27 protein-coding genes and 1 tRNA gene (2 of these 28 cut by a window edge) are annotated in these 57,671 nt (G+C 45.0%); 17 read left to right on the top strand and 11 right to left on the bottom strand.

What is annotated here, in order from left to right; all coding sequences use genetic code 11:
- Window positions 1-494, top strand: partial view of a replicative DNA helicase gene (dnaB, locus tag A7985_RS19770; RefSeq protein ID WP_063373383.1) — the 3' portion only. The gene continues 886 nt to the left of window position 1, outside the view; 494 of the gene's 1,380 nt are visible here — the last part of the coding sequence; its start codon lies off the left edge, out of view; the stop codon is at window positions 492-494.
- A 26-nt stretch (window positions 495-520) separates the two neighbouring features.
- A complete protein-coding gene (alr, locus tag A7985_RS19765) occupies window positions 521-1,603 on the top strand; it encodes an alanine racemase (protein ID WP_065792209.1) in 1,083 nt (360 codons plus the stop codon).
- A 13-nt stretch (window positions 1,604-1,616) separates the two neighbouring features.
- Here the strand turns inward: alr and A7985_RS19760 are convergent, their stop codons facing one another.
- The 4 genes from A7985_RS19760 to A7985_RS19745 all read right to left on the bottom strand — a co-directional run bounded on the left by A7985_RS19760 (window position 1,617) and on the right by A7985_RS19745 (window position 5,550).
- Complete coding sequence (locus A7985_RS19760; protein WP_065792208.1) at window positions 1,617-2,048, bottom strand: secondary thiamine-phosphate synthase enzyme YjbQ; 432 nt, start codon at window positions 2,046-2,048, stop codon at window positions 1,617-1,619.
- Entirely contained in the window at window positions 2,045-2,512 is a 468-nt protein-coding gene (locus A7985_RS19755; RefSeq protein WP_063356314.1) for a chemotaxis protein CheX, read from the bottom strand. The genes A7985_RS19760 and A7985_RS19755 overlap by 4 nt, the downstream gene beginning before the upstream one ends.
- 70 nt (window positions 2,513-2,582) lie before the next feature.
- Window positions 2,583-3,017, bottom strand: coding sequence for a zinc uptake transcriptional repressor Zur (zur, locus tag A7985_RS19750; protein ID WP_063373379.1), 435 nt, complete (start codon window positions 3,015-3,017; stop codon window positions 2,583-2,585).
- A 43-nt stretch (window positions 3,018-3,060) separates the two neighbouring features.
- Window positions 3,061-5,550, bottom strand: a complete 2,490-nt coding sequence (locus tag A7985_RS19745; protein WP_065792207.1) for an EAL domain-containing protein — start codon at window positions 5,548-5,550, stop codon at window positions 3,061-3,063.
- Between the two features lie 1,016 nt (window positions 5,551-6,566).
- Here A7985_RS19745 and A7985_RS19740 point away from each other — a divergent pair.
- From A7985_RS19740 to A7985_RS19700, 10 genes are all read left to right on the top strand, one after another.
- Window positions 6,567-16,568, top strand: coding sequence for a hybrid non-ribosomal peptide synthetase/type I polyketide synthase (locus A7985_RS19740; protein WP_065792206.1), 10,002 nt, complete (start codon window positions 6,567-6,569; stop codon window positions 16,566-16,568).
- 2 nt (window positions 16,569-16,570) lie between these two features.
- The gene (locus A7985_RS19735; protein ID WP_065792205.1) at window positions 16,571-26,497 is read left to right on the top strand and encodes a non-ribosomal peptide synthetase; all 9,927 of its coding nucleotides are present in this window, start codon (window positions 16,571-16,573) and stop codon (window positions 26,495-26,497) included.
- On the top strand, window positions 26,494-38,556 hold the full coding sequence (locus A7985_RS19730; RefSeq protein WP_065792204.1) for a non-ribosomal peptide synthetase: 12,063 nt from the start codon (window positions 26,494-26,496) through the stop codon (window positions 38,554-38,556). Before A7985_RS19735 ends, A7985_RS19730 begins: the two co-directional genes overlap by 4 nt.
- 52 nt (window positions 38,557-38,608) lie before the next feature.
- Window positions 38,609-39,574: a TauD/TfdA family dioxygenase gene (locus A7985_RS19725; RefSeq protein WP_065792203.1), complete on the top strand. Its 966-nt coding sequence runs from the start codon at window positions 38,609-38,611 to the stop codon at window positions 39,572-39,574.
- A gap of 82 nt (window positions 39,575-39,656) precedes the next feature.
- Window positions 39,657-41,027 (top strand): serine hydrolase domain-containing protein, encoded by a 1,371-nt coding sequence (locus tag A7985_RS19720; protein ID WP_065792202.1) that lies wholly within the window; start codon window positions 39,657-39,659, stop codon window positions 41,025-41,027.
- A gap of 207 nt (window positions 41,028-41,234) precedes the next feature.
- Window positions 41,235-41,819, top strand: coding sequence for a YcjF family protein (locus tag A7985_RS19715; protein WP_065792201.1), 585 nt, complete (start codon window positions 41,235-41,237; stop codon window positions 41,817-41,819).
- 78 nt (window positions 41,820-41,897) lie between these two features.
- Window positions 41,898-42,074, top strand: a complete 177-nt coding sequence (locus tag A7985_RS26575) for a hypothetical protein (protein ID WP_169809459.1) — start codon at window positions 41,898-41,900, stop codon at window positions 42,072-42,074.
- Between the two features lie 139 nt (window positions 42,075-42,213).
- Entirely contained in the window at window positions 42,214-43,818 is a 1,605-nt protein-coding gene (locus A7985_RS19710; protein WP_256096812.1) for a cyclic peptide export ABC transporter, read from the top strand.
- Entirely contained in the window at window positions 43,815-44,999 is a 1,185-nt protein-coding gene (locus A7985_RS19705; protein ID WP_065792199.1) for a prohibitin family protein, read from the top strand. Before A7985_RS19710 ends, A7985_RS19705 begins: the two co-directional genes overlap by 4 nt.
- 157 nt (window positions 45,000-45,156) lie before the next feature.
- Window positions 45,157-45,357: a hypothetical protein gene (locus tag A7985_RS19700; RefSeq protein ID WP_065792198.1), complete on the top strand. Its 201-nt coding sequence runs from the start codon at window positions 45,157-45,159 to the stop codon at window positions 45,355-45,357.
- A gap of 168 nt (window positions 45,358-45,525) precedes the next feature.
- On the opposite strand, the gene A7985_RS19695 is transcribed toward A7985_RS19700, so the two are convergent.
- The 6 genes from A7985_RS19695 to cutA form a co-directional block, all read right to left on the bottom strand.
- Window positions 45,526-45,602, bottom strand: a tRNA-Ile gene (locus tag A7985_RS19695).
- A 188-nt stretch (window positions 45,603-45,790) separates the two neighbouring features.
- The gene (gene accC, locus A7985_RS19690) at window positions 45,791-47,131 is read right to left on the bottom strand and encodes an acetyl-CoA carboxylase biotin carboxylase subunit (RefSeq protein ID WP_065792197.1); all 1,341 of its coding nucleotides are present in this window, start codon (window positions 47,129-47,131) and stop codon (window positions 45,791-45,793) included.
- Window positions 47,132-47,151: 20 nt separating this feature from the next.
- Window positions 47,152-47,610 carry an acetyl-CoA carboxylase biotin carboxyl carrier protein gene (gene accB, locus A7985_RS19685; protein WP_065792196.1) on the bottom strand — a complete coding sequence of 153 codons (459 nt, stop codon included), beginning with the start codon at window positions 47,608-47,610 and terminating at the stop codon, window positions 47,152-47,154.
- A 19-nt stretch (window positions 47,611-47,629) separates the two neighbouring features.
- On the bottom strand, window positions 47,630-48,091 hold the full coding sequence (gene aroQ, locus A7985_RS19680) for a type II 3-dehydroquinate dehydratase (RefSeq protein WP_065792324.1): 462 nt from the start codon (window positions 48,089-48,091) through the stop codon (window positions 47,630-47,632).
- Window positions 48,092-48,307: 216 nt separating this feature from the next.
- Complete coding sequence (locus tag A7985_RS19675) at window positions 48,308-50,128, bottom strand: protein-disulfide reductase DsbD (protein WP_065792195.1); 1,821 nt, start codon at window positions 50,126-50,128, stop codon at window positions 48,308-48,310.
- A complete protein-coding gene (gene cutA / locus A7985_RS19670) occupies window positions 50,128-50,448 on the bottom strand; it encodes a divalent-cation tolerance protein CutA (RefSeq protein WP_063373365.1) in 321 nt (106 codons plus the stop codon). The genes A7985_RS19675 and cutA overlap by 1 nt, the downstream gene beginning before the upstream one ends.
- A gap of 241 nt (window positions 50,449-50,689) precedes the next feature.
- Between cutA and A7985_RS19665 the strand changes: the two genes are divergently transcribed.
- The 4 genes from A7985_RS19665 to A7985_RS19650 all read left to right on the top strand — a co-directional run bounded on the left by A7985_RS19665 (window position 50,690) and on the right by A7985_RS19650 (window position 55,024).
- On the top strand, window positions 50,690-51,223 hold the full coding sequence (locus tag A7985_RS19665) for an FxsA family protein (protein WP_065792323.1): 534 nt from the start codon (window positions 50,690-50,692) through the stop codon (window positions 51,221-51,223).
- A 167-nt stretch (window positions 51,224-51,390) separates the two neighbouring features.
- Complete coding sequence (locus A7985_RS19660; RefSeq protein WP_023400700.1) at window positions 51,391-51,678, top strand: co-chaperone GroES; 288 nt, start codon at window positions 51,391-51,393, stop codon at window positions 51,676-51,678.
- Between the two features lie 59 nt (window positions 51,679-51,737).
- A complete protein-coding gene (gene groL, locus A7985_RS19655; RefSeq protein ID WP_063356331.1) occupies window positions 51,738-53,387 on the top strand; it encodes a chaperonin GroEL in 1,650 nt (549 codons plus the stop codon).
- Between the two features lie 458 nt (window positions 53,388-53,845).
- Window positions 53,846-55,024 (top strand): LamG domain-containing protein, encoded by a 1,179-nt coding sequence (locus A7985_RS19650; RefSeq protein ID WP_065792194.1) that lies wholly within the window; start codon window positions 53,846-53,848, stop codon window positions 55,022-55,024.
- Window positions 55,025-55,158: 134 nt separating this feature from the next.
- Here A7985_RS19650 and A7985_RS19645 read toward each other — a convergent pair whose 3' ends face one another.
- Entirely contained in the window at window positions 55,159-57,285 is a 2,127-nt protein-coding gene (locus tag A7985_RS19645) for a winged helix-turn-helix domain-containing protein (RefSeq protein WP_065792193.1), read from the bottom strand.
- A gap of 250 nt (window positions 57,286-57,535) precedes the next feature.
- Here A7985_RS19645 and A7985_RS19640 point away from each other — a divergent pair, with 250 nt between their 5' ends.
- Window positions 57,536-57,671 carry the beginning of an alpha/beta hydrolase gene (locus A7985_RS19640; RefSeq protein ID WP_065792192.1) on the top strand. 689 nt of this gene lie beyond the right edge of the window, so the window shows 136 of its 825 coding nt (coding positions 1-136); the start codon lies at window positions 57,536-57,538; its stop codon lies beyond the right edge, outside the window.

Here is a 57,671-nt window from a genome sequence, read left to right as displayed (position 1 = left end):
AGATGTATATTGATGATGCATCAGGCCTAACGCCCACAGATGTGCGCTCGAGAGCGCGCCGTATTGCGCGAGACCACGGTGGTATTAGTATGATCATGGTCGACTACCTACAGCTCATGCGAGTGCCAAGTCTATCGGACAACCGTACTTTAGAAATTGCGGAAATATCTCGTTCATTGAAAGCCCTTGCAAAAGAACTTGAGTGTCCCGTTATCGCATTGTCCCAGCTAAACCGTACGCTAGAGCAACGTGCCGATAAACGACCGGTAAACTCTGACTTGAGGGAATCAGGCTCAATCGAGCAGGATGCCGATTTGATCATGTTCATTTATCGAGACGAAGTATACAACGACGATACCCCCGACAAGGGCACCGCAGAAATAATTATAGGTAAACAGCGTAACGGTCCAATTGGTAAGGTGAGGTTAACCTTCCAAGGTCAATACTCTCGTTTTGACAACTACGCTGGGCCTGCACTGGATGACGAGTATTAAGCCCAAATAAATAAGGGTACCTAAAAATGCGTTTAGCAACAGCCGAAATTGATATTAATGCGCTGAGGCACAACTTGGCCATCGTGAAAGAAATGGCACCAAGTGCAAAAGTAATGGCTGTGCTTAAAGCCAATGCTTATGGCCATGGCTTAGTCAAAATTGCGCAGTGTTTAGAGGGCGCTGACGCATTTGCGGTAGCGCGTATTGATGAGGCGTTAGCGTTACGTGCTGGCGGGTTAACTAAGCCTATTATTTTGCTTGAAGGTTTCTTCGCACCCAGTGATTTACCCATTTTATTAGCCAACAACTTTGAAACGGTCGTGCACGATGAAAACCAACTGGCAGCGATTGAAGCGTGTCAGCTGGATGCGCCAATATCAGTGTGGTTGAAAATTGATACGGGAATGCATCGACTGGGTATTGAGCCACACCAATTTGAACAATTTTACGCACGGCTAAAACAATCGCCGAATGTAAAAGCTGATACAAAGTTAATGACGCATTTTCCCTGTGCTGATGACCTTAATAATGACTTCACTACGCAGCAAATAGCTGCGTTTACGGCACTGGTTAAAGAGCGAGATGAGGCCCTATGCCTCGCCAACTCTGCCGGTATTATTGGCTGGCCAGATGCCCATTTTGATTGGGTTCGATCTGGGCTGATGCTATATGGTGTGTCACCTATGCTCAATTGCACAGGGGTTGATCATGCACTCAAACCTGTGATGCGTTTAAAAACACGTGTCATAGCGATTAAACATGTCGTGTGCGGTGACCGCATTGGCTATGGTGGCAGATGGACCTGTGAGAAAGACACAACACTTGCTGTGGTCGCTATGGGTTACGGTGATGGCTATCCGCGTCATGCGAAAGAGGGAACCCCAGTGGTCATCAAAGGCCAGCGATATGGTATTGTGGGCAGTATTTCAATGGATATGATCAGCGTTGATATTGGCTGTGATAGTGACCAAATTAGGGTGGGCGATGAGGTTGAAATGTGGGGGCCCAACTTGCCAGTCGAAGAAATTGCAGACTGTGCAGATACGATCCCTTACGAGCTTTTGTGTAATATCACGCCGCGTGTAAGTTATGACTATCTGTCTGATTAGCACTAGGGGCAAGTTACTCTAGTAGTTGCCCTTGCATTGTTGCCACAACTCTACGAGGTCCGCCATGATCTCGATGTTCACCCAGGTAGATACCTTGCCATGTGCCCAGCTTAAGCGTGCCTTGGTAGATTGGAATGGTTACCTCACAGCCGAGTGTACTGGATTTGATATGTGCTGGCATATCATCGTCACCTTCATAATCATGTTGGTAATAATGCTGGTTTTGAGGGACAAAGTGATTGAAATGACTTTCCATATCCATTCTCACCGTAGGATCCGCATTCTCATTGATTGTGAGACTCGCAGAGGTATGTTGAATGAATAAGTGCAATAGCCCTACTTTGTAATAGCTTAGCTGCGGGAGGTACGTAAGTAACTCATCATCAATTAAATGAAAGCCTCGAGGACGAGGCTTTAATGTAATAACAGTTTGATGCCAACTCATAGCTTATCGAAGCTGACCTCTATATTTGCGTTACCGTCATCTGATGTGAATGGCATAATAATTTTAGCGCCTTCACATTTATGTGTAATTGTGTGCCCTGGTCCTGAAACAACTAATGGGGTTGCCATGTCAAAGTCATAACCTTTTTCACCTAATAGGTTTTTAGCACCACCGGTGACCATATTGGTGATTTCGCCGACCATGTCAGTGACTTCTTCATTGATACCATCAGGTCTTTCACCGAGCATTCTTTCCATAATAGCCAAAGCTAAGCTTTCATCAAATGTAATGGAAAAAGATCCTTTGGTTTGTGGGCCAACCATTCCGATTAATCCCGACACGTCTCCTCTGGCGACTTCATCTTTTTTTATCTTTGGCTTACCAGGCGTTAGCTCAGTTTGTGCCATCGTAGCTAATACATTTATTAGTGAAGATAAAAAAGGGTTGATGAACTCAACATTCATATTATTGTTCCCTTGTTTTATTCATTGTTGCAGTCATTGTCTAAGTGTAGTGGCTTTTTTATCAGCTGCACTACTGTTGGCACTTTTCACAAAGCCCGTGAGCTTCGATGGTTTGTGCTTTAACTTTAAAGCCTTTTTCTGCTGATAAGTTATTCAATTCGTGAGAGATTGCACCAGAATGCAGTTCTTGCACGTGCCCACAACTATCACAGATCAGTAACTGAACCGGATGGATATGGTCAAAATGGTGACACAGCATAAACGAGTTAGTGCTTTCAATTTTGTGGATGAAGCCAAGCTCAGCCAAAAAATCTAGCGCACGATATACAGTAGCAGGCTTCGCACTTGTCTCTGTTAATTTTAATTCTTCTAACAGATCATAAGCGCCTACGCCACCTTGTTTCGTCGCGAGCAATCGAAATACTTTTTCTCTAATCGGCGTAAACCGGGCCCCGCGGTTATCGCAGACCTGTTTCGCTTTACTAACAAGTAGTTCTATATTCATGTTCTAAATCCTTACACTACTTCCCAATACTAACATATTCATTTTAATAGTCTTGTATCGACAAGGATTTATTCTCAATATTCAATGGTTGGTGAGCATATTGCGCCAACCACGCTTCAAAATCAATTTTTGACATCGGTTTACCCAAAAAGTATCCCTGACCCAAATCACAGTTCATGGCTGCTAAAGTGTCTAATTGTAGCTGGGTTTCAATGCCTTCGGCGATCACTTTTATACCTAAATTATGCGACATAACAATGATGGCATTGACGAGCTGCTTCACCTGCTCACTGGTATTCATATCGAAAATAAAGCTCTGATCAATTTTTAATACATCAAATGGATATTGCCGTAAGTAATTGAGGGACGAATAGCCAGTACCAAAGTCATCCATCGAAATGAGAATGCCCAGCTGGTGTAATTCAAATAAGGCGTCTCTGACCAATTCATCTCCACTTAGTAGTACACCTTCGGTGATCTCGAGTTCCAGTAAGTTTGTATCTATTTTGAATTGATTGATTAAATGACTGACGGAATTGACGAGGTTGGGATCTTTGAACTGACGGGGTGACAAATTGACAGCAATACGAAATGGATTATTTAATGTGCTCTGTAAGCGGTTGATTTGCTCAATGGCAGTCTCTAGTACAAATTGTCCAAGTTCAATGATGTACCCCGTTTGCTCAGCCAAAGGAATAAACTCACCTGGAGAAATCCAGCCAAGCTCAGGATCGTGCCAGCGTAATAGGGCTTCTGCACCCACAACATACTGGCTGCACAAATCATATTGCGGCTGAAAATATACTTCAAATTCGTTGTTAGCGAGTGCAAGGCGCATTTTTTCTTCCAACATAAGGCGACGGTTTAAGTCTTGACTCATGCTTTCTGTGAAGAATGAAAAAGTGTTACGGCCAAGATGTTTAGCGCTGTACATTGCAGAGTCCGCTTTTCGTAGCAACTCGTTAGGTGTTGTTGCATCATGTGGGAATACAGCGAGGCCTAAGCTCAGTGAAATGGTAAAAGAGCGATCATCGATTTCAAAAGGGGAGCGAAACAAGTGTACCAACTTAGTAGCAATTGCAGAAATATGATGTTGATCAGCGATATCTCCCAGTAAGACAATAAACTCGTCACCGCCCAGCCGCGCCACGGTATCCTGTTTACGTAAGGCGTTTTTCAATATTTTTGCCGAATGCACTAATAGCTTGTCGCCAACCTCATGGCCCATAGAATCATTCACTTTTTTAAAGTCGTCTAAATCGATAAAGCCAACGGCGATCAACTGCTGATTTCGCTTGGCCTCATGGATCATTTGTTGCAGTCTATCGAGCGCGAGAAATCGGTTGGGCAGCTTGGTCAAAGTGTCATAAAAAGCATGGTGTAATATTACTTCCTCTTGACGCTTTTTATCCGTAATGTCTCGTACTGCCACAACTAACTTATTCGAGTCAGGAATAGAGCTTAATCGGGCTTCAAAGTGCTTACCCGCTGTTTCACCGTCAATGCGATATTCAATCTGAGTAAGTTGGCCACTTTGCTCCGTCGCTGAGATGGCTTTGGTAAAGTGTTTGGCTGCATGTGTAGGTAAAACGTCCACCAGTTTTTGGCCTAAAAATGGCGTTTCAGGAATGTGCATAGTGCCATTACTCCCGTAATGACACTCTAAAATCTTACCCGCCTTATCGACAATGAAAAAGATATCAGGAAGTGCTGAAAAAATCCCTTCCAGCACGCTTTGCTTCTCTATTGCACTTTGCTGTGCTTGGTTTTTCTGTTCAAAACCTTGCTGCAATGTTTTGGACGCGCTATGAAGGTTGTTTGCTAGCCGTTTAAGCTCGCCGCTGCCTGCTATATTGGTGTTGTGATTAAATTTAAAGTCACCCAGCTTATCACTGAGCTCCACCAAGACAGCAATGGGTTTATGAATGAAAAAGTAACTGATGGCAATGGCGAGCAACGAGATGGCTAATACAGAGGCGACAATGATCCAAACGTTACGGTTGTAGTGTGTGTAAAGGCTGCTGATTTTCTCAGCGAGTGAATATTTTGTCACGATTAAAAAAGGTACCGTGTTGGGGTTATGGTTTTGAGAGTCTGAGTAAGTGATTTTTCCGTAACTAGTATAGGTCTCTTGTTGTGGATCAAAACGTTGAATAAGTGGGGTTTCATTTGAGAGTCCCACAACGATATTCGATAACTGAGGGGCCAGTGCCATTGCATTTTCCCCAATTTGGTTAGCGGCAGAGCTGTACAGCACTTTAAGCTGTTTGTCCGTGATGAGGATGTATGAGAAGTGCTTATCAAACAAAGTGGCGGTAATGGTTTCATTGATGAGCACGTCCGAGTGTGCGGTTTCTAGGCTGGCAATGGCGTGCATCAAAGTGTTGGACAAGTAAGCTTGCGTATCTTCAAGCAAAAAGTCTTTTTTAACTTGAAAACTAAATATGATTAAGGACAGCGCGAATATTGCTGCGCAGGTAGTCGAGATTAGAGTCAGCCATATTTTTAGGTTTATTGAACGCGCTTTATCCATTATTAGTCCTTCAGCACCCAGTTCGTGAATGACGGAATTCGAGATTATCCTCCGCCAACAATCCTTTAGTTCGCTACTGCAAATAGTGCATATTTATTCCTGTTGGAAAAACAACACCAGGCAAATGTACATCGGAGTGGTTTATGCTGACTTTTGCTGGTCACCTTCGAGCTAAGTATAGTTTAATTCGAAAGGTTTGAATGACAGATTTTCTCTTGATAGAAGATATGTTTAAGAGTGATAGCGTCATTACGCGATTAAGGCAACCGAGCAATGAAGGAGACGTTAATACCACCACCACGCACCTTATAGAAGTTCACTAAATGTATAAGAATCAAATGCTTTCTATGTTATTTAAAGCTTTCAAAAAGCCTTCACACTACATCTGTATAGTGATTATTCGAGGCTGTGCAATGGTTGAGGAACTGTTTTCGTGTTCCTGTTTATATAAATATATGTAATGTTGAGTAATTTACCCTTAATAGTGAATTAGGTAGTGTTCAACTAGAAAACACGATAATTCTTACGTGTTGTTCGGTACAAAAAATTAAGTCAATGTTAATTTTAAGTAATTTTGATTTATTTTTTTGTTTTGTGTGTTAGCATCATAAGCACAGTATTTTTTAAAAAAAGAATATTCAGTATTCTAGGTATTGTATTTTGTAGTCCAGCTGTCGTACCTGCGTGAGTAGCATTTTCTTTTAAAAGGCTTTCATTAAGTTGTTGTTTAACAATTCTTTTTGGTGGCTTTGGCGCAGTTGACTAACGGCCTTTTAAGCAAAGTGTTAGTTAGTCAGCCATGTTAATTACGGCGATAACCGATGAAATGGTGGCCTAATGAGGCCGTGCACTTGTTGGTGTGTTCGTTGTGAATTTTGAATTGATTATATTTATTCAATTTTATGGTTATAGCTAGGATTGCGATAGAGTACCAAATTGCGTAAATTTCCAACTGAGTACGTCGACCTAGCTCATAACTGAGAGATCACTTAATCACTCTTTTTTGCGGGCATGGCATGAAAATAGACTTGGTGACTGCTTTAGTTACATTGGCAAATACACGTGGTGACGATACCGCTTTTCATTACTTCTTCTCTGACGACCACCCTAGTAAAACCCTTTCTTATCAACAGTTAGATTATCGAGCTCGACAAATCGGTGCACAGCTAAGTCTCCATTTTGACAAAGGTGACAGAGCGCTGTTGCTGTACAACTCTGGTTTTGAGTTTATTGAAGCATTTTTTGCTTGTTTGTACGCTGGTGTGGTCGCTGTTCCTGTTTATCCTCCTAAGAAAAATCAAAATATCGCCCGACTGAGGAGCATCATTTTCGATGCGGGTGCTAAAGGCGTGTTAACCAGTGAAAAAGTAAACGCCATAGCCAGACCATTATTTGAAGCCGAAACGAGTCTTAATAGTCTGGCTTTGTTCGCAACAGATTCGATTAAAGAAGCGGTCCCTGAAAGTTGGCAAGTCGCTAATCCTGAAGCAAATGAGCTCGCTTTCTTACAATATACTTCAGGCTCCACTGGCGATCCAAAGGGCGTCATGGTGAGCCACGGTAATATTACTGATAATGAAGAGATGATGAAGGTGGCGTTTGGGCATGATGAATCAACGCCCATTGTTAGTTGGTTACCTCACTTCCATGATATGGGGCTTATCTTCGGTATTTTGCAGCCTATTTACATTGGTGCGCCGGCTTGTCTAATGAACCCGACTTACTTTTTGCAAAAGCCGTTACGCTGGCTCAAATTGCTGAGTGAGTTTAAAGGGGTGACTTCTAGTGCCCCCAACTTCGCCTATGATTTATGCGTCGACTCTGTCACTGATGAACAAATAGCGGAGTTAGATTTATCTCACTGGCAATCAGCATTAAATGGTGCTGAGCCTGTCAGAGCGAGTACGCTCGAGCGATTTTATCAAAAGTTTCAACGCTGTGGATTTCGACGTGAAAATCTTGCGCCGTGTTACGGCATGGCTGAAACCACTTTGTTTGCCACAGGTGGTAATGTGCTCGAGGCACCAACCATACTTTGCCTCGACAGCAAAGTGATGTTGCAAAACCGCGCCGAAGTTAAGGCCTTTCCTGCTCGCACCGAGCTTATTAATGATGAAGCGCACTACTATGCGGTTTCGAGCGGCCATAGTTGGCATAACCACGCTATAGCGATAGTTAACCCAGAGACCAAGCTGCGTTGTTTGGATGGTGAAATTGGAGAAATTTGGGTTAAAGGTGCAAGCGTTGCGCAAGGATATTGGAATAAGCCAGAGCTGAGTAAAGACATTTTTGGTGCATACATTCGCGACGAGCAGGATGGGCCTTATTTACGTACGGGCGATCTCGGCTTTATGCATCAGCATGAGCTTTTTGTAACTGGGCGTTCCAAGGATGTACTGATATTCCGAGGTAAAAATTACTACCCGCAAGATATTGAGTTGTCCGTCAGTGAAGCAGATGACGCGCTTGATGCAAACGGAGGCGCGGCATTTTCAATTACCGTGGGCGATGAAGAGCGTTTGGTTATCGTGCAACAGGTAAAGCGTACTGCGGTGCGAAAACTCAATGCTGATTCGCTTTTCGCCAATATCACGGCTGCGATCGTCGCACAGCACGGGGTTACACCGTACGATATTTTGTTAATAAAGCCTGGGCGCGTATGTAAAACCTCGAGCGGTAAAATTCAACGCCAAGAAAATAGGCGGCGATATTTAGAAGCGCAATTTGAGCCACTGGCTCAGTATTTGTCTACCACGGTAATGGATACTGATCACTCAGAGCAGGCAAAACCACACAGTGAGTACCAGTCTCTCACACTAGACGCAAGCCTGTTGCTACAACAAATTATCGCGTTAGAAGTGGGTGTTGAAGCGGATACACTTGAATTAGATGCGTCTTTCTTATCATTGGGAGTCGACTCTATGAAAGCGGTGCGCATTTCTGGCGAGTTGATGGAGTTACATGGTATTGAGCTTGAGTCCACCGTATTGTATGAATATCCAAGTATCACTCAACTGGCTGAATATCTTTGTCAATTTGAAGAAGTACGACAAGCTTTAAATAAATTAGAGCGACCTCAAAACCGTAATCAAATAAAGCGCAAAGAGGGCGACGCCAACCAAGCTAAAACCGACTCTGTAAACCACCCCACAGTGACAACACGTGCCGAAGACATTGCCGTGATAGGTATGGCTTGCCGCTATCCTGAGGCCGAAAATACAGAAGCGCTTTGGGAGCTGCTGCGCTCGGGGAGTGATGCTATATCTTTGCCAAGCGACGCTCGTAAGGCACTCGGGGAAGGTATCAATGGCGATAGATTTGGCGGATATCTGGCGGACATAGATCAATTTGATCACGCGCTTTTTGGCGTAGCGCCAAGCGAGGCAAGCCACATAGACCCTCAGCAAAGGTTACTGTTAGAAAATAGCTACCATGCGATTCAATCGGCAGGCTATACACCTGCCAATTTGGCAGGTCAGCGTGTAGGCGTCTATGTTGGCATTTCTCAGAGCGATTATTTTGATATTTGCCAACAAACTGAAAAAAGTCATGCGTATTTAGGGACTGGTACTGCGCTTAGTATCGCTGCAAATCGACTGTCTTATTTTTATAATTTTACCGGCCCAAGTTTAGCCATTGATACGGCTTGCTCTTCGTCACTGGTTGCATTGCATCATGCGATGCAAGCAATACGGGCAGGGCAAATACCTATGGCTTTGGTGAGCGGTGTCAATCTTATTTTAAGTGACGATGTAAGCGCTGCCTGTAGCAATGCGCAAATGCTCGCGCGCGATGGCCGTTGCAAAACTTTTTCTGCTAATGCGAATGGCTATGTAAGAAGCGAAGGCGTGGGGTGTGTTTTATTAAAACCATTGTCGCAAGCAATCCAAGATGACGATGTGGTTTATGGGGTGTTGAAAGGCAGTGCGGTAAATCAAGATGGCCGTAGCAATGGAATAACGGCACCAAATGGCCGAGCGCAACAAGATGTCATTCGCGCAGCATTGGACAATGCACAAGTGTCGCCGCAGCAAGTGCAATATGTGGAAGCACATGGCACGGGCACTGAGCTTGGAGACCCGATAGAAGTATCGGCTTTACAGCAGGTATACGGGTGTCGAGGTGAGGGAGAAGCGCTGAAAGTTGGCTCGATAAAAGCGAATATTGGCCACCTCGAATCTGCCGCAGGGCTGGCTGGGCTCATTAAAACGTTACTATGTTTTGCCCATCAGCAAATACCACCTCAGCGCTATGTTGAGCGACTTAACCCACACATCCCATGGGATAAGTTTGCAATTAAAGCACCTGAAACACTTGAAACTTGGCCTGCATCAGCCGGACACATGGCATTGGCGGGCCTCAGTTCATTTGGTTTTGGTGGAACGAATGCCCATGTAATCTGTGCGTCGGCACCCTACAAAGCCAAACAGGCGTCAGAGCTCAACCAAACCCCGCCTTTTTATGTCTTGCCACTGAGTGCTAAATCCCCTTACTCGCTAGCAAAATTGGCAAGGCGTTATGGGGAGCGGTTATCGGCCGCCAATGCGCAAGAGTTTAATACCTTGGTTTACCAATGTGTTGAAAGCCCTGCGATAAAAGGCGTAAAGCAAACATTTTATGGCGCATGTAAAGAGGATTTGATTCAGCACTTATATTCGCTCCATGATCCAGCGAAGCTAGCGCCGCAAGGAACAACACACCAAGGAAAAGCTGCGGATAAAGTGGTCTTCTTGTTCACCGGTCAAGGTGCGCAGTATCCAGAAATGGGGCGGGCACTTTACGAAACCCAGCCTGTATTTAAAGCTGCAATCGACGAATGTGATGCGCTGCTTGGCACACGTTTCGACGCGCGTTTATTACACGTATTGTATCAAGATCCCGAAGGCACTTTGGTGAACCAGGCACGTTGGGCACAGCTTTGCGTGTTTGCCATAGAATACGCACTGGCTAAACTATGGATAGATTTTGGCCTTGAGCCAGATGTATTAGTCAGCCATAGTGTGGGAGAGTACGCTGCCGCCTGTATTGCGGGTGTTATGTCATTGTCTGCTGGTATTGAGTTGTTGGCGGCTCGGGCTGAATTGATGCAGCAACTACCTGCAAATGGAAAAATGGTTGCAGCGCGATGTACGAATAAACAAGCGCAAGCGCTTGTTAACCCATATCGTGATGAAGCTGCCATCTCTGCATACCATGGTGAAGCGGGAGTTGTTTTCTCTGGCAGCGATGATGCGATAGCTAAGATAAGTCAAAGTCTTGAACAAAGAGATATTCCTTTTAAAGCTTTAAATACTGCTCGGGCCTTCCACTCACCACTCATGGAACCCGTGCTGCCGGCCTTTGCACAAGTTGCACAGAACACAGCATTTAGTGCGCCAAAATACACCTTTATTTCTTCCCAAACGGGGGAGGCAGAAAGCGCAGCATTAACTAAGCCTAGCTATTGGATTGAGCAAATAGTGCAACCTGTGAAATTTGACGGGTGTATTGAAGCATTGGGGAAATTGGCACACTTTATTGCATTGGAAGTAGGGCCCAAACCTGTGCTCAGTGCGCTTATTCAGGAGAACTTGCCGCGTACCGATGCTGAATACTTGAGTGTATTTAATGCCATCGGTAATGATTGTGAAAGGTTGGCAGCTGATGTCGCCTGTATCTGTGATCTAGGATGTGAACTGCGATGGTCAAAAATTTATCCTGCACTACAAAACGTGCAGCTGCCTAAAGTACCTCTACCGCCTTATCCATTTGAGCCAACTCGCCATTGGATCACTTCCCCTGATATGGCGCAACCTGTGTCTGCACCTGTGGTCCTTGCACCTGAGCAAGCAGATAATGGGCAAAGAAGTGCTGCAATTCGAGAATTTATACTAAATACGTTGGCCACCGAGCTCGCGATGCCTGCTTCGCAGATCGACACAAGCTTACCTTTGCTCGAAATGGGTGTCGACTCGCTTATGATAATGCGCGCAGTGCGTACTTATGAAAAGCAGTTTAGTCTTGAGTTTAGTGTTCGCCAGTTTTATGAGGAGCTGAGCTGTGTTGACTTGCTCGTTGAGCATGTGATTTCACACAGTGACTGCCTGCAGAATAGGCCGACTGAACCCCCTCAAGAAGACGTAAAGGCAACCAATGAGATTGCCATCACCGAGCAGCATACGCCAGTGACGGATAAGCACACCCTGATTGCTTCGATTTGCCAAGCTCAGCTACAAGCTGCTGCGTCGATTACCAGTGAAATTGCCAAGCAAGGCGTAGAGGCGGTTACCGCACAGCAGTTGCGATGGTTAAACAATGAAGTACAGAGTGAAGTAAAGAGTCTAGTACAAGGGTCAAATCTGTCAGGTGAAAGCAGTGCTGATGCGGGGATCTCTAGACCGTCTACTCAAACGATTCTACCTGGATTCGGAAAAAAGCAATTCAAATCGGTGGCAAGCTCCCCGCAAGTTCAAGCGCATGCATCCAACCTTGGGCAAGCATACTGTCAAAAAACAGCGAGCTCCAAGCAGCTGGTGGCGGCACATCGCAAGCACCTAGCCGATTGCCGTGCTTCAGCGGGGTTTCGTTTATCGAGTAAAGAGATGCTCTATCCCATCTTTGCTAAACGTTGCGAAGGTGCGCGGATCTGGGACATTGATGGTAATGAATACATAGATATCACCATGGATTTTGGCGTTAACTTGTTTGGACACAAGCCCGCTTTCATCAATGCAGCTGTGGCTGAGCAATTGGATAGTGGTATGCAATTGGGGCTGGCGAGCCCAATTGCGTGTGAAGTGGCAGAGCTTGTGTCTGAGCTGACGGGCTTGGCGCGTGTAACTTTTTGCAACTCTGGTACAGAAGCCGTGATGACGGCTGTGCGTCTGGCAAGAAATAAGACGAAGCGTGATCGCATAGTGCAATTTTCTGGCGCTTATCATGGCCACTATGACGGTACATTGGCTACCCCAACCCCAGATGGTGCTGGGGTAGAGGCAATGTGCTCAGGTATCCAATCAGGGGCAATCAACCGAAACTTGGTACTGGAATATGGAGAGCAATCTGCGCTAGATCAGATCCGTGAGCATGCAAGTACCATTGCGGCAGTACTGGTAGAACCGGTTCAAAGCCGTCACCCAGCGTTGCAACCGTTTGAGTTTTTGAAACAGCTGCGGGCATTGACGAAAGAATTGGGGATTGCCCTAATCTTTGATGAGATGATCACAGGGTTTCGCGCCCATCCAGGCGGCGTTCAAGCGCTGTTGGGGATCCAAGCAGATATGGCGACCTATGGGAAAATCGTGGGTGGAGGTCTACCCATTGGGGTGGTTGCGGGCAGTGCTGAGTATTTAGATGGCATTGATGGCGGAGATTGGCAGTATGGCGATAACTCTTACCCTCAAGCCGACACAACATTTTTTGCAGGTACGTTCTGTAAGCACCCGCTGAGTATGGCCAGTGCAGCTGCCGTGCTGAGAGAAATTAAGCGTCACGGGCCGCAATTACAGGAACAGCTTTCACAAAAAACCAGTTATCTACAAAACACGTTAAATGACTTTTTTGTGCAAAATGACATCCCCATGTGGATTGAAGCATTTTCGTCATTATTTCGTTTTACTTTTGCGCAAAATCTGGATGTATTCTTTTATGAATTACTTAATCGTGGGGTGTTCATCTGGGAAGGGCGCAACTGCTTTATTAGCGCAGCCCACAGTCAGCAAGACATCGAGACGATTATCGAGGCGGTACAAGCCAGTGCATTAGCGCTTAAAGAAGCTGGCTACTTTGTTCAGCAGTCTCCCAAGCAACAAGATATTACATCTGAGAATACTTCATTCGCGCTAACACATGCACAGCAGCAGTTGTTAGCGTTTGCTTTGCGTTCGACGCAAGGCGCGCTCGCGTATCATTTACAAGCCAATATACAGCTGAGTGGTCAGGTGCAACTGGATAAACTTCGCCAAGCGATAGATAAGGTGGTCAGTGAGTTTCCGATATTAAGCATGGGGGTTGACATTGATGAACTGAAACACACGCAGTCCAAAGCCCCGAAGCTCAATATCATTAGACTGGATAACGCAACCACGTGTGATGATTCTGTGTCAGAGGCATTAGCAAAGTGGCGTTATCAGGCATTTGATATTGGCCAAGAAGCCTTAAGTCGTTTTGTGCTTTTATGTACAAATGAAGCTTACTATCTAAGTATCGTGGCTCACCATGTTGTGTGTGATGGCATATCACTGCAACTCATCATTGAGCGAATTGCTGCGCATTACAATGAAACAGCCAATAACTTTGAGCACTCAGTGCGTTATTCGGATTATGTTGCTGGGCTTGAACGATATTGTCAATCAGAACAGTTTCTTACCGACGAGCGTTACTGGCTCGAAAATTTAGCACAATGTGAAGCCCTTTCATTACCAACACAGCAGTCGTTTTCTCAGCAGCAAAGCTATGAAGTACAGCAACTCAAGCTACCAATTCCTGTTACGGCGATTGCTAATGTAACGGCATTAGCAAAAACACAAGGTTGTGGGCTATTTGCAACATTATTAGCAGGGTATGTGATTTGGTTGCACAAGCTGAGTCAACAATCTGTAGTCGCGGTGAATGTGCCAGTATCGGCACGTCAGCTGTTAGCCAAGCAATTTGACGCAGAGTTACTCGATCAGCAGTTGATTGGCTATTGTACGAATATGATCCCGTTAGTGATTACTATGACGGCGCAAAGCACATTTAGTGACGTCGTGAAGCAAGTTCAGTCGCAAATGTTAACTGGGTTAGATCACGCAAATTACCCATACTCGGGGCTTACTGAGCGAAATGTCATCTTACCCAGCACCGTGTTTAACTTAGATCGCATGAGTCAACTGCCTCAGTTTGCAGACATCACTGTGAGCGGAGTTGCTAGCGAGACTCGCTTCGGTCACTTCGATTTAAATTGTAATATTTTGAATGTAGGTGATAACTGGTTATTTGAACTGGATTTTAATCGCGATAAATACGATGCGGCTATGATGCAATCATATGGCCAAGCTTGGGTAGACTTGTTGACCACAGTCACAGCGCAACTGCCTTTATCAAATAATGCGTTTGCGCTGTTAAGCCAAGCAGAACAGAAAATAGTTGTGTCGGAGCAAATCACCAAAGTGCAGCGAGGGCAACAAGCGACCTTACTATTGGATGGGTTTGCAGAGCAAGTTGAGGAGACACCCGATCGCATTGCTGTGCGAGATGCGAAAAAGCAACTGACATACTCAGCTCTGCATTCACGCTCAAATCAATTAGCCCACTACTTGATTCAACAAGGTATTGATAGGCAGTCTCTAGTTGCCGTCGCGATGACACGCAGCTGCGAATTGTTAGTGACTTTATTGGCAGTATTAAAAACAGGTGCGGCCTACTTACCGTTGGATTTATCTTTCCCCAAAGCGCGAGTAAGGGAGATTCTAACGGACTCGCAAACCAACCTAGTGCTGTTTGATGAGCAGTGTAGTGACATTCAAGACATGCTTGAAAGCTGTTGTAACAGTGTCAACATAGAGCGGGAATCAGAGTCTATTTTGGCATGTAATACGGTTGAACCAAGTCGCAGTATTGACCCTCTGCAACGGGCGTATGTTATTTATACCTCTGGTTCAAGTGGCCGACCAAAAGGCGTTGAAATATGTCATGACTCGCTGGCAAATTTTTTATGTTCAATGGGTAAAGTGCCAGGTATACACGCCTCGGATCGCTTGCTTGCTGTTACAACCATTGCCTTTGACATTGCGGCATTGGAATTATATTTGCCTCTTTTACACGGCGCATTTATGTATCTAGCCGATGATGTTGCGTGCAGTGACCCTTTGGCAATTGCAGAGTTATTAGACCGTGAACAGATCAGCATGATGCAGGCGACGCCGACGCTATGGAAAATGCTGATTAAGTCATCGCCAAATTGTATATCCGACTTAAAACTATTATGTGGTGGTGAACCTTTGGACAGCAGTCTCACTGAGGCGGTTCTTAGTCGTGGAGGGCAATTATTTAATATGTATGGCCCAACCGAAACCACTATCTGGTCAAGTGTCGAACGGATAACGGATACGAATAATATCGGTATTGGCAATGGGATAGATAACACCGCGTTGTTTGTCATGCCAGAGCTGACTCAGCGAGACAGCTTACCACTGCCAATAGGCGTGTGGGGAGAGTTGTGGATTGGTGGTGCTGGTTTGGCCAAAGGGTATCTAAATCGCCCAGAACTGACAGAGCACAGCTTCATAGAGCATAACTTAGCCGGTACGCCAATCAGGCTTTATAAAAGTGGTGATAGGGCGCGTCGCTTACCCAATGGCAGTTTTGAGCTGCAAGGGCGCTTAGACAACCAAATAAAGTTACATGGCCATCGCATAGAGTTGGCTGAAGTTGAGCATCAAATACAAAAGCTTTTGGGTAATGATGATGTACGTGTTCTGGTAAAGCGCGATAGTGCGGGTACGGATTGCCTATGTGCTTATTGTATTGATCACGGTGAGCTAAAAGTGCAGTGGAGCTATAGTGCGATTCGTCAGCATTTGTTGATGAAGCTGCCAAGCTACATGGTGCCAGAGTATGTAAGCTGGCTTTCAGCATGGCCTTTGACTCCCAACGGCAAACTCGACTTAAAAGCATTGGTGTTACCGCAGCTTGAGGCGACTTCAAGTGAGATATTTCGTGCGCCTAGCACGCCTATCGAAAATCAACTACAGACCTTTTTTATCGACTTGCTGCCAGTATCGTCACTCAGTACTGACGTAAGCTTTTTTAACAGTGGTGGCAACTCGGTGTTAGCGATGCAATTAGTGTCCAGAGTGAACCGGCACTTTTCTGTGAGGTGCACGGTGGCAGATGTATTTGAACACCCGAGCATCCAAGCATTTGCCAAACGAATTAGTGTGTGTGATGACGCAGAGGCGTCAGGCAATGGGCAAGTGGAAATTGTGAGTGACATAGTCAGTGGTCGTGATATTAGCGCCGCTTTAGATGATCAATCCATGACAGAGATGGACTTGTAAGAATGGAAAATTCAGCGATAGAAACTTTGTTGGCCGAGTTAGATGGTCAAGGGATATTTGTATATTTACAAGACGGGCGTCTTAAGCTCAGGAGTCGCAATAGCGATATTCCCGCAGAGAAGTTAGCGCTGATCCGAGCCCATAAACCTGAATTAATTGCCTACATGCAGCGGCACCATCAAAAGGTAGGTAGATTGTCTCGCGCTCAGCAACGTATTTGGTTTTTAGACAAATATGAAGAGCAGCTTAGTGCATATAATATGGCTGGCTTATTGAAGCTATCGCAGTCGTTTTCAGTGATGCAGGTGGAGCTTGCGATTAATAAGGTATTGCAACATTTTGATGTGCTTCGTAGCCAGTTTCGTCAAGAGGGGCAAGAAGTTAAGCAGGTTGTTGACCAACAAGCTACTTTGCATGTCAACGAGGTTTTGGCCACCGCAGAAGTTGACTTCGATACAGCAGCAGCGCTAGTTCAAGACCAACTTCAACATCGTTTTGACCTTGCAGCAGATTTATTAGTGCAAGCAAGCTTAATTACGCATCAAGGTCGAGGGGCGTGGTTGTATCTGTGTATGCATCATATTGTCGCAGATGGTTGGTCAATAAAGCTCTTTACTCAAGCTTTGCTGGATGAGCTAGCGGATAGTGAGTACCAAGCTCCTGCGCTACAGTATTTGGACTTTGTCCATTGGGAAAGTCAATATCAGCAAACCGCAGAGTATCAGTCACACCTTGCGTATTGGCAATCTTCTTTGGCTGATTTTGCTGTGTTTGAACTACCAACCAGTACGCCGCGCAGCGTGTACAAGCGCTACCAAGGTGCCCAACTCAATTTATTACTAGATCAAGATAAGACCCAACAGTTCAGGGCGCATTGCCAAGCACTGGGGATCACCCCATTTTCAGGTTATCTCGGAATTTTTTACGGCCTACTGTATCGTTATAGCCAAACCGAAGACATCACGGTGGGTGTGCCGGTATTGAATCGTGAACATCAAGATTTCGAATCTGTGGTTGGTTGCTTTATCAATACATTGCCTATGCGGCTCCAGGTTTCGGGCGAGTTGTCGCTCGATGAACTATGTAAGCAAACCCAGGCCCTGTCTGTAGAGAGCTTGGCGCATCAAGCAGTTGCAGTGGAAGATATTATTGACGCAATGGCACTGACAAAGTCCACATCACACTCTGCATTATTTCAGATCTTATTCAATTACAATGGAGTATCAACACAGTCCTTATCTAATGGCACTTTGAGTGGTGTTCTACAGGCGCTAGATAATCGCACAGCAAAATATGATTTAACCCTCAACATCAATGATGCTGAGCATGGAACTGAGCTTTGCTTTGACTATGCGAATACCTTGTTTGATAAGCGGTTTGTAGCACAATTTGCCCATGATTATCAGTTTATTGTCGAGGGACTTTTAAAGAACAGAGGCAACGTACCGCTGTGCCAAGTGAAATTGCTTTGTGCAGATAATTTGCCTAGTTTTGCTACTCAGCCTGCCGTTGAGGCCGATAAACCGATAACGGTAATTGAAGCCATTTACCGAATCGCGCAAAACGCCCCCAAAAGTACCGCGCTGGTTCAAGCCAATACCAATACACTACAAGCTGCGACCGTGTTGAGTTATCACGATTTATGTTCGCAGGTTGATATCCTAGCTTGCCATTTACAGAGTTTTGGCGGCACGAAAAAAGCCCCAATAACCCTGTTAGTGAACAAATCAGTGGACAGTGTGATTTGGATGCTAAGTGCTATGCGTGCGGGCATCACTTATCTACCGATAGATATCGCCACGCCAACTGCACGTATTGTAGAGATAATGCAGCAAGCAAACAGTGATTGGATAATGGGCCCCGATTCTCTGTTGGAAGCAGCTGCCGAGCTTGAGGCGCAGGGTGTTTCTGTCCTCACCCCCAGTAAGCTTAGCAATGCCCTATCGGATACCATGGTTGCTGCGTTTCCAAATGCAAGTGAGGTAGCCTACATCATGTTCACCTCTGGCAGTACTGGCAAACCGAAGGGCGCAGAGCTAAGTCATGAAGCATTGGCGCATTATGTTGATGGCGTGTCCGAATACGTTGAATTAAACAGCGACACTTGTGCTGGAGTCGTAACTGGGTTGGCTACTGATCTAGGCTTAACGGGGGTTTTCCCCGTGCTTGCGGCGGGTGGCAGCATCGTTTTAAATGACACACAGGAACCCGCAGCGCTGGTGGACTCACTAGTAAAAGAAGGTGTTAATTTTGTGAAGTTAACGCCTTCTTTTGCCAAAGAGCTTTGGCCTTGGCTCGTGTCCGCGAATGGGCTGAGCATCGCTCAGTGGGTCTTGGGGGGCGAGTCTTTAAGTACTCAGTTAGTCACTGACTTATACACTTTGCCAAGTACAGTTCGTGTACTTAACCACTATGGTCCGACCGAAGCATGTATTGGCGTCTGCGCATTTGCTGTACCGAGAGAGTTTAACGGTCACAGTGTGCCAATAGGGCAGCCGTTTTCACATGTTTCTTATGCGATATTAGATAAAACCTTGCAGCCTGTGCCAAGTGGCACCCCGGGAGAGTTATGTATTGGTGGTCCAAGCGTTGCTCGAGGATATGTAAATGATGAAGCGCAAACCACTAAGAGCTTTGTCAGTATCATTGACCGTCACGGTCAGTCGCGGCGCTATTATCGCACTGGTGATTGTGTAAAGTGTAATTTTGACAATCAACTTGAATTTTTAAATCGCTTGGATAATCAACCAAAGATCAATGGTTTTAGAGTTGATTTGAGCGATATTGAAAGCAAGCTATCCTCACTGCCGGAGGTGAATTCTGCTGCGGTGATCAGTCGCGAGGTTGTTGGTGTTGAAACCCTCTTAGGGTACTTTGTTACGAGTGACAGAGCGCAGGACTCAGCACAGTGCGAACAACGTATTCGTCTTCAACTCAAGCAGCTGTTGCCGACACATTTAATCCCAACGTATATCATCGGTGTGAATAGCCTGCCAAAACTGGCAAATGGCAAAGTAGATCGCAAACATCTTCAACAACTAACCTTGTCGCCAAATGGTGCGAGTCAGAGGGCCAAGACGCCAATTCAACGGCAGTTGGTCGCACTATTTGAATCCGTGACGGGGGGCACAGGCATTGGCATTGAGCAGAGCTTTTTTAGTGTTGGTGGCCATTCGCTATTGGCCATGCGGTTATTGAATGAGATAACAGAAACGTTTTCAGTGACGCTGAGCTTAAAAGATATTTTCGCAAACCCCAGTGTTGCTGAATTAGCCGAGTGCATAACAGCGCAAGGCGCGAATACCGCACAGATCGAATTACGCAACGTGGCTGAAAAATCGCATTATCCATTGTCGTTCGCACAGCAGCGCATTTGGTTCGTGGATCATATCCAAGGTCATAGCCAACAATACAATCTGCAAGGTGTTTACACATTGAACGGCCCCTTGGATTTGAAGGGGTTAGAGCAAGCATTTATTCGGGTGATTGGCACTCAGCAGATTCTGACTTATAACTACCACCAAGACGCCAGTGGCAATGTTTATCAAGCTCATAATCCAGCGCTGACCTTTGAACTAGATTTTGAAGACTTAAGCGCGATGCCTTCGTTGACGCAATCTCATCAAGTCGCAGAAATGGTGAGGCAGGATGCTGAACTGTCATTTAATTTATCAGCCGACCTATTGCTAAGAGCAAAAGTTAAAAAGTTGGCTGAGCAGGAACATGTATTACTTATCACGATGCACCACATCGTGTCAGATGGGTGGTCTATTGGGCTGTTAGCAAAGGCCATTGGTGAAGCTTATCGGGGTTTACGCACCGGCACAGAGGCGAATGTTGGCAAAGTACTGCAACACACCTATATGGACTATATTGACTGGCAAACGCGCGTCGCACAATCGGAAAAATGGCAAGCAAGTTTAGCATTTTGGCAGCAAGAATTGCATGATTTACCGCTTGAGCATGCATTGCCGACCGACAGGGATAGACCCAATCAAGTTATTCAAGGTGGTGGTTTGCGTTGTATCGAATTGCCTAAGGCCTTAAGGCAATCACTTAAAGCATTCAGCCAAGAATCGGGGTTTACCTTATTTCAGGTCCTAAAAACAGTATTCAGCCTTTGGTTAAGTCGAGCACAACAGCGACGTGAAGTCGTCATTTCAACACCAGTTTCGGGTCGTTCAATGCAAGCATTTGAGCCCCTGATCGGCAACTTCATAAATACGTTAATTCTCAGAGATAAGCACACCGATGACATCGACTTTTTGACTGCGTTGAGCAACTCTCAAAAGCAACTTGCCACTGTGCAACTACATCAAGACATTCCCTTTGATACGTTAGTAGATGAGTTACAAGTTGCACGTAGCTTGGCATTGCACCCTTTGTCCCAGATTGTGTTCAGAGCGAATAATGAAGTTAATGAGACTCTAGATTTAGAGGGTCTTGAAGTGACGTTGCACGCACAAAATCAGCGCAATGCAAAAGTGGATTTAGAGGTCTCGGTGATTGATGACGAGTGTCATTGCGTCATTGAATGGCTATACGATACGGCACTATGGGACGAGCAAAGTATAGCAGCATTCAGTGAGCAATATCTGCTTGTATTACAGCAGTGTTTGGCTGACCCAGAGGTGCAACTATCACAGCTACAACTATGGTCCCTACAGGCACAGCAATTATTTATTACGAAATCTCAGTCTATCGAATTTACGCAGTCAGAACCGAGTTCTTGGGCAAGCCAATTTTCAGACACCGCTGCGCGTTACCCACAGCATTGCGCGCTGTGTTTTGGTGATACGCAATTCACTTATCAAGCACTCGATAAGATCTCCAATCAGCTTGCGCATTGTTTATTGGAGATGGCATTTCCTGCGCAAAGTCGCATCGCATTGTTGTTAGAAGCGGGGCCATTGATCCCCATTGCAATGCTTGGCATTGCCAAGGCGAACCATGTTTATATCCCACTGCACACCGAAACGCCCACCAGTGCACTGGCGCATATTGTTGAAGATGCCGAGGTGATGCTGACATTGGCCATGAGTGATGATGCTGATAAATTGATTGAATCAGGAACTGACTTTTTATTACTGGATGACGTACTTGAAGCCGATTCACTGCTCAGTGCTTATCCGCATCACCTGCCCAATGATGATGACTTAGCAGTGTGCGAACTCCCCGTAGGACAAAGGCTGAGTTATATCATTTATACTTCCGGCTCTACGGGGGCGCCTAAAGGGGTGCCCATTTCACATGGCAACTTACAGGGGTATTTATTACATGCTCAGCGTGATTATTTAGGTGCGCAACCACAACTAACGGGGGCTGTAATGAGCACGCCCGTGGCATTTGATGCAACAGTGACAGCCATTGTGCCTACTTTATTATCAGGTGCGACGCTGACCATTGCACATCAAGGTGCCGAATTGATCCCAGAGCTTATCCAGTTACTTTGGCATGAAGAAGCTCGCCTCTTTAAACTTACACCAGCACATTTACGCGCCATCTTGGGACTGTCTAGTGACACGTCTGTCTGCCTAACACCGCACACGGTTGTTGTTGGTGGGGAGGCACTAGAAAGTGAGCTCATTGCATCACTCAGAGAAAAGTTACCTAACTGCCGATGGATAAACGAGTACGGACCCACAGAGACCACTGTGGGTGTCAGTGTCTTTGAAATCCCCCCTGAGATGTCAACAGCGCAACTGCAAACCACAAAAGATGTACCTATTGGTCTGCCCATTGAGGGCGTTAATATGTTAGTGGTTGATGAGTTTGATCAACCCGTTGTGCGCAATATGCCAGGCGAATTACTGATTACAGGAAAAGCCGTCAGTTCTGGATACATCAATCAGCCTGAGTTGACCGCGCAAAAGTTTGGCGTGCGAGCAGTATCTCAAGCGCAAATGCAAACCTGTTATCGTTCAGGTGATGTGGTGAAGTGGCACGTGGATAATAACGGTTGGCCTGAATATCTGCGTTTTCTTGGGAGAGTGGATGAGCAAGTCAAACTGCGTGGGTACCGTATTGATTTAGAAGCTGTTTTACATTGTATTAGAGCAATTCCCGAGGTGGATGACTGTGCACTGACGCTGGATGATGCGCAGCAAAGTATGACGGCGCACATTGTTTATAAATCTGGCTACGCGCTCAGCGAGCGACAAGTACGCCAGCTTATTGCGAAAGACTTGCCGCCTTACATGTTGCCTGCTGCTTATTGTCCAGTAGAAGCTATTCCACTCACGCGCAATGGCAAAGTAGATAAACAAGCATTGATAGAGGCACTGCATGGCAATTCAATCCACAGTATAGGCAGCCACAGCCCGCTTCCCGAGACTTTGACTGAGATGGAGCAGTACTTACTTAACTTATATGGTGAAGTGCTACTGACAGGGCAGATTGGGCTAGATGACAGCTTTTTTGAACTAGGTGGACACTCGTTATTGGCCATTCGATTAGTCAGCCAAATTCGGCAAGAAAAACACATTGATATCACCTTGCCACAATTGTTCAAAACACCAAGTATCAGTGCGTTAGCAGCAGCACTGCCAGAGTTTGATAAGCTCACGAAAGAGCAAGCGATCCCAGTGGTCGCCAGAACGCATACCCTGCCTCTGTCCTTTGCACAACAAAGGCTATGGCTGATTGACCAATTACAAACAGGCAGCACACAGTACCATATGCCCGCAAGTTTTACTTTTACGGGAGAGTTTGATCTATCTGCATTTAGTGCGGCGTTAGCCAGCGTGATTGATAGACACGAAGTACTGCGCTCGATAATTCTTCCAGGTGCCAGTGGCGAAGCTCCTGAGCAGTTACCACGTGAGCAAGTCGAGACTCCACTAGTATATGAAGACATATCCGCATTGCCACCCAGTGAACAGCTCAAAAGGGAAAGTCAGTTAGTATCGCAAGTATGTGATAAGCCATTTGATTTGAGCCAAGATGTGATGCTCCGAGTGACCGTGATCAAGCGGGCGGAGCAAAAGTATTGGGTACACTTTAATATGCATCATATCGCCAGTGATGGTTGGTCGATGGCTATTTTAGTACGGGAGTTAATTGCTTTTTATCGTCATCATAGTGACGAGCAAAACTTCCCATTACCTTGCCATTTGGCTAGTCCACTGACAATACAATATGCTGACTTTGCTCACTGGCAGCGTCAAGAGCCCTTCGCTAAAACGCAAGCAGCTGCGCTGGAGTATTGGCAGCAAGCACTCAGTGATTGCCCTGTACTTCACCAACTACCACAAGACTATGCTCGCCCTAAAGTACAACTTCTGAGTGGCTTACGTCACAACATGGCACTGGATGCGGCGACGACAGCGGCTATTCGGGCGCACTGTCAGGCGCAAGGGGTGACACTGTTTATGTGGTTACACAGTGTCTTTACGCTGTTAGTCATGAGATTAAGCGGCGCAAATGATGTGGCCATAGGCTCGCCTGTTGCAGGTAGAGAGCAACAGGCTTTAAATGATTTAATTGGTTTTTTTGTCAACACATTGGTGATCCGTGGCAGAGCGGATAAGTCTCTGACTTTCAATGCGTGGTTAGCACAGCAAAAAGGCGTTATTTTAGGTGCATTTAAGCACCAAACGTTGCCGTTTGAACAGCTGGTAGAGGCGCTCATGCCCGAGCGCAGTTTGAGCCACCAGCCACTTTTTCAAATTTTATTTGCACTGCAAAACAATGAACCAGCGGACTTTGCTCTACCGCATTTACATATTGAAATGGAGCCGGCTAAAGCGCCAAACATGAAGTTTGACCTAGAAGTTAATGCCATTGAACGAGGTGATGGAATTGAATTCGAGTGGAATTTCAGCAGCGCACTATTTAGTACTCAAACCATTGCGGGTTTCGCACAAGCTTTTGCCGAGCTAGTCAGTTCTGCAATACACAACCCTGAAATGCAGATTAATCAATTGCCGATCTTAAGTGAAGCACAACAACGCGAAATGGCCCATGTCGGGTCGATGGCCAATAGGCAAGAGCATGCACCTTTGTGCCTCCATGACCGATTTGAAAACATCGCGTATTTACAAAAAGATAAGCAAGCGGTGAGCGATAATGAAGGAGGGAGCCTGAGTTATGGCGAACTTTGGCATCGCTCAGGCGAACTGGCAAGTCACCTTTTGACAGAAGGTGTACGTGCAGGTCAGCGCGTTGCGGTTTGTCTTTCTCCTTCAGTGGATATTGCGGTGTCGCTGTTGGCCATTTTACGAGCTGGATGTGCGTATGTCCCCATAGACCCTAAATTACCCGCACAGCGTATTCAGTTTATTTTGCAAGATAGTCAGGCGGCAGGCCTTATTACGCTTACTCGGCTAAAGCGTACACTTGCTAATCTATCCGACTCTATTGAGCAGACACCGATTATATTATTCTGTATTGATGAGATCACGCCTGATCTGAATAACAAAAGGGAATTACCCAAATCACATGTTACCGATATGGCATACCTGATCTATACCTCTGGTACAACAGGTCGGCCTAAAGGGGTACAAATTACGCACCAGAACCTGTATCACTATTTGTCCTATGTGGTTAGGGATTACACCAACTGCGATTTAGTGAGCAGTGTTGTGAGTACACCTTTGGCATTTGATGCAACGGTGACCTCTTTGTGGGGCGGGTTATTAGCAGGTATAGGGGTCGAATTCTTAGATGATAACGAGCAGATGTTACCGCAGTTGGCGAAACACCTGTTTGCTGATAGGGCTAAGCTTTTCAAAGTCACACCTGCACATTTACAAGGCGTATATGAGATTGCAAAACGGATGTCATTGCAACGTACGTTTAACGCGAAACACCAAGTGGTCATTGGGGGGGAAGCACTGACTTGCGAAGTGTTAAGTAATCTCAGCAAGTTTTTGCCCGCGACGCAATGGATCAATGAATATGGCCCTACCGAAACCACTGTAGGTACCTGCGTTTATCACTGTGACAGTGACACGCTCAGTGCATTAAGTGATGCTCAGGTGAAGCAAGTGCCCATTGGTATACCTTTACCTTATAGCCAGTGTGTAGTGCTGGACACTGAACAGCAGCTGGTGCCACAGGGGGTGGTCGGGGAATTATATATTTGTGGCGAGGGTGTCACACCTGGTTATACGTCGAGCGCACCACAACAGCAGGAAAAGCTGGTACATCTTTCATTCCAAGCGCAAGAAGAAGGCGTGCGATTTTATCGCACCGGAGACAAGGCGAGGTGGCTTGTTGATCCTGCTTCGAACAGGCTTCAGTTAAACTTTGAAGGGCGTACCGACGAACAAGTAAAACTGCGAGGGTATCGCATTGAACTCCATGAAATTGAGCACTATTTAAAACAACTCAATGAAGTGGATGATGCCTGTGTATTACTCAATGAAAAACAGGATAACCTTGAAGGGTTCGTTGTCAGTACCTGTTTTAAACTTGAGGGGGTATGCGCAAAACTGCTCGGCGAAGCTGAATTGGCACACATACAGGCGCAACTTGCCACACAATTGCCCGCTTACATGTTACCTCATCGCATGATTCAGGTTGCCACTCTGCCCTTAACGGTTAATGGCAAAATTGATACGCAAAAGTTGCGTACTATGGCACAAAATATAGGCCCGTCCCATGAAGCCGTGGCACCGCAATCCGAACTCGAACAATCATTGCTCACCATTTTCATGCAAGTCCTCGAAGTGCCGCAGTGTGGCGTGACAGACAGTTTCTTCGCCATGGGGGGGCACTCACTATTAGCTGTTCAATGTGTTGGCCTCATTCAGGAGCAGCTGGGGATAGCGATGCCGATGCGGATATTATTTGAGCGGCCAAGTGTCTCCTCACTCGCAAAGTGGGTGCGCATTCAAGCTTCCTTAGATTCGCCAGTTCAAGCTGTGGGGGCCTCTGATTCTTCGAACGATTCTTCGAACGATTCCTCAGAGGAGATGTTTCTGTGAATAGCATTGAACTGCAAGAAATCGAATCGTTGATCGCAGAAGCATTAGATGTTGGCGTAACGCTTTATGCTAAAGAGGGGCGTTTGGCATTTCGCCAAAAAGCAGCGTTTCCAGAACCCTTAAAGCAGCGTATTGTGGCGAGCAAGCCTCAGTTACTGGCGTACTTTGAGCAGCAAATAGAGGTGGGTAACAGTTCGACCTTGATGGCTATCCCCAAAGCAACCGTGACGGCGCATTTACCGCTCAGCTATGCACAAGAAGGGCTTTGGTTTATTGAGCAATTACAGGGCAGCCGGCAGTACTATATGCCTGCTGAATTCCATTTACGTGGCCAAGTGAATGTCCACGCATTTAGTCAAGCCGTGCGACGAGTCATAGAGCGACATGAGAGCCTACGCAGTACATTTCATGCAGATGACAGCTCTCAAGGTCGGCCTTATGTAAAGGTGCAATCCGAATTTGAGACACCCTTTGAGTATTTTGACGCAAGCCATCTGAAGGTACAAAAAAACGACCAAATTCGCGCACGCCTCGACGCTTTTCAGGCATTGCCATTTGATTTGTCTAAAGACCTATTAATACGTGCTTTATTGGTTTCTGATAATGAGGAACATTGGCTGGCGTTTAATATGCACCATATTGTGTCTGATGGTGCCTCGATGGCTAATTTGGTCGCTGAAATTACGCGCTTTTATGAGGGAGCAATCTGTTCAAAAGAAGTCTCTTTAGCGCCGTTAGCTTGCCAGTTTAGTGATTTCGCACAGTGGCAAAAAACGCAGTTAGATGATGCCTATTTTGAACAGCATATTGATTATTTTAAACGTATTTTAAAAGATAAATCACCCTTACAATCTTTGCCCACAGACAAGCCCAGAGCAGCGGTACAAAATGAACAAGGGGCGCGTTTGACACAGACATTATCGCCGTCGCTCAGTCGCAGTATAGTGTCACTTGCGGCAGCACAGCAAAGCTCTTTGTTTATGTGGTTTATGAGCGCATTTATGTTGTTTATTGGGCGTATTAACCAGCAATCCTCAGTGCTCATTGGTACGCCAGTACTGGGACGAGATCATCCCCAGCTAGAGCAGTTGATAGGTTTATTTGTCAATACACTGATTATCGAAGCCGAAATAGAACAGCAGCAAGGGTTTTCTCAGTGGCAAATTGCCCAACAAGCCCGCATTCTCGAGGCACTAGAATATCGTAATTTACCATTTGATAGAGTGGTTGAGCTGGCTTCTGATAGCCGTGACTTAAGTCACCACCCTGTCGTTCAAATTTTGTTTTCTTTAACTCAAGGGCAAGAAGCGGCCTTACAGTTACCGGGTCTGGAAGTGGTAGAGTCTGCGTCATCTGATAGTGAGCCCGTCGCTGTAAAATGTGACTTAGAGTTGCATGTTCAACATCAAGATAACGAATTAGTGCTGAGCTGGAAATATGATCGCAATTTATTTGAGCATGAAACCATCGCGCATTGGGCAAATAGTTTTGAAGTGATGCTATGTGGCATTGTGACCGCACCGCATACACCTGTTGGGCAACTGCCATTACTCAATGATGTCCAAAAGCAGGCCATGTTAACACAGTCTCATTATCAGCACGTACACTGGCCCCAACAAGACAGCATCGTATCTCTGTTTGAGCAGCAAGTGAATAAATTCACAACCAGAATAGCGCTAACAGACACAGAGTCGTCATTAACTTATGAGCAGCTCAGTCAACGGGTTGATAAATTAGCCGGTGGGTTACAAGCGCAAGGCTTACGACCAGAACAGCTGGTCCCCGTGAGTCTATCGCGCGGTGTGGACATGGTTGTGACCTTATTAGCCATACTTAAAGCGGGTGGAGCTTATGTTCCTATCGACCCGAGTTACCCTGTTGATCGAATAGAGTACATTGTGAATGATGTTGGCAGTGATTTACTGGTGTGTGATAAGCATACATTGGGACTATTCACGCACTTTAAAGTGACCTGTTTGTGCGTAGAAAATTTACTTTCTACGACGATAGAAGAACCCTATCGTGCAGTGCCGATCCTGCCTCAGCAGCTTGCCTATATGATTTACACATCTGGCACAACAGGCAAGCCAAAAGGGGTGCAAATCGAGCATCGCCACGTTGTGCGCTTATTACACACCGAGCCCAGTTTGTTTGACTTTAATGAACAGGATGTGTGGACCATGTTTCACTCATTTTGCTTCGACTTTTCTGTTTGGGAAATGTATGGGGCGTTATTGTTTGGCGGCAAACTTGTGATGGTCAAACAAGCAATTTACAAAGATACGACTGCTTTTGCTCAATTATTGCTGTCAGAACAAGTGACGGTGTTAAATCAAACGCCCAGCGCTTTCTATGTGCTGCAATCTTGTATGCAATCGCTGCTGGCAACAACCACGATTTCACCTGCGGTGCGCTATGTTATTTTTGGCGGAGAAGCGCTACAGCCAAGTAAAATCAGGCCCTGGCACGCAATGCTTCCTAATTGTCAGCTAATTAATATGTATGGCATTACAGAGACCACGGTACATGTGACATTTAAGCGTTTGACTGAGGCTGATTTAGCGCTGGGAGTGAGTAATATTGGCCAGCCTATTCCAACAACGACTTGCTATGTGTTGGACAATAACCAACAGCTACTTCCTCAAGGGGCGATTGGTGAGTTATTTGTGGGAGGAGAAGGCGTTGGACGAGGCTATTGGCAGCGCCCTGAGCTAAATAGCGCGCGCTTTTTTGACGTGAGTTTATCGACTCAGCATCGTGAGCGAGTCTACCGTTCAGGTGATTTGGTTAGGATGCTGCCCAATGGAGAATTGACTTACATAGGGCGTATTGACGACCAGGTAAAAGTGCGAGGTTATCGCATTGAATTGGGTGAAATTGAAAATCAGCTGAAATCACACCATTGGGTCCAAGAAGCGGTGGTACTTTTGAATGCTGATGCGCAGCAAGGGGCGACAATCGAGGCCTTTATTACAGAGCAAAGCGCCGCACAATTTCAAAATATGACTCAAGAATTAAAGCGCTTTCTCAAGCACTCTTTACCCGAATTTATGTTACCTCGCAGCGTAACAAGTGTGGCAAATATTCCGCTAACTGGAAACGGTAAAGTGGATAAAAAGCAGTTGTTTAAACTGATCGAAAAGGATGATTTAGTAACCAATTACGAAGCCCCAAAGAACGACATTGAGCGCCGTGTAGCAAGTGCATTTAAACAGGTTTTAAAATCGTCAAAAGTTGGCAGACTGGACGACTTCTTCAGTTTAGGGGGACACTCTTTACTTGCGGTAGAATTGATGAATTTCTTGCGCTCACATGAACAAGTATCTATTTCTTTGAAGGATATTTTCCAATTTCCCAGTGTAGCCTCTCTGTCAGAATCTATTCAACACACCTCGTCACAAGCAAACGAGTTTGAACAAGTCGTTATTCCCCAGCCTTCAGACGCTCAACAAGCCCCATTGTCGTTTGCCCAGCAACGACTTTGGACTCTGAATGCGATAAAAGCGCCTTTACAGGATACTGCGCTTTATCATGTTCCTTTGTTATTCGAAATTGAAGGCGAGCTTGATACTCATGCATTTGAGCAAGCGTGGTGTGAGGTTATTAATCACCACGAAATTTTGCGCACGATATACATAGAGTCGGCGCAACACGAAGTGATACAGCAAGTACAGTCATTACAGCGCGCGCCCATCACCAAGCTAGATATGAGTGCAGCAAGTGAGGCTGATATTGCACTGGCTTGGTTAAAGTTACAAAGGGATGAAAACCAAAAAGCATTTGCACTGGATAGCGATCTAATGGTTCGGGTGTATTTGTTAAAAGCCGCATCCCACCACTTTAAACTGCTGATTAATTTTCATCATATTGCTTGTGATGCGCACTCTTTACGCCTGATTGTAAGGGATTTTACGCGTGCCTATTCAGACGTGCTAACCGGTAAACTAAGGCAAACCGATAGCGCACACTCAGCGGGAAGAATCCGTTATATCGATTATGCGAATTGGCAGCGGGACAAATTGCAAGGACATGCTTACGAAAGGCTGTGTGCATTTTGGCAAACCCATTTAGCTGATGCGCCTGTTGTGCATCAGCTTCCCCTCGATAAGCCGCGTAAAAAGCAAGTTGAACAGCTCGGTGGACAATATATACACTTATTTGATGAGCGACGGGTTGCAGAGATAACGGCGCAATGTCAGAGCTTAGGAGTCAGTACTTTTATCTGGTTGCACTCGTTGTTTTCGTTATGTGTTGCGCGTTTTAGCCATTGCCAAGACGTGGTTATCGGTTCGCCATTTTCAGGACGAACTGCTCACCAGTTGGAGAATGTGGCTGGCTTTTTTGTTAACACCTTGCCGATACGTATGCGTTTTGATGAGCAGATGACGTGGCAGGAGCTGATTGCTCAACAAAAAGCGCTTATCTTAGCCGTTCATCAACACCAAGACATGCCGTTTGAAAAAATTGTTGATGTATTGCAGCAACCGCGAGATTTGAGTCACCATCGAGTTTTTCAAATCAGCTTTGCTTTTGATCCTAAAGACGACAGTGCGTTGGAATTGAACGGGTTGAAGATAACACCGGTCGCGCAACAGCATGTCAGTGCAAAATTTGAATTAGACCTCACATGCAGTGAGACGGAATCTGGGTTGAAGCTCAATTGGATCTACAATAAAGCGGTATTTGAGCGTGTCACCATTGAACGAATAGCGCAGGCGTTTGATGTACTGGTGCAAAGTGCTTTGGCTTCACCAAATCAATTGGTATCCAAGTTGTCAATGACACAGCAAAGCGATTGGCAAGAGGCCACGATAAAAGGCCCAAATTATGAGCTTGAAGAAACGTGTGTGGTCAACCAAGTTCTTAGACACCGCTCAGACATTAAAGTCTGGCAGCGTACCGCTTTGATTGATGCTGATGGTCGAACAATGAGTTATCAAGCCCTCGATTGTGCTTCACAGCACTTGGCACACAGGTTGGTGGCCGCGGGGGTGAAAGGCGAAGACAAAGTATTGCTGTGTTTGGCGTCAGGTATTGACTGGGTCGTTGCCATGTTTGCAGTGATGCGAGTCGGCGGATGTTATGTTCCACTCGATCCGAATTATCCAGCAGCAAGAATACGCCACATAGCGCAAGATAGTGGCTGCCAGTGTGTCATTACTTACAGTGACTTCACGGGTATTTTAGAACCGTGCATTCAGCCGTCACAACAGCTTGTGTTATTGGATGATGGTTTAGCTAGCGCTCAGTCCGGGGAGCAGCGCTTACTACCCCACGTCATAGACAAGTTACACCCAGCTTATGTGATATACACATCAGGAACCACTGGTACGCCGAAGGGAGTCGTAGTACCTCATCAAGGCTTAAGTAACCTATGTCAATGGCATCGGCGTGCATTTGAAGTAAAGAGCAGCAGTGTCGCGACACAGACGGCAAATGTGGCTTTTGATGCGGCGACTTGGGAGGTTTGGCCTTACTTATGTGCTGGTGCAACGCTGACCTTTGTACCTCAATCTGTTTACAGTGATGCGCAAGCCTTAACGCAGTGTATGAATAAGTTTGCTGTGACGCACAGTTTTTTGGCAACCCCCATTGCTATGGCTGTATTGGCAGACAGCACTTTTAGTCCCCGAGACCTTGAGTATCTGTTAGTGGGGGGAGATAAGCTGAGCAGTATTGATGTCAGTCGCTTTGATTTTAAGCTCATCAATAACTATGGCCCCACAGAAACGGCCGTCGTGGCCACTTCAGGTATGGTGAGCAAGTCATGTGATGCCATTCCTGATATAGGCAAACCCATTGATAATACCCAGCTGCTGATTTTGGACAAATCCAGCCAATTGCAACCACCTGGCGCAATCGGAGAGCTCTATATATCAGGCATAGGTTTGGCACTTGGTTACCTCAATCGTTCGCAAATGACCGATGAGCGCTTTATTAATTGGCAAGCACCCGATGGCAAAATGCTAAGGGCATATCGCAGTGGTGATATGGTACGTTTACGCAAAGATGGTCGTTTGGCATATCTTGGGCGCAATGATGAGCAAGTAAAGTTACGCGGGTATCGGATTGAACTTGACGAGATAGCGGCGCAATTGCAGCAGGTTTCGGCTGTGGAAAAGTGTGCTGTCTTACCGTGCCTTAATACGAATAACAACGAACAGCTGGTGGCGTTTATAATTCCCCATCAAGGTAAAGCTGAGCCGTTTTGTGCCCAAGCGATAGAAGCGCAGTTATGCAAAGTGTTACCGAATTATATGCTGCCAAGTCACTATATTGCGCTTGCGGATTTTCCTCTGACCGCGCATGGTAAAATAGACAAACGCGCCCTCCAGACGCGATTTGAACATCATTGTAATCAGCAAAGCGCTGATTTATCGTTACCGCAGCGCACTCCAACTACGACGTTACAAGACCAGTTACTGTCTTTATACCGAGAGGTATTAAACAACGCTGAATTCACAGCACACTGCGACTTTTTTGCCTTTGGTGGTGACTCTATTCTCTGTATTCAACTTGTTAGCCGAGCACGCAGCTTAGACATTGAACTTAGCGTTTCGGATATTTTCACTTATACCACTGTGGCAAAACTTAGCGAACATTTGGCCACCACGCAGCACATCAATGTAACAAGCAGTGAACAGGTGCTTTGCAGCGGTATTTTGGAGCCTCTGCCCACGCAACAATGGTTTTTTGAGCAAGCGTTCTCAACCCCAGAGCACTGGAACCAAGCGGTGATGGTAGAGGTTGATAAAGTGGTGGGTATTGCAGATATACATCGGTCAGTCGCGTGTTTGATGCGCCTTCACGACAGTTTACGGTTGGTTGTTGATGGCAAGCCGCCATCGAGCTCACTGCGGTTTGAGCCAACAATAGACCCACAGCAAGTCACAGAGGTTTTGGATATCAGCAAAGAGACGGCTTGGCGTGAAGTACTTCAGGTGCAGTGTGATTTTATCCAGCGTTCATTGCGCTTTGATGGCGCTCCTTTGCTGCGAGTACTGTATATCAACACTCCGACTAGCGAGCAGTCCAATCGACTCATGCTCGTTGCGCATCATTTGCTGGTTGATGGGGTTTCTTGGCGAGTGTTGTTAGAAGACCTTACTCACTGTCTACAAATGAGCTTAGATGGCCGCACAATTCCCAGCCGTTCATCGCAGGCGAATCTACAACAAATAGCGGATTATTTTAAGTGTTATGCGCAACAACTTGGCAGTACGGATACTTGGATTAACTGTGTTAAAGCTGCAAATCAGCAGGCGCTTTTTGCAAAATCAACCTTACACGTAGGCAAGGGAATTGGGCAATTACAGCTGAGTTTACCTCAGGAACAGACGCAATCACTGCTGACGCGCGCAAATCGACCTTATAACACCCAGATTCAAACACTGTTGTTGGCGGCTCTACAATTTTCGGTGATGCAGCAGTATCAGGTGCAATCACAAGTGGTAATGATGGAAGGTCATGGCCGAGAGTTATTAAAAGGCAAGTGCTTAGGCAGCGAAACCACAGGGTGGATGACTGCAATGTATCCGCTGCACTTGTTTGTCAATTCAAACCGCTTAGAAGATGTTATATGCGCAACCAAAGAAGCACTGAGTTCGTGCCAATCAAAAGCCAGTGAATACGGCATTTTGCGTTATATGCACCCAGATAAAGTGTGTCGAGATGCATTGCAAATAAACTCTAGCAGATTGATATTCTTCAACTACTTAGGCCAGCTTGATAGCGTCATAAATCGACATGGGTTACTCGGTGATGCGGCAGAAAGTTGTGGCACCCTCATCAGTGCAGATAATCAGAGTTACTATGCTATGCAGCTCACCGCGGCGGTGCATGGAGAGTGCCTCACGGTAAACATAGACTACGATGTCGCTAGGTTGACTGAGTCAGAAGCCAACGCGTTTGCAAATCGGCTCACGGAGGCATTAGAGGCGATAGTCACGCACTGTGAAGGTGTATCAGAACGCTGCTACACTGCCAGTGATTTCCCGCTTGTGTCTTCTTGTTCTCAGCGTCAGCTGAATCAATTAGTTGCTAAATACAGTCAGGTAGGTGTAACAGATATCTACCCACTGAGCCACTTACAACAGGGGATGTGGTTTCAAAGCCAACTTAGTACGGCGGCAATGGCACCTTACCTTGAACAGAGTCGAATGATGTTCAAAGGCACGTTTGATTGCGAAGCATTTGTGTATGCTTGGCAGCGGGTAATGACACAGCACAGTATATTGCGTACTGCGTTCACCACCCTAGATGGTGAGCCAGTTCAAGTGGTGGTAGAAAGCGCAGTACTGCCTGTACACATTGATACCGATCTCGACATTCCCGTCGATGAGCAAATGCATTACCTAGACACTGTGGCGGAGCAAGAATATCAGCAGGGGATCCGGTTAGAGCGTGCGCCTTGCATGCGATTACGCTTATTGCAACTGGGCAGCACACGTTGGGGATTTGTATGGACTTATCATCATATGGTCATGGACGGTTGGTCCGTGCCAGTCCTGTTCAGTGAGATCTTAGGTTTTTATCAAGCACGTATAGAAGGAAGAAATACACCTGTCACTCAGGATAACTATGCAGACTTTATCCAACTTTTAGACAAACAACCCGCGCAAAGTGCGTTGCAATTTTGGCAGTCTTATTTACAGGATATTGATACCCCCACATTGATCAGTGAGCACTTGAGTGCATCAGAGCACGATGCCGATATTCAGTACAAAGAGCAGACTTTGCAACTGCCATTGTCACTGTGCAGCCAGATTAGACATTGTACGGTAAAGTTTGGGCTGACAGCGAATCATGTGATCCAGAGTGTATTTGCATACTGGTTGAGTGTTTGTTGCCAAAGTCAATATGCCTTGTTTGGGCAAACCATTGCTGGCCGCCCAACAGAATTAAAGAACATGGAGAACCGAGTGGGCGCATATATCAATACCCAAGCGGTTTTGGTGCCCATCGACATGGACATGACAGTGCAAGATTATCTTTTGGCTTGCAAAGACAATTTTGCGATGTTGACTGGGTTTACCCAAAGCGCGCTCAGTGATGTGCAAAGTTGTAGCCTGATAGATAACAATCGAGATTTATTTGATGCTCTATATGTCTTTGAAAACTTCCCGCAATCACCATTGAGTACACAGGCTGATATGCCATTTGAGGTGGAGTATCAAAGCGATAAAGATCAAACGCATTATCCCCTGACGTTGGTGGTATCAGGGAGTGAGCAACTATCACTCACCGCGTGTTACCAGAACCAACTACTCACTGAGCAAAGTGCAACACACTTTTTGGCTATGTTGGCGCTACTGATTGAGGAAGTGTGTAAAACTCCTCAGCAAAAGTTAAGTCAGCTGCCGCATGTGCTGCCAAATGAACGCGCAGCAGATAAGTCCCTACTCATTCCTACTGCCAATATAGCGGTATCGGGTGCACCAACCGCAACGTCAATTTCGCAGCATTGCTCTGTGGCAAGCGCCTTTGAAGAGATAGCTGCGCGATATAAACACGAAGACGCGATAGCCTTTTACGACGGCTCTGCCAAGACTCCGACAGCGCGCATTACCTACGAGGCACTCGATAATCAAGCCGATCAATTGGCTCTGTGGCTTAAAGGAAAGTTTGCCCACTTATCGACTCAGCCAATTGTAGGGATTTGTGTTGAGCCCAGTATAGACTTAATCATTAGTATTTTAGCCGTGTTGAAAGCGGGGGGAGCTTATCTGCCCATCACCTCCTCACTGCCAGAGGCAAGAAAGCGTTTGATTGCTGACAATGCAAATACTGTTTTTATCCTTGCGGATCAACCCCTATGGCAAAACGAGCAACCCAGCTGTGACACTTATTTCCTGAATGACATAGAGGTCACCCAACAGAGTACGCTTGTTAATATAGCTGCGACATCTTCAGCATCCGATCTTTGCTACGTGATTTACACGTCGGGAACTACAGGGGTACCCAAAGGAGTCATGGTTGAGCAGAAAAGCGTCCTGAATTATGTCGACTTTTTGTCTCGACAATACAAGATCTCCAATCGAGATAACTATTTACAATTTGCCAGCTTTAGCTTTGATGTATTTGCAGAAGAAGTGTTTTGCTGTTTATTAAATGGTGCCACGTTGGTGATGAGTGAACAATCACGACTCTTAGATGTGCAGGCACTGAGTGGACTTAGCCATCAAGCTGACTTGACTTTAATGAGCCTACCAACCGCTTACTGGCATCAATTGAGTGCTTCGTCGTTGACATTAAATCCTCAATTACGCGCTATCACGATAGGTGGTGAGCAAATGCAAATAGCCGCGCTGCGTGCGTGGCAAGAGCAACAAGGCGAGCAAATTCGATTGATCAACGCTTATGGCCCGACCGAGGCAACAATCTCAACAACGTTGCAGGATGTAACGGCCTATAAAGGCGATGAAATCGCCATTGGTCGAGCGGTTGATGGCGTAAAATTACATATACTTGATGCAAACCTCAAACCCTTACCCGACTATGTAACGGGTGATCTATTTATCAGTGGTGAGGCGCTTGCAAGGGGTTACCTTGGCGATGTAGAGAAAACGGCGCAGGCTTTTATCACAGATCCTGATACCGGTATTAGGCTCTATAAAACGGGTGATAGAGTTAAGGTTAATAGTCAACAAGAACTGGTGTATATAGGTCGCCAAGATGGCCAAGTGAAAGTGCGAGGTTACCGGATTGAGCTAGCAGAGATAGAGCGTCAGCTCTTGGCTTTGCAAGTTGTTAGTCAATGCGCGGTGGTCGTTCGTCAAGATAGCAGCAACCATGCTCAGCTGGTGGCCTTTGTGGAGCTACAAGATAAACAGGTTTCAACAAATGAGCTACTTGAGCGGCTTAAAGCGCAGCTACCTAGCTATATGGTGCCACATCTACTCGTCCCCATTGAGTGTTTGCCTCATACAGCAAATGGCAAATTAGATCGAAAAGCGTTAACACAGCAAGCGTTGCAACAGAGTGCTGAGCAGGATGCCTACCTAGCACCAAAAAGCGTATTACAAAAAAGTTTAGCAAGGCAGTTTGAGGGGCTGCTTAAGGTTGAGCAAGTTGGCCTTGATGATGATTTCTTTTTGCTCGGTGGCCACTCTTTATTGGTGATGCGCTTAGTCGCTGACATTGAAGTCCATTTAAAAATCTCAGTGCCTTTAGCGACCGTGATACAAAGTCCAACAGTAGGAGCATTGGCCAGTTATATCGAAGCCCAACGATCTGCTCAGCGACAACACGAAGCGCAATTACGTACTTTGATGTGCCTCCAAGATGGTGAGAGTGGCTTTACACCTGTGGTCCTGATTGCGGGCGCCGGTGGAATGCTCATGGCGTTTCAGCGTTTAGTGGAAGAGTTGGACCCGAGGATCCCAGTATATGGCTTGCAGCCTGATGAAATAGCCCATGACCCTATTACGATTGGTTCGGTTGGACACACAGCTGCACATTATTTAAAAGCGATACAAGCAATGCAATCGGTTCATTTGGTCGGGCATTCATTTGGCAGCTTTATTGGCTATGAAATGGCGCAGCAAGCTTCTCGGGGTGAAATACGTTCATTGACAGTAATCGACACACCATTGCCAACTAAGCCAATGCACAGCGTTGATGAAGCGCAGATTAGTCAGTTTATGCTGGACAATCTTTGCGAATTTTTCCATTTAACACCGCGACAAAATGAGATTGCCCACTATATTCAAATGGCTGAATCGTCAAAGTTAACGATCTTGGCCGAGTGGTTAGAGCAAGCAGGTATATATTTTTCTAAAGCACAACTAGAACGCTTTTATCAGACATATAGAGCGCAGCTACTGGCGAAAGTCGAACTGCATGCGCCACTGTCAGAATTACCCGTAACAGTGATAAAGGCTTCGGAGACAGCTGTGTTTGAGGGGCGAGAAATTAATTTAGATATGGGATGGCGGCGTGTAGTTAGGGACATCAAGGCATTAGAAATAGACGGTGATCACCTTTCAATTTTACAAAACCAAGAGGCGTTAACTCACCTCGTGGCAGAGATAGAAAGTAACTACATACTGCACAAATAAATGTAAATATTATGTTGTAATTTTATCTTACCTAGTTAAGGATGGGAATAGAATGGATCAGTTACTAGCGCTCGATAGTGAGGCCAATATGGCCACAAGAGATAGGTTTATTCATGACCTATCGGCTCACAAGCAAAGTGGATTAGCTTGGGTAAAGAGCCACATAAAAGAGATTAATGAATGGGTAGACAAAGATGGCGTGGCATTGCTTCGAGGTTTGAACATTGTCAGCACCAATCAGTTCAGCAGTATTTTAGAAGCGATTTTTGGTGAACCGTTAAGCCAGTATGTATACCGCTCTTCACCACGTACTGCACTGAGAAATAATGTTTATACCACAACGGAGTATCACGCCGAACAGGTGATTTTACAGCACAATGAAAATGCGTATTCAAATTGTTGGCCGATGAGAATGGGGTTTTTCTGTGTGGTGCCAGCAAAAACAGGTGGTAACACGCCACTTGCTGACAGCCGAGAAGTCTACAAGCAGTTACCAATTGCGCTGCGTGAAAAGTTCGAAAAACTCGGTGTAATGTATGTCAGAAATTACGGAGACATAGACCTACCTTGGCAGGAGGTGTTCCAGACCCAAAGTAAGGAAGAAGTGGAAGCATATTGCTGGAAAAACGACATTATTTTTGAGTGGAAGTCTGATGATCACTTACAAACCAAACAAATTCGACCAGCGGTAGCGACTCACCCACAAACAAAAGAAAAGGTGTGGTTTAACCAAGCGCACTTGTTCCATTGTTCCAGCATTGATAATCAGATGCCGGAGTCCATGCGTGAGAGTATTGGCTTAGACAGATTGCCGCGCAATGCCTACTTCGGTGATGGCAGTGAAATAAGCGCAGAAGATATTGCGACCATCAACGAGGTGTATAGGTCATTAACGTTTGCCTACCAATGGCAGCGCAACGACATCATGTTGCTCGACAACATGTTGTACACCCACGGCAGAGAAGCGTTTACCGGGACTCGCAAGGTCTTGGTCGGCATGGCCAAAGCGGCATATTAAGGCTTTGGTTTGGTAGCTAGATGAGTTTTGTTAGTAGTAGAGAAGTTGGCAAATTAACTTAACAACTCTAAGGAAACAAAAAATGAACGGGCTTTATCAACAGCAACTGAGGGTCGTATGCCTTTGTTGTATGAGTTTACTTTTGACCTCGTGTTTTAAAAATAGCGTGGCAAAAGACAACACCATCACAGCTGAGCAGATTGAGAAGTTTAAGGTCACGGTGGCTGATTACTGTGACAAGATGGTGTTTTTTGGCAGTATATATGTGACCTCGGGTGAAAGCGTGGTGTATGAGGCCAACTGTGGACCACAGAACATTCAATATAATGTCGCCAATACTTCCGACTCTAAATACCGTATCGGCTCAAATACCAAGGAGTTTGCCGCTGCAATTTTACTGCGTATGCTCGCGGGTAAAGATCTGAAAACAGAAACTGTTGGAGACTATTTACCTTGGTACCCTAAGAATCAGTGTGCTGATGTCTCGCTACACAATTTACTGAGTATGTCTTCTGGTATTGATAACTACAGCGATAACCCAGAGGTTTACCTAGACTGGGGGTGGAGACCGTATTTATACGATGATACGCTGGATTTAAATGGCCCTGAAGGATTTGGTAACCGCTTCTGTACCTGTACGGAACAAGACAATAAACCAAGCTTTACGCCGGGCTCAAAGTTCACCTACAGCAACTGTAATTACTATCTTATTGGAAATATTATCGAGCAAATAGCGGCTGGCAAGCAGGGCGAGATAGATCCTAGTTTTTACTTCAGAAATATTGTTAAAGAACAAATTTTAGATCCGCTTAGCATGACGGACAGCGGATCCTTTAATGCCATTGGCATATATGAAAACATGACCACGGGTTATGTATTCGATGAGAATCAGTACTTACCTCTAACAACGGGCCGACCGCCTGAAACCGGTGGTCCAGCGCCGTATGAGCATATCTTCAAAAACCCATATAGCAATCCGTTGGTGCTTTATTCTGCGGGTGATATGTACTCCACAGTAAAAGACATGCACAAGTGGGATCAAGGCCTATATGGCGACACCATTTTGAATGCTGAGCAAAAAGACATGGCGTTTGCCCCCTATCAAAATACGCAAAGTAGCGATGAGTGTGAGTACTTCGGATATGGCTGGTTCGTAACCTTCATAGACCCTAACCAATATGGCAAGGTCGCCGATTGTCCTGACGATCCGACGAGTACCAACCTAAATAAATATGAGAAATTTTTACAATATTCAGGTAGCTACCCTTATTCATGGGTGACCAGCTTTTCTCGCTTATTAGAGCGAGATCAGACGGTGATGGCGTTTAGCAATTATCACAAAACAGGCTATGAGTCTGATTGTATTGCTGAAGAGATCCGCAACATTATTTTCTATAACGATCGCCATCGCACAGAGCAATGCCAAGAAGTTTTAGATGGGGCAATCAACTAATTAAATAGCAATTTTAACCGGGCTGCCTGCGGTAGGGCATAACTGAAATTCAGTGCTTTTGTCGGCCTATGTTTAACACGAATTCCTGCTTTTTCTTTTGAAATTGCAGCGATAAGGGCAAGTTAGTAACAATTTTAGCTGTATTTAAAATTGTACTGATTTGGTGGGTTCAACAACTGTTTAAATCTACATCATAGAGGATGAATTATGACAGCGACAAAAACAGCAAAGGACGACAAGGCAACTGAAGCAACTGCGTCAGCATCTGCAAACGCATCAGCTACAGAACAGTCTAGCACTGCAGTGCAGGCAGAAGACCGAGCAGCCGTGGCGCAGATCATTGTTGATAAGTACTCTAAGTGGTCATTTGGCTCTGGGTTAATTCCCATTCCAGCCGTCGATTTAGTGGCTTTAACGGGTATTCAAATGAAGATGATTGGTGAAATTGCCAAGGTATATGGCCAATCATACAGCGACAATAAACTGCGTGGTACGGTCAGTGCTGTGATCGGGGGATCATTCCCGCAAACGCTTGGTGGAGCTGGCTTAAGCAGCTTCTTAAAAGCGGTACCGGTGATTGGAACTTTAAGTGCGATCGCATTTATGCCTGTGGTTTCAGCAGCGTCTACTCATGCGGTGGGTAGTACCTTTATACGTCATTTCGAAAATGGTGGCACGCTAATCGACCTTAATCTAGCAAGCATTAAGGGAGATATCGCGGACATTGCTGCTAAATATCGTAAAGATAAAGGTGATGCCGGCGCACAGCCGAGTGGAGCCACTGCGTCATAGTAGTGGCTAACCCTAGATAAACCAACAGATTATCTGTTGGTTTATCTATGCTAAATAAGGACTTTTGAGGAGCATATTATGATAATCGCTTTGTATTTGGTGCTATGTATCTTATCGGGGTATTGGGGACGAAACACGTTTGCAGGCCCTGTTGGGTTTTTTCTTATTGGGTTGTTTTTCACACCGATTGTGAGTTTATTGATTTTGTTGCTTGCGCAAATGCGCCAGCCTCAACAGGAAAGTGAGGACGATTAGGCCCACTAAAAAAGACATGCGCTAAACGTGCAAGGTTGCCAGTTGCGACATTGCTCATAACAACAATGATAAGAAAACGACAATGGTATTATACGATCTGATCAGTCGGAATATAAAAATTAAGAAAAGGACTTTCGTAATGTTGGGCTGTATTTCGGGCCTAGCGAATGCGTTAGTACTTGCTTTGATTAACAATGTCTCTGAAAACATTTCAGACATTCACAAAGAAAACCACATTCTTTATTATTTGGTGCTGTTTATTTTAACCATCTCGATTTATGGTTTAACGCAACAGCGCTTAATGACAAAAGCGGCCAAAATGGTTGAAAAAGCCATTGATAGATTACGTGTACAAATATTTGAATGTGTGCGCCATACCGAGCTATCAACCATAGAAAAGATAGGCAAAGAGCGTATTTTTAATACACTGAGTAAAGAGCTGCAAACCATTTCTCAGTCCGCGCAATTATTCGTCATTATTGGCCAGTCGATTAGTTTGGTATTTTTTACCTCTCTATATATTGCTTGGCATTCATTTGTGGCGTTTTTGGTGATCTCCATTTTAATTTTGATGGGGGCCAGTATTCACCGTTTAAGAGCCAATGAAATTCAGCGCAATATGCAGTTGTCGTTTGAGAGTGAAAACAAGCTGATTCAGCGTTTGTCTGATTTGCTCGACGGTTTTAAAGAAGTGAAATTAAGTGTGCCACGAGCGGATGATCTAGAGCATGAGTTTGTGATGGATTCTGCCCGCGCGAAGCGCGCCAAAACCACAACCCAGACCTTATTCGCGACCGATTTTGTACTGTCGCAAATTACGTTCTTTGCGGCAACGGGTGCCATGGTGTTCATTGTACCAAGTCTCTCTCATGTTTATACCGATGTGGTTATCAAAGTGACCACGGCCTCACTTTTTTTAATCGGCCCGATTACCAGCATTGTCGGGGGGATCCCCATTTATACTACGGCCACGGAAGCGGCGCAAAATGTCTTGGCACTAGAAGAGGATTTACGACGTGAGTCGGCTCCATCACACGGCCACGAGCATGATCATATTTCTCATGTGCATGGTTTTGATGAGTTGCGATTTGAGGGGGCATATTATCAACATGCCCATAAAGGCGGTGACCGACCTTTCTTTGTTGGGCCGGTAGACCTCAGTATTAAACGTGGGCAGGTTACCTTTATCACTGGAGGAAACGGCAGCGGTAAAACCACGTTTATTCGTATGCTAACTGGCTTATACGAGCTTCAAGCTGGCCAGATTGTATTAGATGGACAGCCTGTCACGGAGAGCTTAAGGGATGCCTATCGCAGTTTATTTACTGCTGTTTTCGCTGATTTTCATTTATTTAAACAGCTTTATGGGATCCATCACAACAATCAAGAAGAGATTGACGACTGGCTCGCCTTTTTAGAGATGAACACCAAAGTGGGGATTAAAGACGGTGAGTTCAGTAGCATCGACTTGTCGACAGGGCAGCGCAAGCGTTTGGCGCTATTAAGTACCATCTTAGAAAATCGGCCAATTTACATCTTTGATGAATGGGCTGCGGACCAAGATCCCATTTTTAGACGCAAGTTCTATGAACAAGTACTGCCTAAACTAAAAGAACGCGGCAATACCGTGATTGCCATCACCCATGATGATGCCTATTTCCATCTTGCGGATGTGCACTTAAAAATGGTCGAAGGACAGCTAATGGAACACCATGAAGTTGAGAGTAAAGGAGTAACATCATGAACGTCATACTCCCTTCAGATATTACACTGACGATAATCATTAGCGCCATACTGGCGATTATTCTATCTAATTTACTGATGCGCTTGCTTAAGCGGTATCAACCTAAACTTAGGCGACGGATATTATCTTGGCGTTTTCGTGCAGGTCTTACACTGTTAATTAGTATTTTTATCGTAATTGCACTCATCCCAGTCATATTTATCAAGGTCGACTCTGGTGAAGTGGGGGTGCTGTGGAAGCGCTTTGCTGGCGGTACTTATTTAGAGCAACCATTGCAAGAAGGGACGGTTTTGGTGTTCCCTTGGGATACGTTAACGATTTATTCAAGTCGCTACCAAACGGCGCATACTAATGTGTATGCCATAACCAAAGAAGGATTGCGTATCACACTGGATATTACCGTACGTTATCGTCCAGAAGTGGAGTTTATTCCATACCTCCATAAATTGGTTGGGCCCAATTACGTGGATGAAATAATTCTGCCTGAAGTGAGCTCTGGGGTGCGCATGATAGTGTCTCAGTATGATGCCGAACAGGTCTATGGCAATCAGCGCAAAGAGGTGCAAGAAGAGTTGTTGGGGCAGGTGCTTAATGAGTTAGAGCTCAAAGAAAAATCCATGTTACGTCAAGAAGCTAAAACGATGGCGGGCCACCATTTAGTGAATCTAGATGATGTCTTGATAAAGCGTGTTGATCTCCCAGATAAAGTGCACAGCGCAATTATTTCTAAAGTGAATCAAAACTACATTTTAGAAGAATATAAAATGCGTGTTGAAGTCGCGAAAAAAGAAGCGATGCGTAAAGAAGAAGAGGCGAAAGGGATAGCATTATTTCAAGAGATGGTCAGTGATGGAATTTCTGAAGCTTACTTAAAATGGCGAGGCATTGAAGCAACCATAGAGCTTGCCAAGTCCAATAATGCCAAAGTGGTAGTCATTGGCAGCGGTAAAGATGGCCTGCCGCTCATACTCAATACTGAGAGTAGCTTGACGCATGAGAATGCCCGCTTTAAAGAGACCCATAAACCTGGAGAGCTTAAATCAGAGCTGGATGAAAAAGACGAGTACCTCAATAGCGTGGACAAGTTTGGTCATAAAATAAAGCCAGATCTACGCCAGCCAGATAAGACGCTCTCTGACAGGTCGGAGCAAACAGGCGAACCTATGGAGTATTTAAAGTAATAAAGAGCAGTTAACTTGACTCAGGTACCCACCAATAAAGCCATATATGAAGCGGACTTAAGTTTTGATCTATATGGCTTTATCCATTCTTTTGCGTAATATGAAGATGTAAATTAAATGAAATAGAGACTAAGTGAGTATCGCAAAAGGGGGGTCTATGAAAGTTCTATTTTCGCTATCCGCATCGTTAATGCAAAGTTTAAACGCAGATTCAAACGAGGTGGCAGCCACTACTTTAGCTAGAGCGAACACGTTGGCTTATACAGCTTTGTGTAAAGTTCAGGGTGGTTCAGGCACACACAAAGGAAAAGAGCCAACTGATGGACTTCCAAATCATAACGGGTGTATTAAGCCATAACTAATGTCGTTAAAAAGAGAGAGCAATTGGGGCCAAATCGGCCTCATTTTGATTGCATTGGCCCTGCGCGTCATACAAAGAGAGTCTTAGGTCAGACCGAATAGCTAAACTATCAACGAGTTTAATTTTTGAAATTAATAGGCTTGTTAATAATAGGAAAGTAAAAAATGGTGGCCCCACCTGGACTCGAACCAGGGACCTACCGATTATGAGTCGGGTGCTCTAACCAACTGAGCTATAGGGCCATTTTTGTACGATTGTGTGAAAACAATCTTTTGAAGCGCTGGCAGTATATGAACTTTTTACTCGCTTGTCACTAGCTAAAACCGAAAAATCTAGCTTATCTTGTTCAATTGATTAATAAAAAGGCAAATGGATTGGTGCCCAATAAAGAAAAAAGCCGGTCGTGACCGGCTTTTTTAGCTACGGTGTCTTAAAGACCGAGCTTCTTCTCAAGATAGTGGATATTTGTTCCACCATTTTGGAAGTTTTCGTCCGCTAGGATTTTTTGATGTAACGGTGTATTTGTCTTAATACCGTCAATCACTAGCTCATTTAACGCGTTGCGTGCACGTGCGATCGCTACGTCACGGTTTTCACCGTAAGTGATTAATTTACCAATCATTGAATCGTAGTGTGGAGGCACTGTGTAGTCAGCGTAAATGTGGCTGTCCCAACGAATACCTAAACCACCAGCAGGGTGGAAACGCGTGATCTTACCCGGAGAAGGAATGAACGTCTCAGGATCTTCTGCGTTAATACGACACTCGATTGCATGACCTTTAATCACCACATCATCTTGTGTGATTGATAGAGGCTGACCCGCAGCAATTTTTAGCTGCTCTTTGATAAGGTCTACACCGGTAACCATTTCAGTTACTGGATGCTCTACCTGAATACGCGTGTTCATTTCGATGAAGTAGAATTCGCCATTTTCGTATAGGAATTCGAATGTACCAGCACCGCGATAACCGATTTCGATACACGCACGTGTACAACGGTCACCAATGAACTTACGCATTTCTGCTGTGATACCAGGCGCAGGTGCTTCTTCCACAACTTTCTGGTGGCGACGCTGCATTGAACAGTCACGCTCACCTAAGTGAATTGCATTGCCTTGACCATCAGCAAGTACCTGTACTTCGATGTGGCGTGGGTTTTCAAGGAATTTCTCCATGTATACCATGCCATTACCGAAGAACTGTTGTGCTTCTGTTTGCGTAAGTGCGATTGAATCTAATAACTCTTCTTCAGAGCGAACAACACGCATACCACGACCACCACCGCCGCCAGCAGCTTTGATGATAACTGGGTAACCGATACGCTTAGCGATTTGTACGTTGCGCTCGTTGTCTTCTGTCAGTGGACCGTCAGAACCAGGTACACATGGAACACCCGCTTTGCGCATCGCTTCGATTGCAGAAACTTTATCACCCATTAGGCGAATTGTGTCGCCTTTTGGACCGATAAAGATAAAGCCGCTTTGCTCAACTTGGTCAGCAAAATCTGCATTTTCTGATAAGAAGCCGTACCCTGGGTGGATAGCAACAGCGTCAGTTACTTCTGCCGCAGCGATGATGCGAGGAATATCAAGGTAACTCTCAGCCGCAGCTGGTTTACCGATACAAATTGTTTCGTCTGCAAGTAGAACGTGTTTAAGGTCACGGTCTGCAGTAGAGTGTACTGCAACCGTTTTAATCCCAAGCTCCTTGCAGGCACGCAATACGCGAAGTGCAATTTCACCTCGGTTTGCAATGACTACTTTATCTAACATAGTGTTTGCCTTCTTGGGAATTATTCGATGATGAATAGTGGCTGGTCAAATTCAACTGGCTCGCCGTTTTCAACTAGAATAGCTTTAACAGTACCAGCCTTATCAGACTCGATCTGGTTCATCATCTTCATCGCTTCTACGATACAAAGTGTGTCACCTACGTTTACTTTCGCGCCAACTTCAACATACGCTGCAGCAGTTGGAGAAGATGCAGAGTAGAAAGTACCAACCATTGGAGATTTCACTTGGTGACCTGCAGGTGTCGCTGCTTCTGCTGCCGGAGCTTCAGCTACTGGAGCCGCAGGCGCTGCTGGTGCTGCTGGTGCAGCAGGTACAGCAAACTGTTGAGGTTGAGCCATAACCGGCGCGCTGCTGTGACGGTTAATACGTACTGACTCTTCACCTTCGGTGATTTCTAGTTCTGCAATACCTGATTCTTCTACTAGTTCGATAAGTTTTTTAATCTTGCGAATATCCATAATTTGGCCCGCCTGTTAGTTAATTTGAGTTATTTTGGTTGCGCAACTGGTCAATCGCAGCCAGTAGGGCTGCTTGGTAGCCAGTTGCACCTAATCCACATATTACGCCTTTCGCCACATCCGAAAAGTATGATGTATGACGAAATGGCTCGCGTGCGTGCACATTAGAAATATGCACTTCGTAAAATGGGACGCTGATACTGAGCAACGCATCGCGCATCGCGATACTGGTGTGAGTGAAAGCCGCTGGATTAATAATAATGCAGTCCACTTTGCCGTAATGGTCGTGGATAGTATTAATCAGCTCTGCTTCACTGTTGCTCTGAAAATGAGTCAGCGTCACATCGTGTTGTTCTGCGCACTTTACCAGTGACTGCATTATCTCAGCTAAGGTTTGTGTGCCGTATTTATCCGGCTCGCGGCGCCCTAACATGTTCAAGTTTGGGCCATTCAGTACTAAAACCTTAAAATTTGCTGACATAATGCGTGAAATTCCTTTAAATGGAAAATAACGAGACTTTTTGTCTCTTGCTGTGTCTAACTTAAGCGCTTGCGCGATAAATAGCAAATATTTCTCACGTTCGTGAACTATTATAGAGCGTTCGAGGTAAATAGCAGCAAAATACTGGTCTAATCAGAGATAAAGTGTCGCCTATTTGAATGCTTAATTCAAATAGGCGATTGTGAGGTGGGGCAATTAATAGTATTCGCGAACTTTACGTAGGTGTTCGGCAAAGTCATCGGCACTCATAAAGCCTGTTACGCGAAGTTCAGGGATTTCATTCCCATCTTTGTCGAAAAACAACATGCTTGGCAAACCAAATACCGTGAAGTGGTCCATTATTTCAAATGTGGCATCGTTACTTTCAGTCAGGTCGAGTTTGAGTAACTCAAAGTGTTGGAACTCTTGTTGTACTTCAGCTTCTGGAAAAGTGTATTTTTCAAACTCTTTACATGCGACACACCAGTCTGCATAGAGGTCGACAACCGCAATTTGGCCCTGCTGATTGGCTTTTTCGACCTCACTGTTTAAACCGTCTAATCCTTCTATCAGTCTAAACTTCTTTTCTTCAAGTTGTGCGCTTACTACGGTTACTTGAGAGTTTGGCTGTTTGAATAGCACAGACTGCGCCATTAAGAAGGCGGTGACAAACAGCGTCATGGACATCGCCCACAAAATTGTTTTGCCTTTACCTTGTTGCTGGCCACTTTGCCAGTAATGTAAATAAAGCGCGGTGGCAATGGCCAGCACCGATGCCAGCATCACAATAATGTCGAAGTCTAAAATACGTTCAAGCAAAATAAGCGGGACGAATAACATCAAGAAGCCAAACAAGGTTTTAACTTGTTCCATCCAGCCCCCAGCTTTTGGAAGTAACTTACCGCCTGAAGTACCGAGTAACAGCAGTGGTAGACCCATTCCCAAGCTCAATGCATATAAAGTTAAACCGCCAACAAGGTAATCACCACTTTGCGCAACATACAGTAGTGCAGCAGACAGCGGCGCAGTGGTACAAGGGCTGGCTATCAGGCCTGATAAAACACCCATCATAAAGACGCCGGTGTAATTGCCCCCTTTTTGCTGATTACTGATCTCCGTCAGTTTACTCATCATGCCACTTGGCAAACGCAGTTCAAACCAGCCAAACATCGCAAAGGCTAAAATAACGAATAAAATACTAAAGCTGATCAGTACCGCTGGGTGTTGAATATAACCTTGTACATGTCCACCAAAATAAGCGACAACAAGACCAAGGGCTGCATAGGTAACCGCCATACCTTGTACATAAACAAAAGAAAGAGAGAAGGCTTTTTTGGTTGATAGATTCTTTTGGCCAGCAATCAAGCTAGACAAAATCGGAAACATTGGGAATACACATGGCGTAAATGCCAATAGCACGCCCACTAAAAAGAATGCGCCTAAGTTTGCAGCAAAGCTCTGCTGAGCCAAACGCTCATTGAACGATAATTCGCCGTCATTTTGCTCCGCCGGCGCTGATATTTGTTTTTTCTGTTGTGTCGTGTCAGTGTTAGATGCTGATGTGGTTGCAGTGTCACTTGAGCCGCCAAACGCAGTCAATGGAATTTCAATAATCTCAGGTGGGTAGCAAAGCCCAGCTTCAGCGCAGCCTTGGTAGCGCACTTTAACTGTTGCGTCTTGACCTACATTGGACAATGTAGAAACCACCGAAAGCTCGTCAAAGTAAACTTCGGTACGGCCAAAAAACTCGTCTTCGATCATTTTGCCTTTTGCAAGCTCAGGCACCTTTATTTCTGCGCCTTTACCGACAAACTCGAGCTTATGTTTATAAATATAATATCCTGGTGCAATGTCCCAACCTGTAAATAGCACACTGCCTTGTTGGTCAAAGTCGAATTGAAAGGCTTGGTCGACCGGTAAAAATGTTTGTTGCTTTGGCGCCAGTAAGCTATCTAGCACATTATTATTGGCTTGAGCCTGAAAGCTGCCTACTATGAACAGCGTTAAAAAAGAAAAAATAAGCGTCGTCAGTCGCATTAATTCAGTACCTCTTCCATCCAGTTAAAGTATTGTTGTGCACCATCGGTTATTTCTATGACCTGTACTTCAGGCACATCGTAACTATGCTCTGTTTGGATCACTTCAATGACTTCATTAACCAGTGCGGATTTCGTTTTGATCAGTAATTTAAATTCGTCACTTTGTGTGACTTCTCCTTGCCACATGTAGATTGACTCTAATTGCGGCAAAATGTTCACACAAGCTGCTAATTTATTTAACACTAAATGCGCTGCGATGTGCTTTGCATTGTCTTTACTATCACAAGTTGTCATGACCAATCTGTATGGAGTACTCATCGTATATTTACCGACTATTACTTTGTGCCCATATAGTATCGGAAGACCACTTGGATCCCAAGGTGTGCTCGTTGAGTTGCATTTATATACTCTGAACTTTCTAACTTGGTTTTGCTCTAAACAACAAAGTGTTGTCCAGAAGAACACCTCACAGAAAGCCAAAGTGTTATTGGATGCTGACTATAAGCTTGAAATTAGACCTGAGAAGCCATACATCTATTTCAGTTTATTTGGAGAATCTATGTTTAAAGTTCTTTTTCTACTCTTTATTGTTGTACCAATTGTTGAAATCGCATTACTTATCCAAGTCAGTGATGTGATCGGTGGGTTTGCCACGATTGCACTGGTTATTGCTACTGCAATATTAGGTGCCAAATTAGTTAAACAGCAAGGGCTGGGCGCTTATTCGAATGTGCAAAGTCAGATGGCCTCAGGTCAATTACCTGGCCAAGATTTATTTACTGGACTATGTGTGATTATTGCGGGTGTATTTTTAATGACACCGGGGATCATGACTGATGCTTTAGGGTTTATGTTACTGACCCCTGCAATTAGGCAAAAAATTGCGAAAGCCTTAATTGAACAAGCCAGTGTAAAAATGCAGAGTTCAGGGCAAGGCGGTATGTTTGGCCAAGGTTTTGGTCAACAGCATACGCATCAAAATACGCAGACGCCGTTCGAAGAACAGAAGTTTGACCCGTTTGAGCGCAAAAGCCCGCAGTCTGAATCTCAGTCGTCTACGACCATCGAAGGTGAATATCAGAGAAAAGATTAAAATTTTTTAATTTTTCTCTTGGGTTTTAAATATCCACCCCCATCTAGAATTGCAAGTTACAAATTAATCCAGAGAGTCGCGTTGAGCGCCGCACAGTCGGGCCGCGACTCACTCTGAGTAAACAGATTATTCTGTCCTTGTTCAGAAAAGTTAGGAGAACTAAATCAATGAACATTCGTCCTTTACATGATCGCGTTATTGTTAAGCGTCTAGAAGAAGAAACTAAATCTGCTGGCGGTATCGTATTGACTGGCTCAGCAGCTGAAAAATCAACTCGTGGTGAAGTTGTTGCTGTAGGTAACGGCCGCGTGTTGGACAGTGGTGAAGTAAGAGCGCTAGAAGTAAAAGCAGGTGACACAGTACTTTTCGGCTCATACGTAGAAAAGACTGAAAAGATCGAAGGTCAAGAGTACCTGATCATGCGTGAAGACAATATCTTAGGTATTGTTGGCTAAGCATTAGCTTGTAAAAAACAAAGTAGCTTTTAACGAAAAGAATTTAGAGGAATAAAAACATGGCAGCAAAAGAAGTTCGTTTTGCAGGTGACGCGCGCACTAAAATGCTTCAGGGCGTAAACGTTTTAGCAGACGCAGTGAAAGTAACACTAGGTCCTAAAGGCCGTAACGTTGTACTAGACAAGTCTTTCGGCGCACCAACGATTACTAAAGATGGTGTATCTGTAGCGAAAGAGATCGAGCTTGAAGACAAGTTTGAAAACATGGGCGCACAGATGGTTAAAGAAGTTGCGTCAAAAGCGAACGATGCGGCGGGTGACGGTACAACGACTGCGACAGTACTAGCACAATCAATTGTAAACGAAGGCCTTAAGTCTGTTGCTGCGGGTATGAACCCAATGGACCTTAAGCGTGGTATCGACAAAGCTGTTGTTGCTGCGGTTGAAGAACTTAAAGCACTTTCAGCGCCATGTGCTGATACAAAAGCAATTGCACAGGTAGGTACTATCTCTGCAAACTCTGACAAAGAAATTGGTGACATCATTGCTGAAGCAATGGAAAAAGTAGGCCGTGAGTCTGGTGTTATCACGGTTGAAGAAGGTCAATCTCTAGAAAATGAACTAGATGTAGTAGAAGGTATGCAGTTTGACCGCGGTTACCTATCTCCTTATTTCATCAACAACGCTGAAAAAGGCCAAGTTGAGCTAGACAACCCACACATTCTACTGGTAGACAAGAAAGTATCTAACATCCGTGAACTACTTCCTACACTAGAAGGCGTTGCGAAGACAAGTAAGCCACTACTTATCATTGCTGAAGACCTTGAAGGTGAAGCATTGGCAACGCTAGTTGTTAACAACATGCGTGGCATCGTAAAAGTAGCAGCTGTTAAAGCGCCTGGTTTTGGTGACCGTCGTAAAGCGATGCTACAAGATATCGCTATCCTAACTGGCGGTACTGTGATTTCTGAAGAAATCGGTCTAGAGCTTGAAAAAGCAACACTAGAGGACCTAGGTACAGCTAAGCGCGTGGTTATCACTAAAGACGACACAACGATCATCGACGGTGTTGGTGAGCAAGCAGCTATCGACGGCCGCGTTTCACAAATCAAAGCACAGATCGAAGAAGCAACGTCTGACTACGACAAAGAAAAGCTACAAGAGCGCATGGCAAAACTTGCAGGCGGTGTTGCAGTAATCAAAGTTGGCGCAGCAACTGAAGTTGAAATGAAAGAGAAAAAAGACCGTGTTGAAGATGCACTACATGCAACTCGCGCAGCGGTTGAAGAAGGTGTTGTACCAGGTGGTGGTGTTGCACTAGTGCGTGTTGCTAGCAAGATCGCAGGTCTTGAAGGTGACAACGAAGATCAAAACCACGGTGTTAAAGTTGCACTTCGTGCGATGGAAGCGCCGCTTCGTCAAATCGTTTCTAACGCAGGTGATGAAGCATCAGTGGTTGTTAACGCGGTTAAAGCGGGCGAAGGTAACTACGGTTATAACGCTGCAAACGGCCAGTACGACGATATGATTGAAATGGGTATCCTTGACCCAACTAAAGTAACGCGCTCTGCACTACAGTTTGCAGCATCGGTTGCTGGTCTGATGATCACAACTGAAGCGATGGTTGCTGAAATTCCAAAGGATGAGCCAGCTGCTGCACCAGACATGGGTGGCATGGGCGGTATGGGCGGTATGGGCGGCATGATGTAATAAACATCAGCCTAAAACGCTTTATAGAAAAACCCTAACATCTTGATGTTAGGGTTTTTTGTTGTCTATTTTTTACAGCCTCCTATGGCAGTATTGCATCTCTTCTCAGAGAGGTGTCTAAAAGATATTCTTGTTAGATAATGCCTATTTGATTGCAACCTACCCCCCGCGCCTAGCGAGGGTTATTGCACATATCAACTCATCTGTTAGCACTTGTTCAGTCGCGATTGAAGTACCTTATCTCAAGAAAATACCTAAGTAACTTAAGGTTAATATTTGTTTAATTTGTTATTAATTGATGGGTTCTTTAAAATAAATGGTCTGTTAATCTGTGTCCGAGAATCGAACCTTTTTGAGTGAGGGGTTTAATGGGCAGGTCTTTTTAATGATTAATGGCACTGAATGAAACGCACATTATTTTGATAATCAATAAAATAATATTTAATAAGGAAATAACGATGAAACGTATTATCAGCTTACTACTTACCGGCTTGCCCTTGGTGTTTGCCAACAATGCAACTGCCAATGTGAGCTCTGAGGCTTTGCAGGCTCATTGGTCTGGTTCTATTATTCCGGGCTCTGCACGCGATGTATCATTGAATGCACATCATGGCGCGCTTGTTGGTGGCATGTCTATTCGAGCGGGAGCAGTTGACTTTGGCTTTAACTTTGATGGCAATGATTCGCATATTAAAGTAGCGGATAGCGATGCATGGGCATTTGCAGATAAAGACTTTACAATCAGTTTCTGGATTAAACCTCGTGCATATGATTCGTCTTATACTCGGGTTATGAGTCATTGGCAGTGGGGCGGCGGTTCCAATAGAGCTTGGGAGATGTATATTCATGGCGGTAAATTAACTTTTGATGCCGCTGGAGCATTCAGCCTCAAAACGTCTAGTACGCTGAGCACAGATCAGTGGCATCACGTCACCGTATCACGTAGTAATGGTGTGGCCAAAGTGTATGTTAATGGTTTAGTGGAAGACACCAATGTAAATGCCAGCGCAACACTAAACAACTCAAGTACATATATGTTAATTGGTGCTGTGATTGGCACAGATGGCGTAAACGCGCATTCGGGTGATACATTGAATGGCGAAATGGACGAGATCAGAGTATACCATCGCGCGTTGTCAGACAGTGAAGTAGACAAACTTGCTAATCCATACCCACCAAGTTCATGGCAGCCTGAACCTAATACAACCTCTCAATTTTATCCAGCAGCAACAAACTGTAATATGGAAGACTTTGTGCTGACTCCTAAAGCACATGCGTATAGAGGCAGCTACGAGGTATCTCAAGGGAAAATTATGACATGTAACTTGCCAATTAATCCGGGTAAATTTATTGAACGTGTCGTTTTTGACCATAGAGTCCACGAGATGGCGAGTAAATCCTGTCGTATTGGTGTGATTAATGCAGCATATGGCAGTACGGCAACCAATACTAATCCAATGACGTTATCTACCGATGGCATGATAGATGTTTGGGTTTATGAAGACTTAGGGGCCTGGGAAGCATACAGTAATGGACATCCACATAATACGATCGTTTTGACGTGCGATCATGAGACGTTTACGGGTGAATCATGGATCAGATATGGTGTGATCCGAGTGGATTACGCAGCTCAGTAACCCTGTTAGCACAGAGTCTTGAAACTAGGTAGGTGTTAGGGCGATGGATGGCATGCAAGATGCTGTCTGTTGCCTAAGCTGATACCGAAAAAGCCCAAGCAATTGCTTGGGCTTTTTTCACTTTTACTGAACGGCTATTGTTTTAACACCAACTCGGCAAGTTCTTTCTTGGCTTCAATACGCAGAGAAATAAATGCCTTATCTCCACGCACATCACTCAGGTAATCAATGTTTCTAGGCATATCTCCAATGATGTTAAATTGTCGTGTTTCGAGAGAGTAGCGCCACAGTTGAAAGCGTTCGTTAATACCATAGATGATGTCGTTGTCGATAACGAATTGTAGGTTGCTACCCTGCTCATTGAGTGTTTCTATGAGCGTGTTCTCTAAGGTATTAGAGTACCAAAACCTGTCTAGTCCATCCGTATAAACGAGTCTGCCTGTACTGTCTTTTTGCGCCCAGTTTACTGGTTGATTGGTTAATATTGTATAACGCAGTTGGGATAAATCGAGTTCGGCGAATTTGACGATACCGTTGATACGTATATTGGCTAAAGCCGTTTGGTTCTGACTATCCCAATAAAACAACTGTTCGATGGGGTAGTTAAATGAGAACGTTTGGGTTTCACCGGCTAGCGTGAGTTGCTGTAGCTCTTTTGACACATTGACTAACAGGCTTTGTCCATCATTGGCCCAGTGCATCCCATAAATGAAGGAATCTAAAGGAAAGTTAGAAAGTTGTCTGACTTTGCTATTCTCTTTTAACCATACTTGCTGAATGCCAGAGCGGAAGGTATAGAAAGCCAATAAATTACCATTGGGTTGAAAGGTTGCGCCACCTTCTGATGTGATTGAGCGCTCTTCAATGGTGTATAATTGTTGATGTTTATCCCGCAGTGGGTCTTGATAATGCGCAGCAAGTTCAGATAAAGAAACACTCGCCATGTCTCTATCATAAAAACCTTTAATGACCAGCAGTCGAGAACCATCAGGGTGAAATCGTGGTGAGCCCATCGGCACATCAACCGGGAGCTCAATAGTAGAGATTTTACCTTCATATGACAGTGTAAATAGCTGTCGCCCAGTGCTGAACATGAGCCTGTCTTTAAACGGCGAAAAATTTGGATAGATATAACGATGTTTTGCGATTTCAGGCGGCAGTTCAATTTGATTTTGTGATAGCACAGTACCGTCTGGTTTGAGCATAGTTAGATTATAATTGCCATCACCGTCGACATGCGTGAGTGCGATTAAATCATCAGCAAGAGAATAATCATAGTCAATGACGCTTCCTTCATTTGGTACATAAACATCGCGGCTTTGTTGCTCATTAAGCGCGTAACTGATGAGTTTCCATTGCTGCTCTGTTTGTTGCAGTAGGGCAATTTGATTGCCTTGCATCCAAATCGGTGTGCTAATGCGGGTATTCTTGCACTCCATTAAAGTTGTGGGTGTTTGTGCACCACGCAGTGACTTAGCAAAATCAAGCCCCATTAATTTGTAGCACTGCTTTTGTGTTATGGGTTGCCGGCAGTCTTGCTCTTGGATGAAGTACAGTGATTTGCCATCTGCTGAAAAGGTATGTGAACCATGTGAGTTGAGCTGCTGAGTAAGCTGAAATTCTTCTTGTGTCTTCGTACTTTTTGCCCAAATATTATTGATGCAAAGCCGCTCTTCATAACGATGAAATACGACAAATTCGCCATCGGGAGAATATATCCCTGCATTTTCTCTATGGTCGGTAGCGGTTAATGCATTTAACTTCGCAATTTCTAATTTTGCTGGTGTAGGTTCGCTCAGCGAGATAAAAACCAGTATGACCAATGCGACACTGACAATGATTGCAGCAGCGTGCTTGAACGTGAATTGAAAAACGTCAGATTTATTATTTACAGGTTGGTTCAGTGTTTCAGTCGTTTGCGGTGGTGTTTGGGTATGCTCTTCCTGTTGCCATTTGACGTTACTTTCTAAGCTGTATCCCTGTTTTGCATGGGTTTTTATGATGACTTGGACTTTGCCATCATCTCCTAATGCTTTTCGTAATTGAGCGATGCTGCGCTGCAACGTATTTGGTGAAACAACCGTGTTCGCCCAAACAGTATCTAAGAGCGCATCTTGGCTGACAACTTTACCTTGGTTTTGTGCTAGCGCCGTCAGTACCGCAATGGCTTTCGGGGCCAGTATTTGGGTGTCATCTTGGTGTGTGATTTGGTTGCGAGAGATATCAACAAAAAAATCACCGACCCAGTATTGTTGCGTCATAGTCCTTCTTACTCAATTTGAAGCTAATCGAAAAATGTACTTAAAAATCCGCAAAATGAGAGTAACACAATCTCAGATGTAACAAAATTTATTTGTAATGCTATGAATTTAAAGCTTTTTTAATTAATCAGATGGAATCATTTAAACATCAGTACAACATCATGAAAGGAAGCGAGTTCATCGCTAATGTAGCTCAGAGATTATTTATGAGGACGCACAAGTCCGTATGATTAACAATTGAGGAAGAGCAATGAATAAATATATTGTGATTGCAGTGATGGTGCTTTTATCTGTTTTTAAAGTACAAGCTAAAACCTTAGACGCCTATTCTATGCCCAGAACAGAGGTGGTCCCCATTAAAAGCTCTGTGAATGGGGGGCAGTACG

The sequence above is a fragment of the Pseudoalteromonas luteoviolacea genome, from assembly GCF_001696455.1.
In the GTDB taxonomy this organism is placed as follows: domain Bacteria; phylum Pseudomonadota; class Gammaproteobacteria; order Enterobacterales; family Alteromonadaceae; genus Pseudoalteromonas; species Pseudoalteromonas luteoviolacea_C.
This window is presented reverse-complemented; position numbering and strand designations above follow the sequence as displayed.

What these genes read in the sequence shown, in the direction of transcription:
- A7985_RS19660 (WP_023400700.1), top strand. Translation starts at nt 51,391, where the DNA reads ATGAACATTCGTCCTTTACATGATCGCGTTATTGTTAAGCGTCTAGAA.
- accC (WP_065792197.1), bottom strand. Translation starts at nt 47,131, where the DNA reads ATGTTAGATAAAGTAGTCATTGCAAACCGAGGTGAAATTGCACTTCGC.
- A7985_RS19645 (WP_065792193.1), bottom strand. Translation starts at nt 57,285, where the DNA reads ATGACGCAACAATACTGGGTCGGTGATTTTTTTGTTGATATCTCTCGC.
- A7985_RS19740 (WP_065792206.1), top strand. Translation starts at nt 6,567, where the DNA reads ATGAAAATAGACTTGGTGACTGCTTTAGTTACATTGGCAAATACACGT.
- A7985_RS19715 (WP_065792201.1), top strand. Translation starts at nt 41,235, where the DNA reads ATGACAGCGACAAAAACAGCAAAGGACGACAAGGCAACTGAAGCAACT.
- cutA (WP_063373365.1), bottom strand. Translation starts at nt 50,448, where the DNA reads ATGAGTACTCCATACAGATTGGTCATGACAACTTGTGATAGTAAAGAC.
- A7985_RS19745 (WP_065792207.1), bottom strand. Translation starts at nt 5,550, where the DNA reads ATGGATAAAGCGCGTTCAATAAACCTAAAAATATGGCTGACTCTAATC.
- A7985_RS19735 (WP_065792205.1), top strand. Translation starts at nt 16,571, where the DNA reads ATGGAAAATTCAGCGATAGAAACTTTGTTGGCCGAGTTAGATGGTCAA.
- A7985_RS19720 (WP_065792202.1), top strand. Translation starts at nt 39,657, where the DNA reads ATGAACGGGCTTTATCAACAGCAACTGAGGGTCGTATGCCTTTGTTGT.
- A7985_RS19725 (WP_065792203.1), top strand. Translation starts at nt 38,609, where the DNA reads ATGGATCAGTTACTAGCGCTCGATAGTGAGGCCAATATGGCCACAAGA.
- A7985_RS19700 (WP_065792198.1), top strand. Translation starts at nt 45,157, where the DNA reads ATGAAAGTTCTATTTTCGCTATCCGCATCGTTAATGCAAAGTTTAAAC.
- A7985_RS26575 (WP_169809459.1), top strand. Translation starts at nt 41,898, where the DNA reads ATGATAATCGCTTTGTATTTGGTGCTATGTATCTTATCGGGGTATTGG.
- groL (WP_063356331.1), top strand. Translation starts at nt 51,738, where the DNA reads ATGGCAGCAAAAGAAGTTCGTTTTGCAGGTGACGCGCGCACTAAAATG.
- A7985_RS19675 (WP_065792195.1), bottom strand. Translation starts at nt 50,128, where the DNA reads ATGCGACTGACGACGCTTATTTTTTCTTTTTTAACGCTGTTCATAGTA.
- A7985_RS19665 (WP_065792323.1), top strand. Translation starts at nt 50,690, where the DNA reads ATGTTTAAAGTTCTTTTTCTACTCTTTATTGTTGTACCAATTGTTGAA.
- A7985_RS19710 (WP_256096812.1), top strand. Translation starts at nt 42,214, where the DNA reads ATGTTGGGCTGTATTTCGGGCCTAGCGAATGCGTTAGTACTTGCTTTG.
- accB (WP_065792196.1), bottom strand. Translation starts at nt 47,610, where the DNA reads ATGGATATTCGCAAGATTAAAAAACTTATCGAACTAGTAGAAGAATCA.
- A7985_RS19755 (WP_063356314.1), bottom strand. Translation starts at nt 2,512, where the DNA reads ATGAATGTTGAGTTCATCAACCCTTTTTTATCTTCACTAATAAATGTA.
- A7985_RS19760 (WP_065792208.1), bottom strand. Translation starts at nt 2,048, where the DNA reads ATGAGTTGGCATCAAACTGTTATTACATTAAAGCCTCGTCCTCGAGGC.
- alr (WP_065792209.1), top strand. Translation starts at nt 521, where the DNA reads ATGCGTTTAGCAACAGCCGAAATTGATATTAATGCGCTGAGGCACAAC.
- A7985_RS19705 (WP_065792199.1), top strand. Translation starts at nt 43,815, where the DNA reads ATGAACGTCATACTCCCTTCAGATATTACACTGACGATAATCATTAGC.
- aroQ (WP_065792324.1), bottom strand. Translation starts at nt 48,091, where the DNA reads ATGTCAGCAAATTTTAAGGTTTTAGTACTGAATGGCCCAAACTTGAAC.
- zur (WP_063373379.1), bottom strand. Translation starts at nt 3,017, where the DNA reads ATGAATATAGAACTACTTGTTAGTAAAGCGAAACAGGTCTGCGATAAC.
- A7985_RS19650 (WP_065792194.1), top strand. Translation starts at nt 53,846, where the DNA reads ATGAAACGTATTATCAGCTTACTACTTACCGGCTTGCCCTTGGTGTTT.